The sequence below is a fragment of the Jannaschia sp. 2305UL9-9 genome (assembly GCF_041403465.1).
Classification (GTDB): Bacteria; Pseudomonadota; Alphaproteobacteria; order Rhodobacterales; family Rhodobacteraceae; genus Jannaschia.
This window is the reverse complement of record NZ_JBGEHM010000006.1, coordinates 1-57,671: the sequence shown is the minus strand read 5'-3', so window position 1 is coordinate 57,671 and position 57,671 is coordinate 1. Positions and strand designations below refer to the sequence as shown.

Annotated in this window: 36 protein-coding genes (1 of these 36 running past the window's edge); 10 read left to right on the top strand and 26 right to left on the bottom strand. The window is 66.9% G+C overall.

The features are described 5' to 3' along the window. The 10 genes in view from V6N07_RS17140 to V6N07_RS17095 are tightly spaced (at most 56 nt apart) and all read right to left on the bottom strand, a layout consistent with a single transcriptional unit that may run on beyond the window. Window positions 1-978: the 5' portion of a thiamine pyrophosphate-binding protein gene (locus V6N07_RS17140; RefSeq protein WP_371158040.1), read on the bottom strand. It extends 723 nt beyond the left edge of the window; the window shows 978 of its 1,701 coding nt (coding positions 1-978); it begins with the start codon at window positions 976-978; its stop codon lies beyond the left edge, outside the window. Further along, complete coding sequence (locus V6N07_RS17135; RefSeq protein ID WP_371158038.1) at window positions 971-1,762, bottom strand: SDR family oxidoreductase; 792 nt, start codon at window positions 1,760-1,762, stop codon at window positions 971-973. The genes V6N07_RS17140 and V6N07_RS17135 overlap by 8 nt, the downstream gene beginning before the upstream one ends. A 4-nt stretch (window positions 1,763-1,766) precedes the next feature. After that, window positions 1,767-2,699 (bottom strand): VOC family protein, encoded by a 933-nt coding sequence (locus tag V6N07_RS17130; protein ID WP_371158036.1) that lies wholly within the window; start codon window positions 2,697-2,699, stop codon window positions 1,767-1,769. After that, the gene (locus V6N07_RS17125) at window positions 2,696-3,523 is read right to left on the bottom strand and encodes an alpha/beta fold hydrolase (RefSeq protein ID WP_371158034.1); all 828 of its coding nucleotides are present in this window, start codon (window positions 3,521-3,523) and stop codon (window positions 2,696-2,698) included. Before V6N07_RS17125 ends, V6N07_RS17130 begins: the two co-directional genes overlap by 4 nt. A 5-nt stretch (window positions 3,524-3,528) precedes the next feature. After that, window positions 3,529-4,314 carry an ABC transporter permease gene (locus V6N07_RS17120; protein WP_371158032.1) on the bottom strand — a complete coding sequence of 262 codons (786 nt, stop codon included), beginning with the start codon at window positions 4,312-4,314 and terminating at the stop codon, window positions 3,529-3,531. A 56-nt stretch (window positions 4,315-4,370) separates the two neighbouring features. After that, the gene (locus V6N07_RS17115) at window positions 4,371-5,357 is read right to left on the bottom strand and encodes an ABC transporter substrate-binding protein (protein WP_371158030.1); all 987 of its coding nucleotides are present in this window, start codon (window positions 5,355-5,357) and stop codon (window positions 4,371-4,373) included. Between the two features lie 50 nt (window positions 5,358-5,407). Next, a complete protein-coding gene (locus V6N07_RS17110) occupies window positions 5,408-6,196 on the bottom strand; it encodes an ABC transporter ATP-binding protein (protein WP_371158028.1) in 789 nt (262 codons plus the stop codon). Window positions 6,197-6,208: 12 nt separating this feature from the next. Further along, window positions 6,209-6,835, bottom strand: a complete 627-nt coding sequence (locus V6N07_RS17105) for a hypothetical protein (protein WP_371158026.1) — start codon at window positions 6,833-6,835, stop codon at window positions 6,209-6,211. Window positions 6,836-6,843: 8 nt separating this feature from the next. Then, window positions 6,844-7,905, bottom strand: a complete 1,062-nt coding sequence (locus V6N07_RS17100) for a Rieske 2Fe-2S domain-containing protein (RefSeq protein ID WP_371158024.1) — start codon at window positions 7,903-7,905, stop codon at window positions 6,844-6,846. An 18-nt stretch (window positions 7,906-7,923) separates the two neighbouring features. Continuing rightward, complete coding sequence (locus V6N07_RS17095) at window positions 7,924-8,187, bottom strand: recombinase-like helix-turn-helix domain-containing protein (RefSeq protein WP_371158022.1); 264 nt, start codon at window positions 8,185-8,187, stop codon at window positions 7,924-7,926. Window positions 8,188-8,318: 131 nt separating this feature from the next. Here V6N07_RS17095 and V6N07_RS17090 point away from each other — a divergent pair, with 131 nt between their 5' ends. Both V6N07_RS17090 and V6N07_RS17085 read left to right on the top strand, forming a co-directional pair. Next, on the top strand, window positions 8,319-8,642 hold the full coding sequence (locus V6N07_RS17090) for a hypothetical protein (RefSeq protein WP_371158020.1): 324 nt from the start codon (window positions 8,319-8,321) through the stop codon (window positions 8,640-8,642). Then, window positions 8,639-9,025, top strand: coding sequence for a RidA family protein (locus V6N07_RS17085; RefSeq protein ID WP_371158019.1), 387 nt, complete (start codon window positions 8,639-8,641; stop codon window positions 9,023-9,025). The genes V6N07_RS17090 and V6N07_RS17085 overlap by 4 nt, the downstream gene beginning before the upstream one ends. Here V6N07_RS17085 and V6N07_RS17080 read toward each other — a convergent pair. Further along, window positions 9,022-9,807 (bottom strand): IclR family transcriptional regulator, encoded by a 786-nt coding sequence (locus V6N07_RS17080; protein WP_371158017.1) that lies wholly within the window; start codon window positions 9,805-9,807, stop codon window positions 9,022-9,024. The two genes, V6N07_RS17085 and V6N07_RS17080, sit on opposite strands and share 4 nt — an antisense overlap. A gap of 96 nt (window positions 9,808-9,903) precedes the next feature. Between V6N07_RS17080 and V6N07_RS17075 the strand changes: the two genes are divergently transcribed. From V6N07_RS17075 to V6N07_RS17060, 4 genes are all read left to right on the top strand, one after another. Then, window positions 9,904-10,848, top strand: coding sequence for a cupin domain-containing protein (locus V6N07_RS17075; RefSeq protein WP_371158015.1), 945 nt, complete (start codon window positions 9,904-9,906; stop codon window positions 10,846-10,848). Between the two features lie 67 nt (window positions 10,849-10,915). Further along, a complete protein-coding gene (locus V6N07_RS17070; RefSeq protein WP_371158013.1) occupies window positions 10,916-11,731 on the top strand; it encodes a xanthine dehydrogenase family protein subunit M in 816 nt (271 codons plus the stop codon). Continuing rightward, window positions 11,728-12,231: a (2Fe-2S)-binding protein gene (locus V6N07_RS17065; protein WP_371158011.1), complete on the top strand. Its 504-nt coding sequence runs from the start codon at window positions 11,728-11,730 to the stop codon at window positions 12,229-12,231. The genes V6N07_RS17070 and V6N07_RS17065 overlap by 4 nt, the downstream gene beginning before the upstream one ends. Further along, window positions 12,228-14,522: a xanthine dehydrogenase family protein molybdopterin-binding subunit gene (locus tag V6N07_RS17060; protein WP_371158010.1), complete on the top strand. Its 2,295-nt coding sequence runs from the start codon at window positions 12,228-12,230 to the stop codon at window positions 14,520-14,522. Before V6N07_RS17065 ends, V6N07_RS17060 begins: the two co-directional genes overlap by 4 nt. Window positions 14,523-14,578: 56 nt before the next feature. On the opposite strand, the gene V6N07_RS17055 is transcribed toward V6N07_RS17060, so the two are convergent. From V6N07_RS17055 to V6N07_RS17045, 3 genes are read right to left on the bottom strand one after another with little or no spacing between them, the layout of a single operon-like run. After that, window positions 14,579-16,510: a TRAP transporter permease gene (locus V6N07_RS17055; protein ID WP_371158008.1), complete on the bottom strand. Its 1,932-nt coding sequence runs from the start codon at window positions 16,508-16,510 to the stop codon at window positions 14,579-14,581. 45 nt (window positions 16,511-16,555) lie between these two features. Further along, window positions 16,556-17,551: a TAXI family TRAP transporter solute-binding subunit gene (locus V6N07_RS17050; protein WP_371158007.1), complete on the bottom strand. Its 996-nt coding sequence runs from the start codon at window positions 17,549-17,551 to the stop codon at window positions 16,556-16,558. A gap of 50 nt (window positions 17,552-17,601) precedes the next feature. Beyond that, window positions 17,602-18,441 (bottom strand): TauD/TfdA dioxygenase family protein, encoded by an 840-nt coding sequence (locus tag V6N07_RS17045; RefSeq protein ID WP_371158005.1) that lies wholly within the window; start codon window positions 18,439-18,441, stop codon window positions 17,602-17,604. A 603-nt stretch (window positions 18,442-19,044) separates the two neighbouring features. Here V6N07_RS17045 and V6N07_RS17040 point away from each other — a divergent pair. Next, entirely contained in the window at window positions 19,045-21,936 is a 2,892-nt protein-coding gene (locus tag V6N07_RS17040; protein ID WP_371158003.1) for a calcium-binding protein, read from the top strand. Window positions 21,937-22,047: 111 nt separating this feature from the next. Here the strand turns inward: V6N07_RS17040 and V6N07_RS17035 are convergent, their stop codons facing one another. The 11 genes from V6N07_RS17035 to V6N07_RS16985 form a co-directional block, all read right to left on the bottom strand. Continuing rightward, on the bottom strand, window positions 22,048-23,874 hold the full coding sequence (locus V6N07_RS17035) for a calcium-binding protein (RefSeq protein WP_371158001.1): 1,827 nt from the start codon (window positions 23,872-23,874) through the stop codon (window positions 22,048-22,050). 87 nt (window positions 23,875-23,961) lie between these two features. After that, window positions 23,962-26,355 carry a calcium-binding protein gene (locus V6N07_RS17030; protein ID WP_371157999.1) on the bottom strand — a complete coding sequence of 798 codons (2,394 nt, stop codon included), beginning with the start codon at window positions 26,353-26,355 and terminating at the stop codon, window positions 23,962-23,964. 74 nt (window positions 26,356-26,429) lie between these two features. Then, window positions 26,430-28,628 (bottom strand): calcium-binding protein, encoded by a 2,199-nt coding sequence (locus V6N07_RS17025; RefSeq protein ID WP_371157997.1) that lies wholly within the window; start codon window positions 28,626-28,628, stop codon window positions 26,430-26,432. Window positions 28,629-28,775: 147 nt separating this feature from the next. Then, window positions 28,776-30,407, bottom strand: a complete 1,632-nt coding sequence (gene dctP / locus V6N07_RS17020; protein ID WP_371157995.1) for a TRAP transporter substrate-binding protein DctP — start codon at window positions 30,405-30,407, stop codon at window positions 28,776-28,778. Between the two features lie 63 nt (window positions 30,408-30,470). Further along, complete coding sequence (locus V6N07_RS17015; protein WP_371157993.1) at window positions 30,471-32,378, bottom strand: calcium-binding protein; 1,908 nt, start codon at window positions 32,376-32,378, stop codon at window positions 30,471-30,473. 75 nt (window positions 32,379-32,453) lie between these two features. Further along, window positions 32,454-34,361 carry a calcium-binding protein gene (locus V6N07_RS17010; protein WP_371157991.1) on the bottom strand — a complete coding sequence of 636 codons (1,908 nt, stop codon included), beginning with the start codon at window positions 34,359-34,361 and terminating at the stop codon, window positions 32,454-32,456. Window positions 34,362-34,746: 385 nt separating this feature from the next. Beyond that, complete coding sequence (locus V6N07_RS17005) at window positions 34,747-37,275, bottom strand: calcium-binding protein (RefSeq protein ID WP_371157989.1); 2,529 nt, start codon at window positions 37,273-37,275, stop codon at window positions 34,747-34,749. A gap of 25 nt (window positions 37,276-37,300) precedes the next feature. After that, window positions 37,301-39,220 (bottom strand): calcium-binding protein, encoded by a 1,920-nt coding sequence (locus tag V6N07_RS17000; protein ID WP_371157987.1) that lies wholly within the window; start codon window positions 39,218-39,220, stop codon window positions 37,301-37,303. 120 nt (window positions 39,221-39,340) lie between these two features. Continuing rightward, the gene (locus tag V6N07_RS16995) at window positions 39,341-41,362 is read right to left on the bottom strand and encodes a calcium-binding protein (protein WP_371157985.1); all 2,022 of its coding nucleotides are present in this window, start codon (window positions 41,360-41,362) and stop codon (window positions 39,341-39,343) included. Between the two features lie 90 nt (window positions 41,363-41,452). After that, the gene (locus V6N07_RS16990) at window positions 41,453-47,500 is read right to left on the bottom strand and encodes a hypothetical protein (protein ID WP_371157983.1); all 6,048 of its coding nucleotides are present in this window, start codon (window positions 47,498-47,500) and stop codon (window positions 41,453-41,455) included. A 109-nt stretch (window positions 47,501-47,609) separates the two neighbouring features. Then, window positions 47,610-49,178 (bottom strand): methyltransferase domain-containing protein, encoded by a 1,569-nt coding sequence (locus tag V6N07_RS16985; RefSeq protein ID WP_371157981.1) that lies wholly within the window; start codon window positions 49,176-49,178, stop codon window positions 47,610-47,612. A 202-nt stretch (window positions 49,179-49,380) separates the two neighbouring features. Here V6N07_RS16985 and V6N07_RS16980 point away from each other — a divergent pair, with 202 nt between their 5' ends. The 3 genes from V6N07_RS16980 (at window position 49,381) to V6N07_RS16970 (ending at window position 56,103) form a co-directional block, all read left to right on the top strand. Beyond that, entirely contained in the window at window positions 49,381-51,177 is a 1,797-nt protein-coding gene (locus V6N07_RS16980; RefSeq protein WP_371157979.1) for a calcium-binding protein, read from the top strand. A gap of 45 nt (window positions 51,178-51,222) precedes the next feature. Then, window positions 51,223-53,079, top strand: coding sequence for a hypothetical protein (locus tag V6N07_RS16975; protein ID WP_371157977.1), 1,857 nt, complete (start codon window positions 51,223-51,225; stop codon window positions 53,077-53,079). 138 nt (window positions 53,080-53,217) lie between these two features. Then, window positions 53,218-56,103, top strand: coding sequence for a Calx-beta domain-containing protein (locus V6N07_RS16970; protein WP_371157975.1), 2,886 nt, complete (start codon window positions 53,218-53,220; stop codon window positions 56,101-56,103). An 88-nt stretch (window positions 56,104-56,191) separates the two neighbouring features. Here the strand turns inward: V6N07_RS16970 and V6N07_RS16965 are convergent, their stop codons facing one another. After that, window positions 56,192-57,568 (bottom strand): NAD-dependent succinate-semialdehyde dehydrogenase, encoded by a 1,377-nt coding sequence (locus V6N07_RS16965; protein WP_371157973.1) that lies wholly within the window; start codon window positions 57,566-57,568, stop codon window positions 56,192-56,194. Window positions 57,569-57,671 lie beyond the last annotated feature (103 nt).

Sequence of the window (57,671 nt, the reverse complement as noted above, 5' to 3'; positions counted from 1 at the left end):
GAATTGCTCCACCGCGAAGTTGCGCCCGCCCTGACTGGCCTCGGCGTCGATCTGGTAGAGGGGCGGGAAGGCCATCGTGTTGTTGCGCGTCTCGTTGCCCCGCAGCCGCGAGCCGACGACCAGCATCAGATCGCATCCGGCATACAGCGCGGCGGCCTGGGGCGTCATGTTGAACGCGCCGAGGTTGGCGGGATGATCCTCGGGCACGATGGCGCGCCCGTTGGTCGAGGTGACGACGCCGAAGCCGCGCGCCACCAGGTCGCGCGCCTGATCGCAGGCACCGCGGGCCCCGCCGCCCAGCCAGATCAGCGGGCGCCGGGCCGCCTGGATCGCATCGGCAAGGGCCGCGATGTCGGCGTCATCGGCGCGCGGTGCAAGCGTGGAGATATGGCCGATCCGGGATGTGCCCTGCATCGGCGCGCGTTGCAGGTCGATCGGGATTTCGAGGCTGACCGGACCGGACGGCGCCGACAGCGCGGCGGTGGCGGCGGCGCGCAGGGTGGAAATGGCGGCATGCGCATCCCACAGGCGGAACACGGCCTTGGACATGCCTTCCAGCATCTGGCGCTGTTTTGGCACGTCGTGGATCGGCGCGCGGTCGCGGTCGGCGAATTTCAGGTCAACCTGGCTGGTGATATGCAGAAGCGGCGTGCCCGCGGTCAGCGCCTCGACCTGCGCGCCCGCCGCGTTGCCCGCGGCGGTGCCGGTCGAGGTCATCACCACGCCCAGCGATCCTTTGACGCGCGCATAGGCGTCGGCCATGCTCATGGCGCCGGCCTCGCCCCGCGCGGGGACGAAGCGGATCACGCCCTGGCGTGCGATGGCATCGATCAGCGGCATATTGTGGATCGAGATCACGCCGAACACCGTCGTGACGCCGATGTCGGCCAGGGCGCGCATCATCGCCTCGGCGACGGTGTCGGGGGTGGTGATGTGCACCTGTTCGGCGGGGCGCTGCGAAGTGGCCAGATCAGACATGACGGGAGAGTCCTCCAGAGATTTCAAGGTGCGCTCCTGTGATGTAGGAAGCCGCGGGAGAGGCGAGGAACAGCAGCGCGCGCGCCGCTTCCTCGGCCCGGCCAAGACGGCCAAGCGGGATGGATTTGCGGCGGGCCAGCGCGCCATACCAATCGTCGCGCGTCTGCGACGGATCTTCGCGGGCGTCGAACCGGCGCTGCCACTGGTTGGAATCGACAAGACCGAGAACGATGGAATTGACCCGGATGTCCGGGGCCAGTTCGACCGACAGGGATTTCAGCAAACTCTGGATGCCCGCCCGCGCCGACGAGGTGCAGACCATGTGCGGCTCGGGCTGGTAGGCCAGCAGGGAATTGGTCGCGACGATGGCGCCCTGTCCGCTGCTGATCAGCGCGGGCTTGAAGGCGCGGATCGGGTTGATCTGGCTGAAGTACTTCAGGTCCAGTTCCGCCCGCCAGTCGTCGTCGCTGGTATCGGCAAAGGTCGACACGCGCCCCTGCCCCGCGTTGGTCAACAGGGCCTGAACCGGGCCGAAGGTGTCGGCCACGGTGGCGGCGAAACCGTCGACCGCCGATGCGTCCAGCACATCGACCGCCTGCGACAGCACGCGGTCCGCGCCGAATTCCCGCGTCAGGTCGTCGGACACCGCCCGCAACCGTTCGGCCCCGCGCGCACAGAATGCAACCCGCGCGCCTTCGGCCAGCAACAGGCGGACGGCGGCCAGCCCGATACCGGACGACCCGCCCGTCACCACGACGGTGCGGTCCTGAAAGCCCAGATCCATGCTGTTATTCCGCCGCCTTGCGGGGGGGGAAGCCCGCATCGGGGCGGCCCATCATCACCGCGCGCTGCGCGGGGGTGGGCGGACCTGCGGTCATCCACTGATCCATCTTTTCGGGCACGTCGCGGGGCCAGACCTGCGCTTCGTGCGTCTCCTCGTCGATTTGCAGGACTTCGGAGGTGAACTCGATCACGAAACCCGAGGGCGAGACGAAATAGGCGAACGGGTTGTCGCCCGGCCCATGACGGCCCGGCCCCCATGTCACGGTCAGACCCTTCTGCCGCATCCGGCCGATGCCGCGCATGTAATCGTCGATGCCCGCCATCTCGAAGGCGACGTGGTTGATGCTGGCATATGGCGCGCGGACCAGCGCGATGCAGTGGTGGTCCGAGGTTTCCATGTCCGAGGCGGAGCGCAGGAACACCATCTCGTTGGCGGAATAATCCGAGATGCGAAAGCCGAGGACATCGGCGTACCACGCCTCGGTCGCCTCCATGTCGGGGGTGTTGAGAACGCAATGCGTGACCTTGCGGGGATAGGCGAAGCGCGGCTCGGACGGGCGCATCCGCAGGTCGCAGCTGAACCGCAGGCGGCGGAAATCGGGGTCCAGCACCTCGAAACCGTAGCCGCCGAAGGGGCCGTCCAGATCGCAGGGCGCCATCGGCACATGCGCGCCCTTGGCCACCACCTGGGCATGCAGCGCGTCGATCCCGGCGCGGTCGGGCATGCCCATGTGGATATACTCGATGCCGAAATCCTTGCCGTCGGTCAGGCCGTAGACGAAAGGTTCCGCCCCCGTGGCCGCAAGGTAGACGGCGCCGTCTTCCTCGGCGGCGATGGTCAGGCCCCAGCTGTCGACGTAGAACTCCTTGGTGGCCGTCATTTTCGGCGCGCGCATCACGATGCCGCGCAGATGTCCGGCCCGAACCTGTTCGGTCATGTCGAGATCCTTTCTGGAATTGGAGAGGTCACGCAGGCGGCGGCGATCGCCTCCGCGACGGCGCGCGGGGCTTCGGCGTGCAGGGCATGGCCCGCGTTTTCGATGGTGATGACGGGCGCACCGCCAAGGGCTGCGGCGGCGCGGTCGGTCTGATCGCGCGGGGTGACGATGTCGCCATCGCCCCAGATCAGGGTGGTCGGCTGGCGGACCTGCGCAAGGTCGGCGGTCAGTCGGCCCGAGGCCAGCATGCGCACGGCCTGACCGTATCCCGGCATGCGGATTGCGGCCATGTCCGCGATGACGCCGGCCCGCGCGGGGCCATCCGGATCGGCCAGAAGGCGCGGCGCGCGGGCGGCGGAAAACGCGGCCGCCCCGTCGCGGTCCAACGCCGACAACCGCGAGGCGGCGGCGGGTGACAGCGGGCCGCCCGCGCGGGCCCCGTGTCCCGCGGCACAGGACGTCAGGAACAGGCGCGACACGCGCCCCGGTGCCTGCACGGCCAGTGCCGCCCCCATCAATGTACCCAGCGAATGGCCCAGCACCACAACCCGGTCCAGCCCGAGCGCATCCATCAGCCTCAGCGCAGCGCCGGCGTAATCGGCCGCGACGGGCCAGTCCCGCGCCAGCGGGTCCGACGTGCCGTAACCGGGCGCATCCCATGCGATCACGTTCCAATCGGCCGGCAGATGCGGCAGGAGCGCGTCGAAACTGCTGCCGCGCGAGCCGATGCCGTGCAGGCACAGCAACGCCGGTCCGGGCCCTGCGCGGCGCAGGTAGGACACCGCCGCCGCACGCCCCCGCACAAAGCCGGCCCTGTCGCGCATGGCCGTCATCCGTCCGTCCGTTCGAGGTAATGCAGCACCCGCTTCTCGACGGCGGCGACGGCGAAATACATCAGGATGCCGATCACCGTCAGCAACAGGATCGCGTTGAACACCATGGCCGTATTGGCCTGCCCCTCGCCGAAGGTGATCAGGAACCCGAGGCCGGTGTTGCCGCCCACCAGTTCGCCCACGGTGATGCCGATCACCGCCAGCGTCGCCCCGATGCGCAGACCCGCGAACAGGTTCGGCAGGGAGGACGGAAGCTCGATCTTGCGGAACACGGTCAGGCGCGACATCGAATAGACCCGCGCGAGGTTGACCAGATCGCGGTCCACCGTCTTCATCGATTGCAGGACGTTGACGAGGATCGGGAAGAACACCACCAGCACGGTAACCAGCAGCTTCGGCAGGGAATTGTACCCGAACCACATGATGAACAGCGGCGCGAAGGCGACCTTTGGCGCGATCTGCAGCGCAAGGATATAGGGCGACAGGACGCGTTCCCACATCCGGCTGAGCCCCAGAAGATACCCGGCCCCCGCGCCCATCAGGCTGCCGATGAAGAAGCCGATTACCGACCAGACCAGCGTCGACAGGAAATGGCCCAGCAGGTCGTTGCGCCGCCACATCCGTCCCATTTCCGCGATGCAGTCGCTGAAGGTCGGGATGATGTATTTCGGCACGTCGAGGGCGCGGGGCAAGACCTCCCAGAGGGCGAGGAAGGTAATCCCGACGGCGGCGATCACCGCCAGTTCGCCCCAGGCCAGGGATGCGAACACGCGTGTCAGCATGGGACGCGTCCCGGCCGGCGCGGCCGGCGCCGCGAGTGTGTCTTGCCCCGCCTGTGTCATTCTGCGGCCGGAATGAACTGGTTGGTGAAATAGTCGTCGATGTCCATCGTCTCGGCCACGATGTCATTGGCCAGATAGAAATCCGCGACGGCCTGCACGCGGGCAGGATCGAAGGCGCCGACCTGTGTGGGGGCCTCGGTCGCATAGACCAGCGTGCCATACCGCTCCATCACGTCCTGCAGGAAGGCGGCCTTGCCCTCGAACTGCGGCAAGGCGGCGGCCAGCACCTCGGCGGACCCGGCGGGGTCGGTCATCACGTCGTCCAGCCCGCGCAGGGTCGCGGCAACGAAGGCGCCGACGATCTCGGGGCGTTCGGCGACGGTCCTGTCCGAGGCAAGCACGGCCTGTGCCATGGCCGGGAACATGTCGTTGATCGCGAGAACGGTCACCGGGACGCCCGCCGCTTCGATCGAGGCGGTCCAGTCGGGGGTGCCCGAGATCGCGTCGAGATCGCCCGAGATCATCAGCTGCACCATGCCGGCGGGGCCGACGGCCTGCACGTCGACGCTGTCCGCGTCCATCTCCGAAGCGGCCATCGCGCCGAGGAAGTTGTAGTAGGTGGTGTCCTGATAGGCCATCACGCCGACCCGCTTGCCCGCAAGGCCCGCCATGTCGGTCGCGCCGCTGTCGTCGCGGATGACCAGCTGCGTCAGCGCGCTGCCCCCCAGCAGCAGAACGCCCTTCACCGGCAGGCCGTTGGCGCGCACGATGATCGGGGTGTCGCCGATGGCGCCGCCGAGGTCGGCGTTGCCGACGGCGACCTGCTTGGCCACGTCCGCGCCGCCCTGCCCGACCTGCCAGTCCACATCGAGGCCTTCTTCCTCGTAGTAGCCCTTGGCCCGTGCGATCTGAAACGGCGTGAAGGCCGGCAGGAAATCGGGGGCGGGATACAGATAGGTGACCTTTTCAAGGTCCTGTGCCGTGGCTGGCGCGGCCAAGGCGGACGCAGCCAGCAGCGTGGATGCGATAAGGCGTTTCAGCATGGTATGACTTCCCCGGTTGAGTGTTGGTTTTCGTGTCTTGGTCTTGTCGGTCAGGCGACCATCTCGTCGTCGTCGCCGAGATGCAGCAGGTCGAACAGGCGGCGGGCATAGACGGCGGAGGCCGGGTCGAACTTGCGTGTCAGGGGGTCGACCGGTTCGTCCAGTTCGATGCGGAAATCGTCGATCACGCGACCGGGGCGGCCCGACAGGACGATGACGCGATCGGCCATGATCACCGCCTCGTTCAGGTCGTGGGTGATCAGCACGCAGGTGACGCCGCTGCGCGCAAGGGTGCGCGCGAAATGGCGTTGCAGGATCAGCTTGGTCTGCGCGTCGAGGGCGGAGAAGGGTTCATCCAGCAGGACGACCTCGGGGTCGATGGCCAGCGTGCGCGCAAGCGCCGCGCGTTGCCGCATGCCGCCCGACAGCTGGTGCGGATAGCTGTCCGCGAATTCGCCCAGCTGCATGCGCGTCAGTTCCTCCAACGCGCGTTTGCGGCGATCGGCCTTGGACAGGGGCCGTTCCTCCAGCCCGAATTCGACGTTCTCGACGATGCTGCGCCAGGGCAGCAGCAGATCCTTCTGCAGCATGAAGCCGACCTCGGGGCGCGGTGCGGTGACCGGCCTGCCGTCGATCAGAACCTCGCCCCGCGTGGGCTGATACAGGCCGGACGCCATGTTCAGGATCGTGGACTTGCCGCAGCCCGAGGGCCCGACGACGGCCACCCGTTCACCCGCGGCGATGGAAAAGGTCATCCCGTCCACCGCGGTGACGGTGGTGCCGGTCTTGGCATCGGTGAACGACTTGGTCACCTGTGCGAAATCGAGGTTCGAGGTCATCGCGTCACTCCTTCAGGACCAGACGTAGCCATAGCTGAGCGCCTGGAGCGGCAGCGGCAGGCCGGTGGCAAAGCGCGCACCCCGGGTCCAGTTGCGGCCATGGATTTCCATGCCCGTGGCGGTCAGGCGGTTGCGGAAGGCGGTGCGGTCCGCCCAGAGACCGCCAAGGGCTTCGGTCCCCTCGAGGGACACGGGGCCGTCGAATGCGGTGCGGCCCAAAGACAGGCTGCCCAGCACCTCGAGGTCATCGAGGAAGGCCGCGCCCTCGACGTGGGCCCCATCCAGAACCATCTGGCCGAGGAACGAGGCCCCCGACATGTCGAAGGTGCCGGTGAACATGCTGTCGTCGAACCGCGCGTCCTGCGCGAATTGTGCCGCGCGGCCCGAGAAACCGCCAAGGAACCGGCACCCGCGCAGCCACGTCAGGCCGGCAAAGACCACGTCGTCGCAACGCACCGGGCCCTCGAACACGGACCCGGTCATGTCGAAACCGCCCAGCATGGCCCCCGACAGGTCCAGCGCCCCCGTCACCCGCCGCCCGCGCAGGTCATGCGCGGACTTGTGGGCATGCGGCGTGGTCAGAACCGTCGCGATGTCGTCCGGCGACACCGGGACGAGGTCCGGCAGGGGGTGGACCACGGCGGGTGTCACGCAGAGATCTTTCCGCTGGCGTCCGCCTCGGCGGCATCCAGTGCCTTGAAATGCTCCTTCGCGCGGCGGACCATCATCTGTCGCAGGCGCGAGACGCCGATGTCATGCTGATACAGCATCTCCCGGCGCCGCGAATCCGACGGGATGGATTCCAGCATCACGCGGTCCTGTTCCAGCACGTGCCAATGGCGGTCTTCGAGGAACGCCCGGTAGAGGAAGCGCCAGCTTTCGCGCGCCAGCCCCTGAACCTTGCGGCAGCGCCAGAAGAAGCTGTAGTGCGTGTCCTCGTCGATGGCGGTGGCGAAGCCGATGATGCGGAACGGGCCGCCGGGTCCCGCGCCATCGGGATAGGGAATGTCGAGGCGGAAATACATCGTCGATTCGTCCACGACCACCTCGGTCCAGTCGAAGTTGACGCCCTTCTGGTTGACTCGTTCGATCACGAACCCGTCGTCGGTGCGGTCCAGCTTCATGGTGTCCTGCTTGGCACCGTAGGCCAGCGTGAAGCTGTCGGCGTGAAGATAGCTGGCGTGCATCGGGTCGGCGGCGTTGTCGAGCGACAGGCGGTAGTTGCAATCCCAGTGGGTCATGCAGGGAAAGACTTCCCATTCGTCGCTGACGAATTCCTCGGGCGGCGAGAATTCGGGTGCCTCGGGGCGGTCGGCCGAGGGGATGTAGATGAAGATCGCGCCGCCCGCTTCGGCGACCTCATAGGCGGTCAGGGCCTTGCGACCTTCGAGGGCGCAATCGGGCATCGCGGGCACCTTGACCACGGTGCCGGTGCCATCGACGGTCACGCCATGGTAGCGGCAGGCGATATTGCCCTCCTGCACCTCGCCCAGCGACAGCTTGGCCCCGCGGTGGGGGCAGAAATCCTCGACGCAGCGCAGCTTGCCACCGGCATCGCGCCACAGCACGAGGTTCTCGTTCATCACCCGGCGGGCCAGCGACGCGCCCGGCTTGACCTGGACCGAAACCGCGACCGGAACCCACAGGCCGCCAAGGCCATCGTTCAGGTAGTCGTCCACGCGGTCTCGGGTGCTTGTCTTGTCCAACATGTCAAAACCCCTTCCGGTTCAGGCGCCGATGCCGTGGGCGGCGTGGGCGGCGTCGTGCGATGCGTTGATGGCTTTCAGTTCCTCCTCGAACACCGCGAGGGTCCAGGGCCCGTCCTTGCCGGACGGCCGCGCGGCGCCCGCCGAGTTCAGCTTTTCCGCGACCTCGGCGAAGTCATGGCAACCGGTCTCGTAGATGCGTTCAAGGGCGTTGGCGAAGGCCCGTTCCGCGTCCGAAAGGGCGCGGCCCTTCGATTGCTGACCAAGCGCGGGATCCTGGGGCATGTTCCCTCCAAGTGTTCAAATACGAACGTGATGTTCTCATTTGACAGCCTGTCACCATCAGGTACCTTAATCAAGAAATTTTTGTAACAGCCGCCCGGACCATCTCCGCGGTGCATCGAGGAGACTAGAAAATGACCGAAACGGTGATGCTTACCGTGTTTTTGAAGCACGATCAGACCAAGAACCTCGAACAGATCCAGGCGCACCTTGAGGCAGAGGACTGGTGGCACGGCTTTCCCCCCGAGGGCGCCGAGATCGTCAGCTGGAACGTCGTCATGGGCATCGGCCAGATCGTGACCTTGCGGATGCCGCCCGAGATCCTGCCGCGCGTCAACGTCGAAATCGAGAGGCGCGCCTGGGGCGTGTTCACCACCGAGTTCTTTGCGACCTACGACTTCGTGCCGGTGCGCGAACGCCTGACCCGCGAGGCCGATGCCCGCAAGGCCGCATCATGACCGGTCGGGCCGTGACTGCGCCGGACGTGCCGGACCCGGTGCCGGGCCTGTTCTCGAACGCGGTGCTGCGCGACGGTATCCTGTATGTCTCGGGCATGCATGCGGGCGGCGCGGGGCCGGTGCCGGCCGATATGCTGGAACAGGCGCGCACCGCGCTGCGCCGTGTCGTCGCGCTGGTCGAGGCGGCGGGCGGCACCGCGGGCGATGTCGTCAGGATCACCGTCTATGTCACGGACATGAGCCAGAAGGCCGCCGTGGCGCAGGCCCGGCGCGAGGTCTTTGCCCAGGCCCCGCTGCCCGCTGCCACGATGGTGGCCGTCACGGCCTTCGTCGCCCCCGACCTGTTGGTGGAGGTGGACGCCGTCGCGCATGTCGCGCCCTAGTCGAGGTCGGCCCCCGACGCCCCCAGCATGCGCGACAATCGCCGGGCCGAGGCATCGAGGGCGGCGCGCACCTCGGCCGGCACCGCCTCCTGCCCGCGGGTCTGCGCGGGGGCCGTCAGGCTGATCGCGGCCACGACGCCCCCGGTCAGATCGCGCAGGGGGGCGGCGACGGCGGCGATCCCGGCTTCGAAGTCCCCCACATGCACCACGATCCCCCGCGCCGCATCGTCCCGCGCGCGTTCCAGCAGCGCGGCCATCTGCGCCGCGGGCATCCCTTCGTCGACCCGTCGGAACAGGGCCGCCAGCGCCCGTTCGCCCAGACCCGCCAGCAGGACGCGTCCGAGGCTGGTGGTCCGCGCGGGCAGGCGCGATCCGACATGCACGATGGAATTGCGCGTCCCCTGCCCCGACACCCGCAGCAGGTAGAGCACGGACGTTTCCTCCAGCACGCCCAGATGCCCGGACCATCCGGTCGCCTCGCTCAGCCGTTCGAGTTCCGGCAAGGCCAGTTCGACCGCCTCGCGGGTGGGCAGATAGCCGCGCGTCAGGCGCAGGACCGCAGGCCCCAGCATGTAGGTGTGCCGCCGTTCGTTGTGCAGAAGACAGCCCGCCGCCTGCAACGTGTAGACGGTCCGGAACGCCGCCGACCGCGTGGTGCCGAGTGCCGCGGCGATCTGCGCCAGGCTCATTTCCGGCCGGTCGGGGGAAAAGGCCTCCAACACGCGCAGACCACGCAGAAGGCCCGGCACGGTATAGCGGTCCTGCCCCGGTTCGCTGTTCATCGCGGTCCTCGCTCTGCTTTGCCCGTAAAACGCGTTCTTCCCGGCAAAACATCCGCTTCCTAGGCTCGGGTCAATGACATTCCACAGGAGCCTCCGATGAACGTGCAATCCCCCGCCACCACGCTGGCCGAAGAGCTCGCCTCGCAGACCGGGCGTTTTACCGACAAGAAGTTCGACTGGGACGCCTTTCCGTCCAACAGCGGCTTTCCCGACCTCGCCCGTGCGCAGATGCGCTATATCGGTGCCGGCGGATCGCCCAAGGTGGGCGATACCAGCACCCTCAAGCCCGACAACTTCACCCTGTCGCTGATCTACAAGGAAACCGGCAAATATGCCGCCTGCCACAGCCACGAGATCGAGGAGAGCTTCCTGATCATCGACGGCGCGCTGATCGTCGGTTGGGAAAAGGATGGTGAGGTGGTCGAGGTGAACCTCGGCCCCAAGGACATGATCCTGAACGCCCGCGAGATCGGCCACGGCTTCCGCGTCGACGGGCCCGAGCCGGTCGTGATGTCGATCTCGGTTGACGTGGGCAAGCCATTGCCGCCGAAATACCACTACCACCCCAAGGAACACGCGCCGGAACTCGCCCGCTCCTTCGGGGCGCTGCCGGGCAAGACGATGCCCTTCGACCGCAAGGGCAGCCATCCGCTGCAGCAGTTGATGTCGCAATACGTCGTGCGCCACGCCGAGCTGGACACGATCTGGGAAGACGCCGGTTTCACCCGCAAGGTCTATGTCGGCCCCGGCGGCGTGGACCATGACACCTGCCGCAAGGAGATGCTGGGCGTGCCGTCGCGCGTCGGCGTCGCCCCGTTCACCCGCGACGTCGAGGATGCGTTGATGGTTCTCGAAGGGTCGCTGATCGTGGGCTGGGAAGAGGACGGCGAAACCGTCGAGACCGAACTCGGCCCCCGCGACCTGGTCAAGACGCCTGCCGGGCGCCCGCACTGGTTCCGCAATCCCGGCGCATCCGCGGCGACCGTCTGGTACGTCATCGGATCCTCCGAGCCGGAGACCGTGACCTACGTGGCCGCCTGATCGCCGACGACGAACGCCGGGCGGGTGACCGCCCGCCCGGCATCCTGCGCTATGGGAGTATGCCGTGATGTTCGACCCGCCCGCCGCCCGAACCCGGGCCCTGACACAGGCTGACCTGCCGCCGCTGCCGCTGTGGTCGCCCGACACCCTCGCCGATGCGATCGCCGCGCTGCGACATGCGCCCTCTCCCGCCGCCATCTATGCCGGCGGGACCGATTTTTTTGCACAGGTGCGCGAAGGCGCCAGCCCCGCGTCCCTTATCTGGATCGACGGCATCGCCGCACTCCGGCAGGTCAGGGCAACGCCTGCCACGCTGACGCTCGGCGCGCTGCTGACGCATCATCAGGTCATGGCCCTGCCGGAACTGGATGCCATCCCCGGTCTGGCTGCCGCATGGGGCAGGATCGCCACCGTGCGCATCCGGCGTCAGGCGACGCTGGGCGGCAACCTGATGGCGCGGCGCGCGCGCTATGAGCTTTCGATCCTGCTGGATGCCCTCGGGGCCACCGCGCATCTGATCGGGCCGGACGGGGCGCGCGACCTGCCGGTCGGCGACATCTGGACGGCCGATCTGTCCGGCACGCCGCTGCTTGCCTGCGTCTCCATCCCGCTGGAGGGGGCCCCGCGCCTCGATTATGAGCGGTCCATGCGTCCAACATTCACCCAGGCCCTGTGCCTGCGGGACGACGGCCTGCGCCTGTCGCTGGCGACCGAATGGCAACGCCCATGGACCACCGATGCGGCGCGCGGCGATGACCCGGCCGCCGTCCTGTCCGCCCTGCCCGCCGATTTCCACGACCCCGGCGTCGGACATGCCCATCTCGAACAGGTCGGCGCCGTCTTTCTGGCGCGACAGATCACCCGGCTGGAGGCCTTGCAATGAGCGCACGATCCGATGATGGCACCCTCGCCCTGTCCTTTACCCTGAACGGCGAGGCCCGCACCCTCGACACCGCGACCACGCGCACGCTGGCCGACCTTTTGCGCGACGACATGGACATGAAGGGCACGCGCGTCGCCTGCGGGCGCACCGTCTGTGGGGCCTGCACCGTGCTGGTCGACGGCACGCCGCGCGCCGCCTGTTCGACCTTCGCCTTTCAGGTCGACGGCCGCGAGGTCCGCACCATAGAGGGGTTGGAGGGGGCGGACGGCACCCTCGACCCGGTTCAGGCCGCCTTTGCCGCGAAATCCGCGTTCCAGTGCGGATTCTGCACCAGCGGCATGATCCTGACCGCGCGCGCCCTGCTGGATGAACACCCCGACCCGGACCGCGAGACGATCGTGGACTGGATCTCCTCGGGCATCTGCCGTTGCACCGGATATGCCCTGATCATCGAGGCCGTCGAGGACGCCGCCCGCCGCATGAAGGAGGCCGCGAGATGACCCTGCAGACACCTCTCAACGTCGTCGGCGCCGATGTCGAACGCACCGATGCCCATGCCAAGGTGACGGGCCGCGCGCGCTATACCACCGACATGACGAAACCCGGAATGCTGCACGCCAAGGTGCTGCGCAGCGACCGGGCCCATGCGCGCATCGCGTCGATCGATGCCGGGGCCGCGCGCGGGATGCCGGGCGTGCATGCGGTGCTGACCGGCGCCGATCTGGACGATCCGGGGATGATGCCGGTCTATGGCTATTTCATCAAGGATCAGGACATCGTGGCGCGGGACAAGGTGCGCTACGAAGGCGATATCGTCGCCGCCGTTGCCGCCGAGACGGAAGGTCAGGCCAATGCCGCATTGGCCGCGATCCGCGTCACCTATGACGACCTGCCGTCCGTGCCCGATATCGAAACCGCCCTGTCGGACGGCGCGGCCGACCTGTTCCCGGACGCACCGATGGGCATCGTGCCGCCCTATGGCGCCGGTGCCTCGGCCCGGCTGCGCCCGCGCAGGAACGTCTGCTTTTCGTTTGCCTACAAGACCGGCGAGGCGGATGTCTTCGACAAATGCGACCACGTCTTCGAGGATGAGTTCCGGTTTTCCCGGATGCACCATTTTCACCTCGAACCCTTCGTCTGCCTTGCCGAATGGCGCGAGGGGCCGGAGATTGAGGTCACGAGCAGCTGTCAGAACCCGTTCCCGCTGCGCAAGGAATTGTCGCGCATCTTCAAGGTGCCGGAAAGCCGCATATCGGTGAAGGTGCCGTTCGTGGGCGGCGGCTTCGGGTCCAAGAACAACTGCAAGACCGAACCGCTGGCCCTCCTGCTGTCGCGCATGGCGGGACGTCCCGTCCGCTTCTGCATGACGCTGGAGGAAGGGTTCCTGACCAACACCCAGCATGCCGCGATCCTGCGCCTGAAGACCGGGGTGATGGCGGACGGGACGCTGGTGGCGCGCAGGTCGCATGTCCTGCTGGATGCGGGCGCCTATTCCGACGCCAGCCCGCTGGTGGCCGAAAAGGCGGGCTACCGGGTGTCCGGCCCCTACCGGTGGCAGCATGTCGAGTCGGTCTGCGACTGCGTGATGACGAATACCGCCCCCGCCGGCCCCTTTCGCGGTTTCGGCGGCACGCAGGCGACATGGGCATCAGACAGTCAGATCGACATGATCGCCCGTCGCCTCGGCATCGACCCCTTCGAGATGCGGGCCATGAACCTCGTGCCGCTGCACGAGGCATGGATGCCCGGCGAAAGCGGCGTCGACAGCGACATGGTCGAGGGTCTGAACCTCGTGGCCGAGGAGGTGGGCTACAATGCGCCGCGCGGGCCGGATCGCGGCATCGGACTGGCCGTCGGGTTCAAGGATGGCGGCGGGGTCAACAAGCCCGCGCAGGCCCGCGTCAAGGTATCGACCTTCGGCGACATCCACCTGATGTGCGGCACGGTCGAGATCGGGCAGGGCGCGCGCACCGCCATGGGGCAGGTCGTGGCCGAAATCCTCGGTGCACCGCTGGACCGGGTCGAATACCTGCCCCTCGATACCCGCTACACGCCCTTCGATCAGGGCACCAACGCCAGTTCCGGCATGTCGGTCATGGGACAGGCGGTGGTGCGCGCCGCGCAATCGGTGCGCGATCAGGTGCTGGCCATGGCCGCGGAGCACCTGGGTTGCGAGGCCGACGCGCTTCGGCTGGAAAACTGGCAGGTCCTGCGCGGCAACACCGCCTATCCCCTGACCCCCATCGTGATGCAGGTGTTCGGCGGCACCGGGTTCGAATTCACCGGTGACGGCTTTCACAAGCAGGCCAACGACCACGCCGCCCCCCTCGAGACCAAGAGCGTCTTCTGGGAGATCGGCTGGGCCGGAGTCGACCTGTCGGTCGACCGCGAAACCGGCCAGATCCGCATTCACAAGCTGGTGGTCAGCGGTGACGCCGGGCGGGCCATTCACAAGCTGATCTGCCGTGGGCAGGACGACGGCGCCGCCCTGATGGGGCTGGGCCAGGCCCTGTTCGAGAGGATGATATATGACGGCACCCGCCTCGTGAACGGCGAGGCGTTGATGTACCGCGTCCCCCTGGCCGAGGACCTGCCCGAGGTGTTCCGGTCCATCACGCAGGAACAGGGGCACGGCCCCGGCCCGTTCGGCGCCAAGGGCATGGGCGAGGGCGCGATGCTGCCGGTCGCACCCGCCATCGCCAATGCCATCGCGGATGCGGTGGGGGTCCGGTTGACCGAACTGCCGCTGACGCCGGAGCGGGTGCTGGCGGCCCTGAACGCGCAAAGATAAGAACCGCGCCCGGTGCGAACCGGGCGCGGTCTTTCAGGCATGGGGGCCGGGGTGGATCAGACCGCCTTGGCCGCCTTTTCCTTGCGCATCAGCAGCACGCCCAGCATCGCGGCAACCGCCAGCATCGCCGCGATGCTGATCATCGGATCGGGCATGAAGCTGCCGACGCCCAGCACGATCATCGCGCCGCGCAGCACGGGCGGGACCGGCCCGCGCGCATGGCCGACCAGCCCGACCGAGATCGCGCCGAGACCCATCAGGGCCGAGACGATGTTCAGCACGATGATCGCAGGGGCCCCGATCAGCAGCAGGCCGGGATCGACCACGAAGACGAAGGGCACGATATAGGCCACGACGGCCAGTTTCATCGACTGCCACGCGGTTTCCATCGGCGGCGCCTTGGCGATCGTGGCGGCCACGAACACCGCGACACAGACCGGCGGCGTCAGAAAGGACAGCACCGCGAAATACAGAACGAACAGATGCGCGGCCAGGGGCTCCACCCCTGCTTCGGTCAGGGCGGGCGCGGCCAGCACCGACAGGATGACATAGGACGCCGTGACCGGCATGCTCATCCCCAGCACGATGCTGGTCAGCGCGGTCAGGACCAGCAGGATGAACAGGTTCCCCCCCGCCAGCGACAGCACCTGCTGCGAGATCAGAAGGCCGACGCCCGTCAGGTTGATGATCCCGAGGATGACCCCCGCGATGGCCGCGACCAGACCCAGCTGCACCATCCCCTGCCCCGTCGCGCGCAGGATATCGACGAACATCGCAAGGGAGGTCCTGACCGGTCCTATGAAGCTGACCAGCAGCACCACCAATGTCGCCAGCAGCGCGGATTTCGTCGGCGACAGGAAGATCACGAACAGACAGTAGATCAGCGCCGCAAGCGGGATCAGGAACGTCCAGCCCCGGATCAGCGTGTCCTTCATGCGGGGCAGTTCGGATTGCGGCAATCCCCGCAGGCCGAGGCGCCCGGATTCGAGGTCGACCTGAATGAACACGGCCGCGTAGTACAACAGCGCCGGGACCAGCGCCGCCAACGCGATCTCGTAGTAGGGGACCTGCAGGAACTCGGCCATGACGAAGGCCGTGGCCCCCATGATCGGCGGCAGCAGCGACCCGCCGGAGGAGGCGACCGCCTCGACCGCGCCTGCGGTGGACCGGCGGAACCCGCTGCGGATCATCATCGGGATGGTGATGGTGCCGGTGACGACGACATTGCCCGAGGCGCTGCCTGACAGGCTGCCGAACAGGCCGCTGGCCACGATGGCCACCTTGGCCGGGCCGCCCCGGTGATGACCCATCAGCGCCATGGACACTTCGGTAAAGAAGGTGCCGCCCCCGGTCATGAACAGGGCGCGCCCGAACAGAAGGAAGGCAAAGACCATCCCGAACACGACGGAGGATATCATGCCCAGAAGGGCGCTGGTGTCGGTGACCACGTAACTGGACAGCCGCGCCCAGGACGTGCCGCGTCCGCCGAAGGGCCCGGGGATCATGTAGTTGAACAGGGCGTAGGCCATGAACAGACCCGTCAGGATCACCAGCGCCATGCCGAAGGCACGGCGCGTCAGTTCGAGGACAAGCAGGATCGCGATGGTCGAGATCACCGTCCGTTCCGTTGTCAGCAGGCCGGCGGTGCGCACGATCTGATCCCAGCTGATCGCGAAGTACAGGCCGACCGCGATGCCGACCACGGCCAGCCCCATGTCGATCCAGCTGGCCCCCGCCTCGCGCCGGCCCTTGGTGACCGGCAGCGACAGGAACCCGGCGGCAAAGACCAGACCATAGAGCAGGGCAAAGAACTGCTCCGAATACAGGAAGACATTCAGATAGACGAAGACATCGAGGGTATAGACCAGACCGACGAGCGCGATCAGGATGCCCAGCCACGGCAGCACCGCCTTGCCGATCCGTCCCGGCAGGGATGTCGGGTGGATCTCCGGCCCGTCTTCGTCAGTCGAGAATTCGAGCCGTTTCATGATCCACCCCGTCGCCGTGATTGCCGTGTCTGTCCGATTGACGCCTCAGCCGGCTTCGGCCAGCAGCATGTCCTGATGCGCCTGCATCTCGTCGGTCCAGATGCCCGCTTCCTTGAAGTATCTGATGGCCCCGTCGTGGTAGGGGATCACCACGTCGGCGGTGGCAAACCGGTCGGACGTCCAGCCACGCAGGCTGGCGTTGATGGCGGTGAAGTCGGCGTTGTTCTCGTACATCGCCTTGGTCACCTGATAGACGGTATCCTCGGAGACGTTGACATGGCCGACCACGTAGGTCGCCAGATAGGCCAGCGACATCGGTTCATCGATCCCCGGAGGGCCCGCCTCTACCTCGGTCACCAGCGCGGGATAGACGTCGCGCATTCGGGCCAGTGCCTCATCCGACGTATCGAGGCCGAGGAAGCGGATGCCCAGCGTGGTGTCGAGTTCGCCCGTCACGCCCGATCCGACCGAGGCATAGAACACGTCCAGCCGTCCTTCGGTCACGTCCTCGCGCTGCCCGGCATAGAGCGACGCACGCGGGATCGCGTCCATGTCGTCCCAGCCGAGACCGGCATTCGCGATCTCGGCCAGGGCATAGGTGCCGATGGCGGGCGAGGCGGAATATTCGCTGGCGATGCGCAGACCGGCGATTTCGGCGCGCGACTGGATGGGCGCGTCGTCCATGACATAGAGGCCGACATTGATGCCGCCGCCCACGACCACGGCGCGGATGTCATGGGCCGAGTTGAAGCCCCCCTGCCCCTTCCAGCCGAGCCAGGCCTCGTAGTGGGTGACGACGCCCATGTCGACTTCGCGGTAGTCCATCATCGGCATCCAGACGTTGGCGCCGGCCGCGCTCATCACCTTGCCGGTCAGGTCCGTGCCGTCGCTGACGATGCTGGCGATGGCCGCGCCCGCCACATAGGTCGTGGAGCCGGATTCGCGCGCGCCGATGATGACTTCGCTCTGGGCCATCGCGGCGGTGCCGCCCGCGATGATCGCGGTGCTCAGGCCGAGGCCGGTAAGAATGCGTCTGATCATGGTCGTGTCATCCCCGTTGTCTATGGTGTTCGCTTGCGACATGTGACGCCCTATTCGGCCGCGACGGCGGGCGTTGCCCCCGCCGCGACGGGCGGGGCCGTGCCCTCGATCTGCACCCGGTAGCCGGAGCGGACGTTGGGCCAGTAATCGAAGATCGCGCAGTGGTGGACACAGCGGTTGTCCCAGAACGCGATGGAATTGGCGCGCCAGCGAAAGCGGATCTGCCATTCGGGGCGTTCGCAATGCTCGAACAGCATGTTCAGAATGGCGCGGCTTTCGTGATCGGACAGGCCGATGATCTTCGTGGTGAACACGCGGTTCACGAACAACAGCTTGCGACCCGTTTCGGGATGTTCGACGACGACGGGATGTTCCGCCGACGGCGTGCCCGCCCCGAAGATCGGCGCCCCGTCGTGCAGCGCGGTCAACCCGTCGAGATAGGTTTTCATCCGCGGCGACAGCGCCTCGTAGGCGGCATACATGCTGGCGAACAGGGTGTCTCCGCCGCTGTTGGGCGGGACCGTGTGGACGTGCAGCATGCTGCCCAGGGGCGGGATCGGTGCACAGCTCTGGTCGGTGTGCCACGCATCCCCGGAGACCTTCCGGGAATTCTCGTCGGCGTGGAACTTGCGCACGTAGGGATTGTCGGTCGCCTTGCTCAGGGTCTTCTTGCCGACGTGCTCACCCAGCGGGCCGAACAGCCGCGCGACGCGTTCGTGATCGTCGAACGAGATGTCCTGATCGCGGAAGAACAGGACCTGGAATTCGAGGAACGCCGCTCGCAACTCGTCGATGGTGGCCGGGGACAGTTCGCGGGTCAGATCGATATCGGTGATCTCGGCCCCAAGGGCCGGCCCGTAAGGTGTGGCGGTGAACGTCGCATAGGCCATGACCGTTTTCTCCCGTATGCCGACAGGTTCAAATATGAACACTGTTACCATTATTGATTATAGTTCGGATTTAAATGAAACCTGTCAAGCTTGGATATCGACGCGTCGGATATTAGAATAAACGATTGTTTTAATGCGTTTTTCATAGGCACACCGATCCGGATTCGGCGGATTGGCCCCCATGGCGCCGCTGTCACCGACCCCGAAAACAGAGGCCGGATGACCCCCGACCTTGCAATGAGGGAACCGATTCCGGGGGCTGTCATCGCGGGAAAATACGGGGACGAACATTGCCCCCGATCCGGCCGAAACGCCCAGGATGCGGCCCTGCGGCACCCGAAAAGGCAGCAGGTTCCGGAGACGGGGAAATTCTGCACAATTCGAATGAATAACCCTCTTTTCTCGCGGTCGTAATCTGCCTACCGTGGGGGCCGAGGGTTCTTTGCTGCCACCAAGATACTCTTTGTTTTTCCACGCCTTTCCGGGCGGGTGCTTACCTATTTTCCATGTCTGGCGGCATGAAGCTGTGTCCGCGGCCTGCGGACGCACGGTCTTTGGCTGCTCGATCGATACGGAATACGCACTCACTCAGGAAAGTTATTCATGCCAGACATCTTCGTGGACGTACCGCTCGGGACCTCTGCTTCTCAATTGCAAGGCATGATCGACGGGGCCAGCAGCGGGACGACCTTCCGACTGGCCGCGGGCGACTATACCTTCGACCGGACCGTGGTGATCGACCGCAGCGGCATTTCCCTGATCGGCGCAGGCAGCGATGCGACCACGATCCATGTCACGTCGGCGATCGGCGATGACCCGGCCATTCGCATCGGCCACGAATTGCACCGCCCCGAGATCGAGGCGACCTACGACATCACCGCCCCCGCATCGGCCGGCGACACCTCGATCGAGCTGGAGGCCGGGCACGATCTGGCCGCCGGGGACTACATCTACATCCTTCAGGAAAACACCGACGCCTTCTTTGCCGAGATCGGGGATACCGACTGGCGCAAGGACAAGGAGTTGCGGACGATCCTCGTCGAAGTGACGGATGTGTCCGGCGACACCGTGACGTTCAATTCCCCGCTGACGTTCGATTACGACCCGGCGATCACCACCATCCAGAAGCGCACGCTGATCGAGGACAACGAAGTGTCCGGCTTCACGATGCAGGGCCCCTTCGGGGAGGCGGATGCCTCCAACTTCCGCAACACCAAGGGCGCCCATGAGGGCGGCACGATGGTCATGGTCGGCGGCGTCGCGGGCGGCGCGTTCCACGACATCACCATCAACGACGCCCTGTCGCAGGGCCTGACCTTTGCCGGCAGCCGGGACCTGACCGTCACCGGGTTCAACATGGACGGCACCCACAACAAGGGCGCTGGCGGCAACGGCTATGCCCTGTGGATCCGCGACACCTACGACAGCAGCTTTGCCGCGGACGAGATCCTCAACGTCCGCCACTCCGTCATCTTCGGCAGCTGGAACACCGCCAGCGGCAACGACGTGACGATGGCCTATTCCAACCGCGACGTGAACTTTCACGGCGGCCGCGATCAGTTCAACACCGTCACGGTCGACACCCTCGTGCGCAACGCGGACGAACAGACATGGATGTCCCCCGCCATCTGGTTCAACGGCGGCACCAGCTATGGCGCGCCCACCGATCCCACGACCAACACTGTCTGGTTCAGCACCCTTGTCGGCAGCAACAAGAGCGAGACCGTCCACAGCAACAACGCCGGGTCGGTGATCTATACCGTGGCCTCGGACGACGTCGTCCACACAGGCGACGGGAACGATGTGGTCGATCTTGGCACCGGGCGCGACACCGTCCATGCCTCGGGCGGGCAGGACCGCATCTTCGGCGGGTCCGGCAATGACGAGATCCGCTTTGCCGGGGCCCTGTCTTCCTATGATGTGACGAAATCCGGCAGCACCCTGATCGTGACCAGCGCGTCCGGCGTCACCTACGTCGAGGATGTCGAGGACGCGGTCTTCGGCGGAACCGAATACGATATCGACGACCTGATGGAGGATGCGGCCGAAGTGGCGATGCCCGACCTCGGCCCGGTGCCAGACCCCCTGGCGGACACGCCGACGGAACCGGACCCGACCCCCGACCCCGAGCCGGACCCCGATCCCGACCCTGCGCCCGATCCGGACCCGGAGCCGGACCCCGATCCCGTCGTGATCCCCGGCTCGGACATCGACTGGTCACCGATGGACACGACCGGCTTTGCCACCGTCGATGGCGGGGCCGGCTGGCAGCGGCACATCACCACGGTCGACCTCGTGATGGGCGCGGGGTTGGAGGCCGTGACACTCGACGCCGACGACATCCACGTGATGGGCAACGCGCTGGACAACAACATGCTCGGCGGGGACGGGGCCAACCGGATGGAGGGCGGCGACGGCGACGACCGCATCTTCGGCCGCGCAGGCGACGATACGCTGATCGGCGGTGCGGGCGATGACCATCTGGAGGGCAGCTCGGGCGATGATGCGATCGCGGGTGGCACCGGCAACGACACGATGGATGGCGGGTCGGGCGACGACCTGTTCCTTGCGGGGCCCGGCAACGACCGGATCGACGGGGACAACGACATCGACACCGTGATCTTCGTCAATGCGCGGGACAGCTACGACGTCACCGAGACATCGGATGGTTTCCTTGTCTCGGACGGCAACGGGACGACGACGATCACGGCGGTCGAACGGTTCGTCTTCGATGGCACCCTCTATGCCGCCGCCGACCTGATGGCTGGCGCCCCTGATCCGACACCCGATCCCGACCCAACCCCCGAGCCCGACCCGGTGCCTGATCCGGTGCCTGATCCCGATCCGACACCCGAACCTGATCCAACGCCGGAACCGGACCCTGTGCCCGACCCCGATCCGACACCCGGCACCGATGCCTGGGACGAAATCGACCCCTCCGGCCTTGTCGTGATCGCGGGCGATGCGTCGGGGTTCGACCGCCACAGGTCCGAGGTGTCCTTCGTCATGGGCGACCACCTCGACGACAGCCGCTTCGACAACGATCAGAACCTGACCACCATCGGTAATGCCCTGAACAACGGCATGGATGGCAACGACGGCAACAACCGTCTGGAAGGCCGCGCCGGGAACGATGATCTGGATGGCGACCGGGGCCATGACACCCTGATCGGTGGCGCCGGTGACGACACGCTGGATGGCGGGCGCGGGCGCGACATCCTGGCGGGTGGGGCCGGAAACGACGTGCTGGACGGCGGCAGGGACGCGGATGTCTTCGTTTTCGAAACCGGCGGCGGTGCGGACATCATCGAGGATTTCGAGGACAACGAGGACGCGCTCTACCTCGGGGTTGCGGGTGTTGCATCCGCCTCGCAGGCCCTCGCCCTCGCGACACAGGACGGGCGCGACGTGATCTTCGATTTTGGGGGTGGTGATACGCTGCTGATCGAGGATGTAACGCTGTCCGAGATGATGAACGACATCACGATCATCTAGCCCGCCGCCTGCCCGATCAGGCGGCTCTGCGATGTGCCACGGCCCCGGACAGCGGGGGAGTGGCACATCCGGTCTTTCGCCCGGCGACCGCAATCCCGGCGCACCGGTCGGCTACATCAGATCGAAGGTGACGGTCTCGCCCTCGTCCTCGAAAGGCAGGCGCAGGACGATCCGGTCGCTGTCGAAATCCGCCGTGAAGGTGAACACCGTCACCGCGTCGCCATTCGGCAGCAGGCGGACCAGCTCCTCGGGGCGGAATTCGGGACCGTTCCCGCCCGGGCGCAGGACGGTGAGGCCGCGCACCTCGAAATCGTCGGCCGAAAAGAACTGCCCGTCGACCACCAGCACGTCGCCCTCGTCCGCGTCGTAGTCCATCACCCGGGTCTCGCCGCCGCGCACCCCGGTCGAGAAGAAGCGATCCGCCCCGTCGCCGCCCCAGGCCCGGTCCGAACCATCGATGCCGCCGAAGAGGAAATCGTCGCCGGTGCCGCCGAACAACAGGTCGTCGCCCCTGCCGCCCGCCAGCGTGTCGTTGCCGTCCTGACCGGCCAGGGTGTCGTTTCCACGTCCGCCCGACAGCAGGTCGTCGCCATCCATCCCGTTCAGGAAATCCCGGCCGAATTCGTAGTCGAAGGGGCCCAGGGCGTCGCCGGTGACGGTGTCGTTGCCCGCCCCGGCAAAGACGCGGTCGTCGTTCCAGCCGCCGCCAATGCTGTCGGCCCCGTCGCCGCCGAGGATCGTGTCGTCGCCGTCACCCCCGCTGAGCCGGTCGTCCCCTTCGCCGCCCGACAGGCTGTCGTCGCCCGTGGCTCCGCCAAGGGTGTCGTTGCCCGTGCCGCCGGCGATCGTGTCGTGGCCGTTCTGGCCCTCGACGGCGTCGTCGCCGTCGCCGCCCGACAAATCGTCGTTGCCGGTCCCGCCCAGGATCGTGTCGTCGCCCGCGTCGCCGGTGACGGTATCGTGGGCCGCGCCGGCGTCCAGGCTGTCGTCGCCGTCGCCCCCGGTGATGCTGTCGCTGCCGCTGCCGCCCGCCACGGTGTCGCCCCCCGCACCGCCGTCGATCGTGTCATCGCCGCGCCCGCCTTCGATGCTGTCGGCGCCTGCGCCGCCCTCCAGCAGGTCGGCCCCGCTGTTGCCGATGATCGTGTCGTCGCCGCCCTGCCCGCGCAGCGTATCCTCGAACAGCCCGCCTTCCAGCGGGTCGTTCCCCGCGCCCCCGTCGAGGGTCACCGGCGTGCGATCGATGTCGAGGTCGAAATTGACGATCTGGTCCAGTTCCTCCTGCGACAGCCCGCCGAGCCCTTCGACCAGGGAAGAGAGCCTCTCCGCCGTCTCCACCGCCGTGTCGGGGTCGAAATCCTGGACGCCGAACTGCAGGATGGATCGGGTTTCGCCGGGGGCGAGGGTCAGGGCGAAGGTATAGGCGAGGTTGTCTCTGCTCAGAGTGGCCGTCGTGGGGGCCAGGCCGCCGCCATTGCCGAAGACATGGGCCACCGCCGGGTCCCAGCGATTGGGCTCGTCATCGGTGACGATCCAGAAATCCTCGGGCGAGAACAGCTGGTCCCCGTCGGAGGTGTCGACGGTGTTGGTGCGGCTGTCGGAGCCGAGGTTGGTGCGGGTCTGGTAGGTGTAGGTCACGGTGGTGTCGCCGGTGTTGGTGACACTGTCGAGGAAGCGTGCGAAGCCCGCGTCGTCGGAGACATGGATCTTGCGCGTGATCTGGATGTCCGGGGCACCGGTGCCGGTGAAGGGGCCGATGGCCAACTCGCGATCGCCGTCCTCGCCCTCGGCGGTGGAGAAGAAACCGCGCGCGAATCCCAGCCGGAACCCGCCGTCGAAAGCGTCGTTGGTGCCGTTGCTGATAACTCCGTCGCTCTGGATGTCCCAGATGAAGTTGTTGCCGTCGCGCAGGGTGGTGTTGAGCGGAATGGTGGTCATCGGAATCACCTCAAGTTTTTCAAAAGCAGGTTTTCGAGTGTCGGTGTCGCCCGGGGCCGTCGGCCCACGGGCATGGCGGCATGACCCTCAGGTCATCAGATCCCCGGCGGCGACGTCGAACGTCTGTCCCCCGAGGGTATAGCGGAAGCTGTCGCTGGTCGTCCCGTCCACCAGTACGGCAAGGATCTGCGAGGTCGCTATGGACCGGTTGAGCCACGAGGTGACGATCACGTCGTCGACACCGGCCTCGCCCACGTTTTCCAGGTCGGCCCGGACGAAGCGCACCGAAGATGTCGCAAGGGGCGCGACCGCGCCGTCCAGGGCCAGGATGTCGCCTTCGGCGGCGTCGTAATCGGCGATCCAGTCATGTCCCGGACCGTCCTCGCGCGACAGGTAGAAGGTATCGGCCCCGGCCCCGCCGGTCAGCTGATCGGCATTCGCCCCGCCCACCAGCGTGTCGTCGCCCGCGCCCCCGATCAGGATGTCGGAGCCCCCGTTGCCCGACAGGTGATCGTCGCCGCCGTGCCCGATCAGCAGGTCATGCCCGATCCCCCCTTCGGCCCGGTCGTCGCCCGCGCCCATGTGCAGCGTGTCATTGCCCGCCTGCCCACGCACGCGGTCGCCGCCCTGCACCGCGAAGATCAGGTCGTCGCCCGTGCCGCCCCAGATCAGGTCGTCGCCCGCGGTGCCGACCACGGTATCGTCGCCACCCTGCGCCAGCAGGCCCAGCCCGTCGGTCACCGTCAGGCGGTTGCCATCGTCGCCGTCTGCCGTGACCTGATCGACGCGCAGGGTATAGAACGGCGTGCCTGTCTGGCCGAACCGGCCCGTCTCCTCCGAGACGTTGATGACCACCTGGCCGCCGGGGATGTCCTCGGCGATGTGCACGACCTCGTAGGAACTGGTTCCGACGATCTCGCGGATGTCCGGGTCGCCGTAGTTCGGGAAGCCGCTGTCGATGCCCAGAATGGGCCGCGTGCCGAACCCCTCGCCGGTGACGGACACGAGGTAGGTCACCTCGCCCGCCGCCACCGGATCGGCGGGCAGGTCGAGGATGAAGCGATCGACATCGCCCTGAAACAGATGCCCGCGCCGGTCCGCGCCCGGGGCCAGCGTCGCGGCGCCCGCATCCGTCTGGCCGACATCGGCCACCGCATCGTAGCGCAGGGTATATTCGTCGCTGCCGCGCCCGTTCCTGTTGATCGACAGGAAGGCAGGATCCGCATCACCCGTGGAAAAGACGAACGGGCGCGGTGTCTCGCCGAAGGGCATGAAGGGGCGGATCATGTCGGGTTGCAGGGCCACGGTCGCGCCCGCCGCATCGTGCACCCCGATGAAGGTCGTGCGCCCGCTGACGCCGGTATAGGTCACGCGGTAGGTCGTGTCGTCGGCCAGCGTGGCGGCGAACCAGTCGCTGTCGGCGGGCGACAGGGTTTCCGTCACCGCCACGCCTTCGGTCAGGGTGGACGTCGTGGTGGGGCCGTTGGGTATTTCCGCCGACAAGGCCGCGGTCAGGGTATAGTCGGCCCTGTATACCTCGGTCAGGGCCTCGATGTAGTAGCGGCCTGTCGTGGCCACGCCGACATCGAGGGTCACATCGCCCAGCGGAGTCGATGTGACCCAGTTTCCGGCGGCGTCATAGAGGGCGAGAAGGGTCCCCGCCCCCGCAAGGCTGAAGGCATAGGATATCCCCGCCTCCAGATCGACGGCGAACCAGTCGGCGTCGAGGCTGAACTCGAACGTCTGCTCGACACTGCTGCCGATGGCGATGGTCGCCGGGGTGGTGACATTCGCCGGCAGGTCGGTGCTGACGCGGGCGGTGACGGTGCCCTCGCCCCGAAATGCGCTGCTCACGAACAGGTCGTGGACACCGCCCTGCGTGGTCGTGATCTGGAACAGGCGGTTCGTATCGGTGTAGCCTATATCGTATTCGTTCATCCAATTGCCGTCGGGGTCGTATACTAGGACGACCCCCCCGTTGCTGGCACTGCCCGCCTCCCAGACGAAATCATAGGTGCGCCCCGCCTCCAGCTCGATGGAATAGCGGTCTTCGTCGTCCTGAAAATCGATCGTCGTGGCGACGGGCGTGTCCAGCTCGATCCGGGGGGCGTAGTCCGACCAGGGCGACAGGTCCCCCACGACCTCCGTCAGGGTCACGGTGTAGGGGCCGGTGAACCTGTCGCCGAAGCGGTCTATCCCCTCCACCCGCGCAAACAGCGTCCCGTCCTCGCGCGGAGACGTGTAGATCGTGCTGCTCGTCCCGTGTGGGATAAGGGAAATCGTCTCACCGCCAAGTACGCCCCTCACGTCTCCGCTGTCGCCCTGGAACGTTCCGTTGCCGACCGTCAGGCGATAGGTCGCACCGCCGATCACGTCGAACCCGATGGCATCGGTGTCACCGGGCGTCTCGTAGACGCCGGAATAGGTGCCGCCCACCGCGACGCGCGCGGTGGATGTGGTATCACGGGGCAGATCGGTCATCGGGTCCTCCTTCGTCTCCTGCGCGCAATCAGACCACGCAGGAACCCGTCTGACCAGTCATGGAACCATTACCGTCAAACGGTTAGCGCATATTCCACCTCGTCGATGCGCAACGTGATCTCGGGCAGCGCGGCGCCATCCACCAGTGCCCAGAGGATCTGACCGGTGGGTTGATAGATCACGAAGGCCTCGTCGATCCCGGCGTCGCCCGCGCCCGCCGTGTTGGCGATGTTGACCTGGAAGTCGCTGGCCAGCGCGCCGTCGAAGGCGACCAGCGCATCCTCGGCCGCGAAGTCCTGCACCCAGTCTGACCCGTGGCCTTCGACGCCCGCATGGAACACCCGGTCCGCGCCCGCGCCGAGGTTGATGCGGTCCGACCCGAAGCCGCCGTTGACGAAATCCATGCCGTCACCGCCGAACAGCAGGTCACCCAAAGACCCGCCGGACAGGGTATCGTCCCCTGCCCCGCCGATGATCGTGTCGGCGCCGGTGCCGCCCGACACCACGTCGTCGCCCCCGTCGCCGCGCAGCTCATCATTGCCCGCGCCGCCGTCGACCATATCGTTGCCGTCACCGGAGATGATCAGGTCGGACAGGTCCGCGGCGGTGGTGCCGCCCGTGATCGTGTCGTTGCCGGTGCCGCCGACGATCGTGTCGCGCAGGTCGGACCCGGTGATCAGGTCGTTGCCCGCGCGCCCTTCGATCAGGTCGCCGCGCGTGTCGAAGGGATCGCCACCGCTGTCGGTCGGGCCGGGGGTGATCGTGTCGTCGCCGTTGCCGCCCGACAGCGTCTCGGGCAGGGGCAGGCCCTCGATCAGCAGGCCGGTGGCCGCGCCCTCGGGCAGGATCTGCTCGAGGGTGAAGCGCCCATCCTGCAGAGCGAAAACCTCCACCCCGGACACGGTGTCGATGCCGCGTCCGTCGTCGATGGTGACCGTGTCCCCGCCCAGATGCACGACCGTCAGCGTCGCAAACGCCGCATCCCGGTAGAGCACGGTATCGGGCTGTCCCTCGCCTCCGACGATCGAATCGTTGCCGGCCCCGCCGTCGAGACGGTCGCGTCCGTCGCCGCCCGTCAGCGTATCGTCCCCTGCGCCCCCATCGAGGAAAACGCCGTCCATCGACGCCTCCAACAGGTCGTTACCGATGCCGCCGAACAGCTGATCGAAACTGCCGCCACTGCGAAGCACGTCATCCCCTGCGCCGCCGGCCAGGATGTCGGGCCCGGTGCCACCGATCAGCGTGTCGTTGCCGCCGCCGCCCTGCACCGTCGTCTGACCGGGCCCCGCGCCGGAGGTGATCAGATCGTCGCCCTCGCCCCCGTAGAGGGAATCGCCGTAGCCGTATCGGTATTCCGTGGCGAGGGTCAGGCCGCCGTCGATGGTGTCGTTGCCCGCGCCGCCGAAGATGCGGTCGATGCCGTCGTCCGCCTCGTCCCCGCCGCGCAGCAGGTCGTTGCCATCGCCCCCGTCGAGGATATCCAGCGGCCCGCCGCCCCCGATGATCGTATCGTTGCCCGCCTCGCCGCGCAGGGTGTCGATCCCTTGGGCACCCAATATGCTGTCGTCGCCCGACCCTCCAAGAATGCTGTCGTTGCCGAACCCGCCGTCCAGAACGTCATCGCCCGCACCCCCGTCGATGTTGTCGCGCAGGTCGAGGGGTCCCGGCCCTCCGAGGATCGTATCGTTCCCCGGTCCGCCATTCAGACTGTCGGTGCCATCTCGCCCCTCGATCCGGTCGTTCCCGGCCTCGCCCGAGATATCGTCGTCAAGGTCCGTGCCGATCAGGGTGTCATCCCCATCCCCTGTCCCGTCCCCTGCCCCGTCTGGTGGCATCGCCGCCTCGAAGGCGGTGGTCAGGCTGATCACGTCCTCGGCGGCAAAGGGCGTCACGGCCGCCGTGCCCTGCCCGCGGGTCGACAGGTCGACACTGCTATCAAGCGGGGGCAGGTCCGCCCCCGCGATGCGCAGGGTGATCTCGGTCGTGATGCCGGGGGTTTCCTCATATCCGAGGCCCAGAACGGTCGTCGTCCCGTCCGGGTGAATGACATCGCCGAACACGAACAGGTCCGGCGCGCCGAAGGTCAGCGCGCCGATCTGCACCTCCTGCACGTCGAGGTCCGTGGTCACGATCGGCAGGCCGTTGGGCGGCGTGAAAGCACTCTCGTAGGTGAAGCTGTCCGTTCCATCCGGCAGGGTCACCGTCGCGGGCAGGGTCGTCGCCTCTTCCAGGGCAAAGGTGGCACTGTCGTAACGCAGAAGGTTGGCGGTCATGCTGTACTGGATCATCTGGCCCTGTCGCTTTCCAAGAAATGACGGATGCTGAAACTGCCGACAGGGTGTCGCGCCCGAACCCATGCGTCAATCATACGGGATTGGCGTGGCGAACCCACGCCGACCCCGATGACCGGTACCCTCGGCTCAGGCCAGAAGGTCCGTCTCGACCCCACCGACCCGCAGGGTGATGCTGCTTTCGGCCATGCCGTCGACCAGCGCCCAGATGATCTGCCCTGTCGGTCGGTAGATCACGAAGGCCTCGTCAGTGCCCGCGTCTCCGGCGCTGGCGGTGTTGGCTTGGTTTATCTGGAACTGATCCGCCGTGGCCGCACCGCCGAAGACCAGCACATCGCCATCGGCCGCCGAGTAGTCCTGAATCCAGTCGCTGCCGTGGTCGGCAATGCCGAGGTGGAAGAAGCTGTCGGCCCCCGCGCCCCCGTTCACCCGGTCGGACCCGAAACCGCCGTTGACGAAGTCCATGCCGTCGCCGCCGAAGATCTCATCCCCGAAGGCACTGCCGGTCAGGGTATCATTGCCAGCGCCCCCGATCACGGTGTCGGCGCCAAAGCCGCCAGCGATGGAGTCGTTGCCGGCATCGCCGCGCAGCTCGTCATTGCCATACCCGCCGTCGATCGTGTCATTGCCCGCGCCACCATAGATCAGATCGCGCAGATCAGCCGTCGTCGCACCACCCGTGATCACGTCGTCGCCCTCCCCACCGATCAGGGTGTCGTTGCCGTCGCCGCCGTTGATCGTGTCGGCGCCCAGGCCCCCTACGAGGCGGTCGGGACCGGAGGCGCCGGTCAACACGAGACCGATCTCCCCGTTCGACGCGCCGGCCAGCGCATTCAGCCAACCCTGGGCCAAGGATGTGCCGTCGGCCTCGGTCGCGCTGTCCGCGACGAGGGTGGCAAGCGCCAGATTGCTCGCCTCCTGCCATGCCGCGAGGTCTGCGCCCGTGACCACGGTCAACTTTCCGGCGGCTTGCGAGGCGGCAAGCCCCGCGCGGTACGACGCCTCGGCCGCCAAGGCCAGATCGGTCGACAGCTGCGTGTCCGTCGTGTCGTCCAGCAGGGCGCGCAGATCCGCAGGCAGCCCGTCCAGAACGGAATCCGCGATGACCAGGGCACTGTAGGGCGTCAGCAAACCGGTGTTGCCAGGCAGGGCCAGATGATGGTCCGTGATGTCCGTGATGTCGGCAGGCCCGGCAGCGAAGGGCGGCAGCAGGGCACCATCCACGAGGCCGGTCTGCAGCGCCTGGAACAATTCGGAAAACGGCACGGTGGCGGTCGAGAAGCCGGTCTGCGCCGCAAGGCCGCCTGCCACCTGTCCCGGCCATGACAGCGCGCGTCCCGCCAGATCATCCGGCGCGGTCGCCGGGTCCGTCGTGTAGAGCAGGCGCGGGGAATCGTAGGCCGCCGCCAGAACCGACAGACCGCTGACGTCGAAGGCGCGATCCGGTGCCCCGCCCTGCAGGGCGGCATTCAACATCAGGGACCTGTCCACCCCGACCTCGCCCACGAACGGAGCGGTCAACGCCTCCGCCCCCGGCAGCGCGCGGAGCGCGTAGTAGAGCGGCGTGAGCAGGGCCATGTCGACCACGCCCGAAGAGACGCCGTCGAAGGTCTCGAAGGCGCCGATCAACTCTCCGGGATAGTAGACGTCGACGCTATGGGCCCCCATCGACAGGGTTTCGATGGAGGCGGCCCAGGCGTCCAGAACAGGCACGAAGGGACTGGTAGGTGATATATCGGTCGCGAGGCGCAGGGTCGTCATGGGCAATGCTCTCCTATCGAATAACTTCAGTTCGGACAGTCACCCATCTTGTGCACGGGTGCGTCATCCCATCAAGTCGAACTCCACCCCGCCTGCGCGCAGGGTGATGGCGGCCTCGCCCATGCCATCGACCAGCGCCCAGATGATCTGACCGGTCGGACGATAGATCACGAAGGCTTCGCTCGTGCGCGCGTCGCCCGCGCTGGCGGTGACGGCCACGTTTATCTGGAACTGATCCGCGGTTGCCGTGCCGCCGAACACCAGAACATCGCCATCGGCGGCGGAATAATCCTGAATCCAGTCATTGCCGTGATCCGCGATGCCGAGGTGGAAGAACAGGTCGGCATCGGCGCCACCATTGACCCGGTCGGACCCGAAACCGCCGTTGACGAAATCCATGCCATCGCCGCCGAAGATCACATCCCCGAAGGCACTGCCCGTCAGGGTGTCGTTGCCGGCGCCCCCGATCACGGTGTCGGCGCCAAAGCCGCCGGCGATGGAGTCGTTGCCCGCATCGCCGCGCAGCTCGTCATTGCCGTGGCCGCCGTCGATGGTGTCATTGCCCGCACCGCCGAAAATCAGGTCGCGCAGGTCGGCGATGGTCGCGCCGCCGAAGATCAGGTCGTCGCCCAGGCCCCCGATCAGCCGGTCGAAACCGTCGCCCCCTTCGATGGTGTCGCTGCCGCCGCGGCCGTCGATGGTGTCGTCGGCCATGCCCCCGCGCAACAGGTCTTCGCCGTCCGTGCCCGTCAGGTCGAGGGGCGGGGGGGTGAACGCCTCCAGCACGAGGCCGTCGATCCCCGACTGCTGTTGCAACAAGACGTTCTGATCGTCGAAATACGTCAGCAGCAGGGTATCGCCATCGACCCGGTCCAGCAGGGGATACCGCTGGTCGTCGTCGCGATCCACCGGGGCAAGGGTGAAGGGCTGCAACAGCGCACCGGTGGCGTCATAGACCGCGTAGCCCACGTCCTCCTCATCCGCGCCGAGATCGGGGTCCTGGGTGCTGGTGGCGACGAAGATCTGTCCATTGTCGAGGACGGCCACGTCGAAGCTGTCGCTGGCGTAGGTGTTGAACTGCACTGTGGGCTCCACCTCCGCATCGGCGCTGGCAGGCAGGGGGGCGGCCTCTCCCTCGGGGCGGCCCGCGGCGTTGTAGCGTTGCACGAACACCCGGAACTGCCCGCCGGGGACGCCGGGTTCCGCGGCAAGGGCCATCCAGAACACGCCGAAGCCGCCGCCCGGCATGGCCTCGACCCGGATCGTCTGCAGCTGGCCACCGTTGAAGACGTCGGCCACCTGCCGCGCGGTGTCGATGGGGGTGCCGTCGGCCCGGTACCGCTGCACCATGACATCGCGGACGAAGGTGGAATTGCTGACGCCGTAGGCCACCGCAAGGGTGCCATCGGCCAGCACCGCGACATCGGTATTGGCGGCCGTGGTGTTCTGGCCAAGGATCCCGTCGGGCGACAGGACCACCGGTGCCCCCCGGGCCGCGAAGTCCCCGTCGAGGAACAGGAGCTGGTCGTGCCGGTCCTCCCGGTTGGTGGGATTGGCCCGGTAGTCCAGCACGAAGCCGCCGTCCGGCAACTCGGTCAGGCCGTAGGTCAGGTTCGACACCGGCCCCTCGACCACCTGGACCGCCGCGCCGCGCGGGGTGCCATCGGCATCGTAGGCCCGCAGCGAGATGCCCTCGCTGCGATCGCCGCCGATCCCGCGGCTGGTGGTGCCCAGAACGAAACCGCCATCGGCCAGCGCGGTGACGATCAGGTTGTCCGACCCCCGCAGGCCGGGCAGGTCGACGAAGCTGTCCGCCTCGGGGGTGTCGCCCGGCGTGGTGATCCGCACGCGCCCTTCAAGGTTGGTCTGGTCATAGGCCACGACCCATTGCCCACCGGTCAGCACGGCGGTGTGGTGATCCTGTGCAAGGGTGCCCAGGCGCGTATCGCTGAGCAGGCGTTCGTCGGTCATGGTGTGGTCTCCGGCAGGGCAGCACGGGGGTGTTACCACCGCCGCAGGCCGCGGAACGCCCCCCGAATGGGGGGGTCAGGCCAGAAGGTCCGTCTCCACCCCGCCTGCGCGCAGGGTGATGCTGTCCTCGCCCATGCCATCCACCAGCGCCCAGATGATCTGACCGTTCGGGCGATAGATCACGAAGGCCTCGTCGGTTCCGGCATCCCCGGCGCTGGCGGTATTCGCGGCGTTTATCTGGAACTGATCCGCCGTGGCCGCCCCGCCGAAGACCAGCACATCGCCATCGGCCGCCGAATAGTCCTGAATCCAGTCGCTGCCGTGGTCCGCGATGCCAAGGTGGAAGAAGCTGTCGGCCCCCGCGCCCCCGTTCACCCGGTCGCTGCCAAAGCCGCCGTTGACGAAGTCCATGCCATCGCCGCCGAAGATCTCATCCCCGAAGGCACTGCCGGTCAGGGTATCATTGCCAGCGCCCCCGATCACGGTATCGGCGCCGAAACCGCCGGCGATGTTGTCGTTGCCGGCGTCGCCCCGCAGCTCGTCGTTGCCATACCCGCCGTCGATGGTGTCGTTGCCCGCGCCGCCGAAGATCAGATCGCGCAGGTCGCCTGCGGACGCACCACCCGTGATCACGTCGTCGCCCTCCCCGCCGATCAGGGTGTCGTTGCCGTCGCCGCCGTTGATCGTGTCGTTCCCGGCAAGGCCGTTCAGCAGGTCGTCACCATTGCCCCCTTCCAGAAGGTCATTGCCCGACGTGCCGGTCAGGGTCACCGGCGGTTCGGGCAAGGTGGTCGTGACGGCGAAGGTGCCCGAAAAATCCCGCAGGTATCCGGTTCCGTCAGGCAGGACGATCGCATTGCCCAAGACGCCGGTCGCGGGGGCTTCGCTTGCGCTGACGGGGGTGCCGTCGTTGTCGTAGAGGCGGAAGATCACCGTGTCCCGCGGGCCCTCGAAGGGGGGTTCCACGTAGTCGGGAAAGGGAAAGCGGGGCGGATCGGGGGCGTCGTTCTGATAGGTGACGACGAAGCCGCCCGCCTCGAGGGCGGTGACGCGCACGCTGCTCTGCTCGCCCAGAACGTATTCGTTGATCCGCTGCTCGGTGCCGATCTCGGTGCCGTCGGGGTTGAACAGGCGCATGAAGACGTCGACATCGTCGTCGCCCGACACCGGGTTGCCCTCGGCGTCGCGCAGGATCGCCAGCGTATAGACCAGCACCACGTTGCCGTTCGACAGGGTCGCGCTGTCGAGAAGCTCCGACTGGTTGGCGCGGGGCACCACCGCCGGCAGGGTCGGCAGCGGCAGGTCGACGGGTATCCTGGTGCCGAAATTGATCGGATCGCCGTTCAGCTCCAGCCGTGCGAGCACGAGGGACTGACCGCTGAAAAGCGGATTGTGCGCGTTGTCGTTGATGATGAAGACGAAGATGCTGTCGCCCGCGAGGGTCAGCGAAAAGTTGAGGTTCGACCCGCGGGACGACCCCGCGCCCGTCTCGTTGGTGTTCCACAGCCCCTCGTTCGAGATGGTGCCATCCGCCTCGAAAAGACGTGTTTCGACCCGGTGACCGACATTGACCACGGCCACCACGCGCCCGTCGCCCACGTCGACCGCCCCGTCGCCCTGCGGCTTGTCGAACTCCAGCGCCTCATAGGTGCCGCTGGTCGTCTGGGCGCCGGAGGCATCGAAGCTGACGAGGAAGTTGTTGAAGTCGCGCGACCGGCCGGAATCGCCCGAGACGAAGACGGTAAAGCCGCCGTCCGCATCCTCGCGCACGTGCCACGGGGTGTAGGTATAGGATCTGGAGGCCGTGCCCGGCACGACGACCGCATCCTCGGCCACGACGGTCCGGTCCGCCCCGATCAGCGTCAGGGTCATCCGGTCGGTCGATCCGCGTTCCAGCGTCACGAGGCGATTGCCGCTCAGCGGAAAGGTGTAGAGTTGGGTGTCGAACCCCAAGGGTGCCGTCGTGTCGATGGAAAAGGTCATGGGGTCATCCTTGTGGTGTGGTCGTCGTCGAAGGTCCGGCCTCGCGCATCGGCCGCTGGGGGCCGCGCCCGGGCCGACGACGCGCGGCGTGATATCGGTGAGCGCCTGCGAAAGCCGGGAAAGGTCTGGGTCCTGTCGCACCGGCGGGCATGTGTCGGCAGCGTGGGGTGGAGGGATCGATCATGGAGATGGACCCACCGCCGGACCGAAGGGTGTCCGGGGCGGACCCGGCAGGAATACCGGGGTGGGTTCCAAGGAGTGAGAGTACCAAGTGCCTGATTGCCCGTAGCGCCAGAGAACAGAACAAGGGCGATCGTCCAAGGCCCCCTCCGGACGCGACCCTAGATCGGTCCAAGGGGCCTGTCGGCCCCTCGTTCAGGGGGGGTCAGGCCAGAAGGTCCGTCTCCACCCCGCCGACGCGCAGGGTGATGCTGTCCTCGCCCATGCCATCGACCAAAGCCCAGATGATCTGCCCTGTCGGGCGATAGATGACGAAGGCCTCGTCGGTTCCGGCATCCCCCGCACTGGCGGTGTTGGCGGCGTTTATCTGGAACTGATCCGCCGTGGCCGCCCCGCCGAAGACGAGGACATCGCCATCGGCTGCCGAGTAGTCCTGAATCCAGTCGCTGCCGTGGTCGGCAATGCCGAGGTGGAAGAAGCTGTCCTCCCCCGCGCCGCCGTTCACCCGGTCGGACCCGAAACCGCCGTTGACGAAATCCATGCCGTCGCCGCCGAAGATCTCATCCCCGAAGGCGCTGCCCGTCAGGGTGTCATTGCCGGTGCCGCCGATCACGGTGTCGGCGCCGAAACCGCCGGCAATGTTGTCGTTCCCGGCGTCACCCCGCAGCTCATCGTTGCCATACCCGCCGTCGATCGTGTCATCTCCATCCCCGCCGAAGATCACATCGCGCAGGTCGGCCATGGAGGTGCCGCCCGACAGGCTGTCGTCGCCCGCGCCGCCGATCAGTGTGTCGGACCCGTCGCCGCCCAGAATCGTGTCTTCGCCCACCGTCCCGGTCAGCCGGTCGGCCCCCGGCGTGCCCTGGATCGGACCGGCCCCGCCGCTGCCGTCGTCCAGCACCCCGGTTGCCGCCGCGGTGCCCAGGGTCGCGCCCGGGGCCTGGGTCAGCTCGAATCGGTAGCCCTCGAATGGCTCGGCCAGCCCGTCGGCCAAAGGCGTCAGGGTCACCGTGCGCACGTTGGGGTCCGGGCCCTCGGCCTCGGCGGTGGCGGCCCCCAGGGTGACCTGACCGCTGGGCAGGCGGCCGCCCGCAAAATCCGCACCGGTCACCGGGGTGTCGCCGTCCCCCACAAGCCGCCAGCTGACGGTCACCGCCTCGGAGGTGTCGCCGATGCGGATGATGTTGAAGGCCAGCGCCTCGCCCCGGTCGAGCCCATGGACATAGACCAGCGACGGGGCGAGGCCGGTTTCGCGCCCGGTGGCCATGTCGAGGATGCCCGGGGCCGCGCGCCCGGCCTGTCCCGTCGCCCCGTCCGGGCCGTCGGTGCCGTCGATGCCGCTGTCGCCCTCGCTGCCGGTGGTGCCCGAGGGGATCGGCGCGCTTTGTCCGAAGGCGCGGGCGTTGATGTAGAGATCGACATAGGCCTGGGGCGGGGTGCCCCCGCCCGCGCCGCCGCTGTACTGGTGCCAGGGCTCGTATTCGATGCCGCCCAGCCCGCCCCGGGCATCGCCGCCCTCGCCCCCGCTGGCGGCGGTGGTGGCCGGGGTGACGCGGATGTTCTCTCCGCTGCCCGCCGCCTGCCCCGAGAGGGTGCCGTAGTTGATCACCGAGGCGGCGGCCCCGGCACTGCCGGTGGCGCCCGCCGCACCGCCGTCGCCGCCGGTGCCGCCCCTGCCGCCGGTGCCCGCCGGGCTGGTCAGGTAGTAGGTGAAGAATTGACCGTAATCCTGGCCCTCGTCGCCGGTCCAGCGGATCGCCTCCACCCGGTCCCATTCGTAGCCGCCGCGTCCGCTGTTGCCGCCCCGGGCCTCGCCGCCATCGCCACCGAAGCCGCCGAAGCCGCCCAGGCCACCGGCGGCGGTGTTGCCCGTGCCGTAGTCACCCCCGGTCAGCCGCCCCGAGAACACCACATCGGTCAGCGTCACCGTCCCCCGGTTCAGGATCGCGCCCGCGCCCGCGCCCCCGTCGCCGCCATCCCCGCCGTCGCCCCCGTCGCCCGCGCGGCCACCGTCGCCGCCGTCGCCGCCGGGTTCGGGCTGGGTCTCGGTGTTGGTCAGGGTGCTCCAGTCGAAGACGATCTCGTCGATACCATCGTTGTCGATGTCCTCCCGGGTGAAGGCGGGGTCGGGGGCGGGGGTGTTTTCCGGGTTGTTGTCATAGCCGCCCTCGCCGCCGCGACTGTCGCCGCCCTTGGCCCCCCGGCCGCCGCTGCCGCCGCCTTGGCCGATCCCGAAGTTGTCCGAGATGCCCACCCGCTCCAGCGTCAGGGTGCCCGCGTTGACGATGGCACCCGCGCGATCGGTGCCATCGGACCCGTCCTCGCCATGGCCGCCGGCGGTTGCGTCATTGCCACCCGCACCGCCGTCGAGGCCGGCCCCGGCCTCGCGGGTGGCATCCGCGCCGGGGTCGCCCGAGCGCCCGGCGGCGGCATTGCCGCCGATGTAGCGCGTGCCCACCAGGTCGAGGTTGCGCAGCGTGACCTCGGTGTCCGGGGCGACGCTCACGTGCCAGGCCCAGGCCGACGCGCTGTCGAGGGTCACATCGCTGACCCCGTCGCCGTCGATGTCGCCGTCGATGGTCAACCCGCCGCCCCCCGAGATGGAGAGCGTCGCGGTCAACTGCACCACCGAGGTGCCGGGCGCGAAGCGGATGACATCAGCCTCGGCGCTGGCATTGGCCTGGGTGACGGCCTGGGCCAAAGTGGCGGCGTCGGAGACAGTGAACAGAGCCATTGGGACCCCTCCCGGTTTGTGGACATCACGCCATCAGATCGAACACCTGACCGTTCAGACGCAGATTAATTTCGGATTGCCCATCGCCGTCGACCAAGGCCCAGATGATCTGACCCGTCGGGCGGTAGATGACAAAGGCCTCGTCGGTTCCGGCATCCCCCGCACTGGCGGTGTTGGCGACATTGATCTGGAACTGATCCGCCGTGGCCGCACCACCGAAGACGAGAACATCGCCGTCGGAGGCCGAGTAGTCCTGAATCCAGTCGCTGCCGTGGTCGGCAATGCCGAGGTGGAAGAACGTATCCGCCCCGTCCCCCCCGTTCACCCGGTCGGACCCAAACCCGCCGTTGACGAAATCCATGCCATCGCCGCCGAAGATCTCGTCCCCGAAGGCACTGCCAGTCAGGGTATCATTGCCAGCGCCCCCGATCACGGTGTCGGCGCCAAAACCGCCGGCGACGTCGTCGTTGCCGGCGTCGCCCCGCAGCTCGTCGTTGCCATACCCGCCGTCGATCGTGTCGTTGCCCGCGCCGCCGAAGATCAGATCGCGCAGGTCGCCTGCGGACGCGCCGCCCGTGATCACGTCGTCGCCCTCCCCGCCGATCAGGGTGTCGTTGCCGTCGCCGCCGTTGATCGTGTCGTCACCGGCAAGGCCGTCCAACCGGTCCGCTCCGGATCCCCCCGTCAGCACATCTGCCCCGGACGTGCCGGTATCGATGACAGGTGGATCTGCCGGGGGCGGGCTGAGCGGTTGCGGCTGTCCGTCGATCAGGATCGTGAACTCCGTCTCCAGCCCGTCGAGCATGTAGCCGAAGCCGTTGGGGAAGATCACCGCGTCGAAAGCATTGAGGGAACGTCCGGGCGTCTGATCCTCGAAGGTGGTCGAGGGCGTGACCGGCGCGCCGCTGGCGTCGAACTGCCGGACCACGGCCTCCTGCCGGTAGGGGCTGCCGCCGATGGTGTGATAGACCACCGCATAGCCCCCGTCGGACAGCGGAAAGACCCGGCCCGCGTATTCGGTGGCGTCCCCGGTGATATCCTCGCTGATGACCTCGGGGCCGCGCGCGATGCTGCCGTCGGTGGCGAAGATCGCCTGGAACAGCTCGGGCGAGGTATCGACCCCCTCGCGCTGACTGGCATAGGTCACCACCGTGCGCCCGTCGGGCAGGGTGGTGGCGTTCAGCCGGTCGTTGAGGATCGTGTTCCAGCGGACGTTGTCGGTGCCGCCCAGCGACGTCTCCTCGCCCAGCTGGTTCGCGTCGGCATCGAAACGGCGCATCCAGACGTTGTGGGACACCGCATCCTGATAGAGCACCAGCGCCCCGTCCCCGGCCGCGATCATGACCGCCGACAAGGGCCTGGCCCCCAGCAGGGCGATGGGCGCATCGCCCGTCGGCGTGAAGCTGAAGCCCGTCGGTTCACCGTCCGGCCGGGCGATGGTGCCTTCGATCTGGGATCGCGCCGCGGCGTCGACGATGACGCCGGCCGTACCCAGCAGGCCATTGGCCAGTTCGGGCAGGGGGACGGCCGGAAGCGGGGTGCCCGGCGCATCGGGCTGCGGCGTGCCATCGGCCGAAAAGCGCAGGCTGTCGGCAAAGCTGGGGTTTGCCACCGGGTTCTCGCGCTGAACGATCGGGTCGGAGCCGGAATAGAAGATCGTGAAGCCGCCATCGTCCTCGGGCACGACGGCGGTCGCATTGGCGACATATGGCAGGGTGATGAAGCCGAGGTTCCAGCCCGCCAGCTGATCGTCGGTGGCATCGGTCATGCGCCGTTCGTCGATCAGCAGGTTGCCGGAATCGTCATAGACGCTGAACGTGGCGTCGGTGCCCACGGGCACGGTGGTGCCGTCGTTGAAGAAGAACAACCGGTCCTCGACCCGGATGGTGTTCGAGTCGAAGCCCGTGAGGATGTTGGGAAAGGTTCCGCCAAATGCGATAGCCATGCGTCTGATAACCTGAATGATCCGAATTCAAAGCGCGGCCCACCGTCAGGAGGGCCGCCGCCGCGCCGTGAGGATCCTAGGTCGGTCCAAGGGGCCTGTCGGCCCCTCGTTCAGGGGGGGTCAGGCCAGCAAATCCGTCTCCACCCCGCCGACGCGCAGGGTGATTTCCGCCTCGGCCATGCCATCCACCAGCGCCCAGATGATCTGACCGGTCGGACGATAGATGATGAAGGCCTCGTCGGTTCCGGCATCCCCGGCACTGGCGGTATTGGCGGCGTTGATCTGGAACTGATCCGCCGTGGCCGCCCCGCCGAAGACGAGGACATCGCCATCGGCGGCGGAATAATCCTGAATCCAGTCGCTGCCGTGGTCGGCAATGCCGAGGTGGAAGAAGCTGTCCGCCCCTGCGCCCCCGTTCACCCGGTCGCTGCCAAAGCCGCCGTTGACGAAATCCATGCCGTCGCCGCCATAGATCTCGTCCCCGAAGGCGCTGCCCGTCAGGGTGTCATTGCCAGCGCCCCCGATCACGGTATCGGCGCCGAAACCGCCGGCGATGTTGTCGTTGCCGGCATCGCCGCGCAGCTCGTCATTGCCATGGCCGCCGTCGATACTGTCGTTGCCCGCTCCGCCAAAAATCACGTCGCGCAAATCGCGTTCGTCTGTACCACCAAGAATTGTATCGTTTCCGTCATTTCCCAAAACGGTATCATTCCCGTTCCCTGCTTCGATCCTGTCAGCGATTGAGGACCCTTCGATCCGTTCGCTTTCGCTTGTGCCGCGATTGGTGCCTGCCTCAATTGTTATTCGGTATCCTTCGCCGTCACGGCCAATGCCGTCTGCGGAAACGAAAACGGAGTATCTCTGATCGGCTGTAGCCAGAAACTCCAGCGTTGTCGTCGAGTCCCTCGAATTCTCGCCCGCCAGTGAATTGTCTAGCGCGTCAGCAATTCCAAGGTAGTGGTCCTGAAGGCCGGTCGCTGTACCATCTCCCTCAATTGAGACGCGGTAGACCGCGCCAGCGACACCGTCAAAAGCTATTCGATCACCGTCGCCGCTGTAGTCAATTCGACTGATAAACGTTTCACCAAAATTCATAGAGGCTTGGGTGTCAAGTTCGCGCGAAATTTCCTGTTGGATAGAGTATTTATACCCTCCAGTGCTACTCCAATATTGCAGGTCGGCGTAGACAGTCCCATCCTCCGTGGGATCGAACGTAGTAAGAGTTCCGCCGCTACGGTTGAAATTGGCACTCAATTGCTCGCCGTTGTCGCCGCGGAGCACAATTCTCGTGCTCTGGATGCTGGTGCCGGTACCATCTCCTTCCATTCGGAATACGTAGCCGTAGCCGGCAGCCAGATCAGTCCGCACCCAGTCACTGTCGTCATTGTAGTCGATACGGCTTTGCATTTGTCCACCGACCGCCAGATTTTCGACCGTTCCCAGATTGCTGGAAATCTCGCGTTCGATAGAATATTCATAGCCGCCGAGTGTATTCCAGTACTGTAAATCAGCATAGACTGTCTGATCCGACGTCGGGTTCAATACTGTCAAGGTTCCGCCAGAGCGATTGAAGTTGTTGGTCAGCTGCTCGCCATTATCGTCGCGCATGATAATTTCTGCGCTTCGGATGGTGTCTGCCGTGCCATCGCCTTCCATCCGGAAAATATATCCATATCCAGCGGTTATGTCCGTGCGCACCCAATCGCTGTCATTCGTGTAATCAATACGGCCTTGCATTTGCCTGCCAACATCGAGATTGGCAACAGTGCTCAGATTATTCGACGTCTCACGCTGAATGAAATATTCGTAGCCACCTACACTATCCCAATATTGAAGATCGGCGTAAACAATAGTATCCGAAACAGGATTGAACGAAACATACGTACCACCAGAACGATTATATCCGAACGTCAATTGCTCGCCATTCTCATTTCTGAGTGCGAGCTCGGAGCTTGTAATAGTGGTCGCGGTTCCATCACCTTCCATTCGAAAGGCATAACCATAACCGCCCTCCAGATTTGATCTTATCCAGTCGCGGTCGCCCACAAAATTGATGCTTCCGGCGACTCTGTCCTCAAGGCCCACAGTAAATGTAGTGCTTTGATCACTGGGCATATCTTCGGTTTCACGGAAATCAGTCATAGATTACTCCATAAAATAGAATGTATCAAAAATGCGTGCTGGTCAGATTTTCCCCTGAACCCCAAAATTGAATTTTATACGCGGCAGCCCTCAAGTCAACAAATCCGCCTCCACCCCGCCGACGCGCAGGGTGATGCTGTCTTCGTCCATGCCATCGACGAGCGCCCAGATGATCTGGCCGGTCGGGCGATAGATGACGAAGGCTTCGTCCACGTCGTCGGCGCCTGCGTTGGTCGTGTTGGCGGCGTTGATCTGGAAGTCCGCTGCCGTGGCCGCACCGCCGAAGATCAGGATGTCGCCGTCGGCGGCGCTGTAATCCTGGATGAAATCGCTGCCGTGGTCGAAGATGCCGAGGTGGAAGAAGCGGTCCGCGCCTTCGCCGCCGTTGAGGCGGTCACTGCCGAAGCCGCCGTTGATGAAATCGATCCCGTCGCCGCCGAAGATGACATCCCCGAAGGCGCCGCTGGTCAGGGTGTCGTCGCCGGTGCCGCCGATGACCGTGTCCGCGCCGAAGCCCCCCCCGACGGAATCGTCGCCCGCATCGCCGCGCAGTTCATCGTTGCCCGCGCCGCCGTCGATGGTGTCGTTGCCATCGCCACCGAAGACCAGGTCGCGCAGGTCGGCATCGCTGTCGCCGCCGATGATCCGGTCGTCGCCCCCGCCCCCGATCAGGGTGTCGTTGCCATCGCCGCCACGGATCACGTCACCGCCGAGGCCGCCGTCGATCCGGTCGTTGCCCGCCTCGCCGGACAGGACGTCATCGCCGAAGGCGCCCGTCAGCACGTCGTCGCCCCCCCGTCCCTCGATGGTGTCGGCGCCTGCCTCGCCGGCGAGGGTGTCGCCTGCCTCCGTCCCGATCAGGGTGCGCCCGATCAAAGCATCGGCGGTGATCGTGGCGTCGGTAAAGCGGAAGACCTCCACCCCTTCGACGAGGTCGTTGCCGTCGGGACCGATAAGGGAGAAGCTGCCGCCGAAATCGACGATCGTCATCTCGGCAAGCAGGGCGTCGATGAACAGGGTATCGTCACCCGCCCCACCGAAGATGGTATCGTCGTTGCGCCCGGCAATCAGGGTGTCGTCGCCCGCCCCGCCGCGCATCTCATCCGCGCCGCCGAGCCCTGTCAGGACGTCGTCGGCACGCGTCCCGAGCAGAAGCGTTCCGCGCGAGGACCCCGAGACGGTCAGGCCCGTCGCCTCGGTCATGAAGGTGCCGTCGGACAGTTCGATCCTTTCGACCCGGTCCCAAAGGTCGATCCCCGTCAGGCTGTGCTGGATGAAGGTCGCGCTGGTGAGGGTGGTGCCGTCGGCCCAGCCGATCGCCTGCGTCGTCTCGTCGTAGAACACGGACAGGTTCGCGGATGTCAGGCCGTCGAACCGCACGGTATCGGCACCGCCATCCGAATCCTCGGCCACGATGTCGATGGCCGCATCCGGCCCGAGCCGGCCATCGATCCCGTCGCGGATCCTGCTGCCGTCCGCGGCACCGATGATATAGAGGTCATCGCCCGCGTCCCCCGCCATCAGGTCGCCATCCGCGCCGCCGATCAGGGTGTCGTTGCCGACGTTGCCGCGCAGGGTGTCGATGCCTGCCCCGCCCAGAAGGGAATCGTCGTCGAACACGCCAAGCAGGCTGTCGTCCCCGTCGCTGCCGATCAGGGTGTCGTCCCCCTGATCGCCGATGATCGTGTCGTCGCCGCCCAACCCGTCGATCCGGTCGGGCCCGTCCGTTCCGATCAGCTCGTCCGGGCCATCGGTCGGTGTCAGCGGCGTGATTGCCGCCGTCTCCGCGAAGCTTCGGATCCCGTCGGTGAATTCCAGGGTTTCGATGCTTTCGTCGATGGTGTCCGCACCATCGGCCGAGGTGACGATGATGCCGCCGGCGGTGGTGGCGACCGTCACATCGCCGAAGGCGGCCGCGATGACGGCCACGTCCTCGCCCGCGCCGCCGATCAGGACGTCGTCCCCGGTGCCGCCGATCAACCTGTCAGACAGGGCCCCGCCGGTCAGCGTGTCGGCCCCGTCCAGCCCGATCAGGACGGCATCGACGTCGCCGCCGCGGATCAGGTCGTCGCCCGCCCGCCCGGTCACCGTCAGGCCGGCCGAGGTGGCCGCGGCAAAGCCGTTGTAGGCGATGCCCGACAGGTCGAGCGCGCCGGTGTCCATGCCGACGATCACGTCGACCACGGTGGTGCCGATGTCGCCCGCGATCGACAGGGCCGACAGCCCCTCGATCTGGGATTGGGCAAAGCCGATGGTGACGGTGCCTTCGGTGCCGTGCTGCACGAACGCGCCTTCGACCCCGGTGACGTCGTCGTCGCGGAAATCATAGATGGCATCGCCGCTGCCGAACATCTGCAGACGGTCGAAGCCCGTGCCCCCGACGATCACGTCGCCCACGACATTCGCGCCCTCGATCTGGAACAGGTCGTCGCCGTCGCCACCGATCACCGTATCCGCCGCGGCCCCGAAACCGCCGAAGATGGTGTCGTTGCCGCCCCCGCCATCAAGCCGGTTGGACGCGCCGTCCCCGCCGATGAAATCGTTGCCCGACCCGGCCTCGATGTTCTCGATCCCCGACAGGGCGTGCCCGAAGGTGTCGGTCTGGTTCAGCGAGACGTTGAAATCCTGCGTGCCGAGGGCCGAGCCCGCGATGCGGTAGGTGTCGACCCCTTCGCCGCCGTCCAGATCGCCGCCCGACCCGGCGATCAGCGTGTCGTTGCCGCCCAAGCCGATCAGGGTGTCGGGCCCGCCCGCGCCCCCGTCCAGGATGTTGGCGCCGTCGTCGCCGGTGATGGTGTCGGACCCGCTGCCGCCGACCACGTCCTCGACCCCGGTGATCGTGTCGGTCCCGATTTCGGGGCCCGTTGCCGTGCCGGCCAGCAGGTCGACCGCCACCCCGAGAGAGGAGGAGCGGAAGGTGATCACGTCGCGGTCGCCCGATCCGCCGTCATAGAGGTCATCGCCCGCCCCCGAAGCGGCGTTCAGGGAATCGTCGCCTTCGCCGCCGCGCAGCGTGTCGTCGCCCGCCTCGCCGGACAGAAGGTCATTGCCCCGACCGCCGTCGATGTCGTCATCGGCGTCCGTTCCGCGCGTCACGTCGTCGGTGCCGACGTCGATGACGAACTCTTCCTCGACCGGCTGGCCGGTTCTCGGATCGACGGCGACCATCTCCAGCGACAGCAGGCTGAACCCGAGTTCCAGCTGCGTGCCGCCGGAAAGGGAGGTCTCGTGACTGAGGATGCTGACGTTGCTCAGATCGAAGGTCTGGAACGTCTGCAGCGGGCCGCCGGCGGACGCGCGCGCCAGCGTCAGGTTGGCGGTCGGGAATTGTTCACCCTCGAAGGCGCTTTCGGTCAGAAGGTCGACGAAATGCTCTCCGGCGCCGATCTGCAACGTGATGGAGCGCAGGACCTGCGGCGACCCGTCGCTGGCCGGGCGGCTGCCAAGGTCGGCCATGTCGATGTCGTAGTCGTCGACCGTCACGAAACCTTCGAAACCCGACACCACGGAGGATCCCTCCAACCCCGGAAGCTTGAGGAAGGCGGAAATGTTCAGGTCTTCCGAAAGATCCGTCGGACGCGGTGACGATGGGCCCTCCAGATTGAAGGGAATTAGGTTTGAGGAAGCGGGGTTACTGAAGGTGGTGGCCGTCGTCTCGACAAGATCGCCGGAGCTGTTGGGCGTGAACTCCGTCATCTTCAATGTGCTGTATCCCAGGGACACACGCGTCACATCATTAAGGCCTTCGGTATATCCCAGAACGGCGACATCCTGCAGTTCGTATTCGACGGTCTGCGTGGGCGCGCCGGTCCCGTCCGTCTGCTGAATGTCCGTGAAGACCGCCTCGCCGAGGGTGTCACCGGTGGTCAGCGCCGACAGGAATGTCAGGTTCCTGACGTCACCGGGCGCGAGGTCGATGGTCAATGGCGACACGGACGGGAGCGTCGAACCACGCGGCGGGACAATCGAGACATCGAAATCCTTCGACATATCCAGATCGTATCCGAGGATGTCGATTTCCGCCTTGCCCAGAGCATCGAGCGTGCCCGTCATCTCCAGCGCCCGTCCGGTTGCGGCCTGCCCGGTCAGGGGGCCGCCGCCGCCCTCGGCCGGGTTCAGAAATGCCAGATCCGTGTCGTCGGGCGTGGCGGTCCGATCGATCGCGACGGTGGACCCGGTGTCGAGTTTACCGTCGGTCCCGATGACCGCCTGCTTGATCTCCACGTCCCGGAAGTTCAGCAGAACCCGCACGCCGCCATCCGACCGATCCGTAACATCGGTGACATTCACGGTCGACAGGTCGATGGTCTGGATCACGGTCTCGTTGGTGCCATCCTGGGTGATGACGATTTTTCCGGTGTCTTTGAATTCTCCCGTGCCGACCAGGCTGCGCAATTCGGTGATGCCGCGTTCGCCCGCCTCCAGATCGAGGGTTATCGCCGAAAGGTCCACGACATCCGGGCCGTCGTCCGACAGCTGGACGACATCGGCGTGATACTGCACCGCTTCGACGTCGATCTGGCCCTTGAAGACCTTGGAGGCGCTGTCACCCGTGACCCCGTCGAGATCCAGAAAGATCTGACCGGCTATCTCGGACGTCGCGTCGCGCAGGTCCGATTGCCACGCCGCATCGACCTGTTGGAAATCCGTATCCGTGGCGTTCGTGTCGAACGACGTCGTCTCGGCCGTCTTGCCATCGTCGGACGGCTTGCTGCTCGTGACGTTGATATCGTCGAAGCCGAAGACGAGCCGATTTTGGGTGGTCGTGCCGAAGGAATAGCCTTTGATCGTGGCCCCGGTCAGGGTCACGGTTTCCGCCGCGTCCGCCTCGGCCAGCCCCTGATCGAAGGCCTTGAGCGTTACGCTGGCGATATCGGCGCCCGAGGTCAGCAGGCCCAGAAGATCAGACCCGTGGCCATCGAGGTCCGGCAGGTCGACGATCAGCTCCGATATGGCGATGCCGCCGGCAAGATCATACATCGCGAAGTCGAAGCCGGTGGCGTCGAACCATCCGCTTTCGCCGACGAAATCGGACGGCGCATCCCCGTCGATGCCCTCGATCTTCAGAAAGACGGCGCGCTCCGTCTGGTCGGGACGATCGGTGACGTCGATATCCGGAAAGGCCTCGCTGATCAGGACGGCGGTCTGGTCGCCCCGCGGCTCCGTCTGCGTCGTGGCCCCGAAATCGATCTGCGTCTCATCCGAGCCGTCCTCCGGACTGATGATCGTCCGCGTATCGACACGGCCATAGTCGAACGCGGCCCTCAGGGACCCGCCTTCTGTCATGCTGACTGCGGTGGTGACCAATTCGCCGGTCAGATCGATCGTTCGACCGATCTGCGCCTCGGACGCCCCCGTCAGTTCCACGATCTTCATGCCGCCAAGGCTTTTCCCGTCTTCCACGTTCGCGAAGAAGGCCGCGGCGGTGCCGCTGCTGTCCGTTTCCAGATCCACCATCAGCGGCGACAGGAGCGGCAGGTTGCCGGGGCCTTCGGCATTGGCCAGCGACAGGGTGAGGTCCGACACCGCGAACCCGTCCACCGGAACGCTCGTTCCGGGGAGTTCGACCTGCAACGGCCCGTCGCGATCCTCGATCGACAGGATGAACCTGCCCCCGCCGGATCCCAGCCCGGTCGCGAATTGCTGATTGCCGTTGATGTCGGTAAAGCCCGCCTCCGCGGTGGCATCGATCGTCACGGCCTGTTTCGTGTCAAGGGTGCCATCGGGCCGGAGGGGCGTGGATTCGATCCCGATCCGCGCGGGGGCGACGGTAAACTGCAAATTGCCGGGCGGGTTGACGTAATCGACGATGCGGGAGTCCGTGAGCGCGATTTCGCGGATGATCACCTGACCGGCGGGCGCCGCCGTCGTCAGGAACAGCGTCGCATCCAGCGAGGTCTCGTCCGTCAGACGCGCCTGCAGACTGGCAAGCGGGCCCACGCTGTCGGTGTCGATCCTGAATTCGAACGGGGCATAGCCCGCCGAAAGGCCGAGGCCATCGTCCGTGGGAACAACGCTCGTCTGGATGCCGTATTCGAAATCGGACAGGGCGAAGACATCGATCAGGTTGCCGTCGCCGTCCGTGACCGTCCGATCGCCCGTAAGTCCGCCAATGTTCAGAAACGCAGATACCGTCATGACAAGCCCCTTCGGCATGGCGGTGGTGACCCGGCATCACGCCCCTGTTTCGTTAATCAATAACCGGACGCTACGTCACCCTGTCGGGTCTGTCGAATGTTTTGGCCCGTCAGGGCGGCGTTCCGGCGGGCGGGGCCAACAAGGCGGCGCCTTCGGCAAACCGAAGCAGCTTTTCCAGCACGGCCTCCGCCATCCTCGGCACGGCCGCGGCCGCCTGGTCCGCGCCCATGGCAAGGGTATCGATTCCGTTCACGCGCAGGGTGCCTTGGCGCAACTCCTCCATGATCGCATCGAGCAGGTCCGCGCGACCCCGCGTGCCGTCCATCAGGCGCAGGATCCGGCGTGATCCATCATCTGGCGACACCGTCCTGTGGCGAAGCGACGTCAGCCACCCCTGACCGTCGGTCAGCTCGGCCCGCGCCACGGGCCAGACCGTCGGCATCGCCTCCCGCCCCCGCCCGACCCGCAGGGGCACATCCGCCAGTTGCACATGCCCCCCGAGCACGAGGCCGAACAACCGCCGCGCCGCCGGCCCGGACATCGACCCGCCGACGGCCTCCTCGACCGAAAGGGACGCGGGCGCCGCTTCGGACAGGCGCGTCAGCATCCCGATCATGTCCGGCGCATCGACGCGCAGCGTCCCTGCGGGCGATGTCCACGCCTCGCCGTTCGGGGCCTCGTCGTCGCGCGCGGGATCGTGCCGCAGGTCGCAGACCGCATGCAGGCCCGCCATCCCCGCCGGTCCCAGCGACCTGTCCCCGCCCGTGGTGGTCAGAAGGGACCGCCGGAATTGCCGTCCGGTGAAGAAGTCCATGTATTGTTCCACTGCCAACCCGTCGCCCCCCGCGATGGCGCGCACCGCCTCGGCGGTCGTCGGTTCCAGCAGGTCGGGGATGGAGGAGGCGACGTCCGTCTCGGACAGGAAATGCAGCCCCTGCGACAGGGCCCGTCTGGCGAAGGTATGAAAGAAGCAGGGCTTGTTTTCCTCGGCGAGGAATTCACCGAGGATATAGCTGTCGGGCAGGGCCGCGTTCAGCTTTGCCTCCTTGCGCAGCAATTGCCCGTGAAGGCTGGTCTCGGGTGACAGGTCGGCCAGTTTCCGCAACGCCCAGCGTGCCCGCGCGACCCGGTGCTGCGGCGTGCCCGCCGTGCCGGCGTGATACATGCACAGGTCGCGGACGACGCCCTTCATGCTCCAGCCCGGATAGGTGTTGTAGCTGACATAGGCGATGCCGTTCGGCGTCAGGCATCGTGCCGCGATCTCAAGGATGGCGGTCTGCACCGCGTCGGGCACCCATGAATAGACGCCGTGGCAGATGACGTAGTCGAATGTCTCCCCCCGCAGGTCCAGCGCGCCGATATCCCCCTGTCGGATGTCCACGTTGGTCAGGCCAAGCGCGGCGATCCGCGCCCGCCCGTCGTCGACCTGTCGCGGCGTGAGGTCGATGCCGAGGTAGCGGCTCTGGGGATTGGCCTGCGCCAGCGGGATCAGGTTGCCCCCGGCCGCGCAGCCCAGTTCCAGAACCCGCGCCCGGTCGGATGGCGTGGGGTGCAGCCCGAACAGGCGGGCCACGGCCGCAAGATGCGCGGGGCGCGACATCGGGTGCGGCATCGAGCTGTAGGGCATGTCGTTGTAGTCGCCGCCCGGACGGGCCGTGGTGGGGGTCGCCTGATCCATCGAAATCCCGCTCGTGCTGACAATGCCGGGCAAAGCGTAGGGGCCGTTGCCCCCCTTGCCAAGCGGCGCGGGGTCCGGGCCGCCGGGGGGCACGGGCCGGGGCCTTGCCTGCGATTGCTCCGTCAGCCCCCTGAACAGGGGGGTTCGTCCGGACGCCGACCCGTGCAAGACATGGCGCGCCCAAGGGAGAGGAGCCCCACCGATGTCCGACCTGCTGACCCTGCCTGACGGACGCACCGTCACATGGCGCTTCGACGCAACGCTCGACACGCCCGCGATCCGCGTGACCTTCGCCGGGGCCGATGGCACCCTTCAGGGCACCGACCTGCGCGTGGTGCCGACCGAGGCGGGCGCGCGCCTTCAGGTCATGGGGATCCAGTCCATCGACGAGGACCGCGGCATCCGCGTCTATTTCCACGAGGATACCTTCACCACCGGCGATGACGGCAGCATCTATGCCCGCGACTTCGCCCCCGGCTTTGCCCCGCTGCCCGAGACCATCTCGCGCGAGTTCCACCTGTTCCCCCAGACCGGCGCCAGCCTGCTGACGCTGGAAAGCGGACAGATGCTCTATGGTGCGGAACGGCTGAGCGCGGTGTCCGAGACGACGTTCCTGCCCGACACGCTGTTCCCGACCAGTTTCCTCGATCGCATCTTCCCCTATTCGCAGGACATCGCGGAAACCGGTGACGGGGGTGTCGTCTGGGCCACCATGAGCCGCAGCGCCCCGTTCGATGCCACGCCCGTGCAGGTGCATCTGTTCGACAGCGATCTGGATGCGGTGTCGACCAAGGTGGGCGTGGGGTCGGACCTGCACCGCGCGAACACATCCGACCTGACATCCTCGGTCGATGCGGTGTCGGTGACCACGCTGGCCGATGGACGCATCGCCGTCGCCTGGACCAGCGAACGCTATGCCACCGCGGATCGCAGCGGCGATCCGCAGAACGGCGTGTTCCTGTCGATCCTGAACCCGGACCTGAGCGTCGCGCTGCCCGAGGTGCAGGTCACGCCCGACGGCGCGCAGGTGCAGGAAAAACCGCAGGTCTATGCGCTGGACGCGGGCGGTTTCGCGCTGGCCTTCCAGAACCGCCAGCAGGGCAATTCCGCGTTCTCGAACGACATGGTGATCCAAACCTACGACGCGACCGGCCGCCGCGTGGCCGAGGAGACGATCAGCCGCGCGTCCGGCGGTCCCGGCTATGGGTTCGATACCGAAGATCTGGTCGTCTCGCCCGATGGCACGACGTTCCTTCTCGGACAGACAGAGGTCGTGACCTTCGAGGACCGACCGGCAGCCGCAGGCCCCGCCATGCCGTCATCGGGCGATGACCTGCTGGAAGGCGGGCCGGGCGCCGACCGTATCGACGGCCTTGCCGGGGACGACACGATCAACGGCGGCGACGGCAATGACACCCTGATCGGCGGGGAGGGCGACGACGTGATCACGGGTGGTGTCACATCGGCCGACCTGCGCGATCTGATCTATGGCGGCGCGGGCAACGACACGATCGACGGCGGGTATGGCAACGACGAACTGCGCGGCGATGCCGGCAACGACAACATCGCCGGCGGCTTTGGCGCAGATACCGTGATCGGGGGCGCTGGCAATGATACCCTGACCGGCAGTGCCTTCGGGGATGAGATCTTCGGCGGCGATGGCATGGACTTCGTCAACGGCGGCTTTGGCAGCGACCGGGTCAACGGCGGCGCGGGGGCCGACAGCTTCTTCCACCTCGGCATTGCCGACCACGGCAGCGACTGGATTCAGGACTACTCGGCGGCCGATGGCGATGTCCTCGTCTTCGGCGGGGCGGCCACGGCGGATCAGTTCCAGATCAACCAGGCCAACACCGCCAGCGCCGGGGATGCCGGAACCGACGAGGCCTTCGTGATCTACCGACCGACAGGGCAGATCATCTGGGCGCTGGTCGACGGCATGGGCGAGGCCGCCATCACCCTGCGCGCAGGCGGGGTGGAGTTCGACTTGATGGGGTGACATGGGTTAACGTAACGGCAGCTCCCTTTTTCGAGGACATTGCAAATGCTTTCCCAATTGATCCCCTTTCCTTGGCAAACCCTTGCAGGCGTCGGCACCACGCCCGAGCAATACGCGATCTCGACGGACGGCGAGACTGTCGTGATGCAGCTGCCCGTGCGGGGCGGGTTGAGCGCCCAGATTGTCTCCTACGACGTGTCGGAGGGGACGTTCGCGACCGTCCTGCCCGTCCTGTCCCTTGCCAGTCAGAACACCACCACGGCCGTCAGCTTTGCCTCCGACGCGGGCGACCGGGTGGCATTGACCACGGGCGAGGCATTGGTGGCGGCGGACGTGGACGGCGCGGTCGATGTCTACGTGATCGGCGGGCCCGACGATTACACCCTGATCCAGCCCGAAGGCGTGGCCCGCAACATCGGCGTGACGCTCGGCGCGTTTTCGGGTGACGGCAACCACGCGGTCATCCGCGCAGGCGACGAGATCGCCCTGATCGACATCGCGGACGGCACGCAGGTGGATCTGGACGCGATGCTTGGCGCCGCAGGGTTCGATGTGACCTACGGAAACAACAACGACCGCCGGCCCGTCGCCATTTCGGATGATGGGGACCGCGTGGCGGTCTGGCTGTTTCAGGAGCAGGTCATCTACGACCACAGCGACGGGTCGCTGACCACCCTTGAGGAGATTGCCCCCGGTTTCACCCTCGGCGCCGCCAATTCGACGCCCGTGCTGTCGGGCAACGGACGATACCTGTTCTTCTACGCCAATCCCGTCTTCACCGACCGCGAGGACGGTCTGGTGCGGGTCGAGATCGACACCGGCGCGGTGGATTACGTCTATTTCGCGAATGACGGCCAATTGCCCTTCTCGGTGTCCGACGATGGGCGCTACGTCGCTTTCACCACGACCGTACCCGGTCTGACGCCCGACGATCCCCCGGACGACGCCTTTCCGACGGAGCCGGACGTCTTCGTGCGCGACATGGAGACCGGCGCCCTGACCCGGATCGCGCCGGACGCGGCGGACGGCGCATTGCCCGCACGTTTCAACGGCGCCGATCCCGTCATCTCGGGCGACGGCAGCACGCTGCTGGTGTCGGCGCAGCTGTCCGATGTGCTCGACTTCCGCGATCCGTCCTACGGAAGCGCCTACCTCGTGGATGGGTACGGCGCATGGCTGCCGGCGGTGGTGGGGACCGAGGGGGCCGATACCCTGCCCGGCACGGACGGGGCCGACGTGATCCGCGGCCTCGGCGGGGCCGACCTGCTGCGCGGGTTCGCGGGCGATGACACGCTGGAAGGGGGCGACGGCGCGGACACCCTCGACGGCGGGGCGGGCGATGACCTGCTGCGCGGCGGCACCTCGGAGGCCGACCTGAGCGACGTCATCTTCGGCGGGGCGGGCAACGACAGCATAGAAGGCGGATACGGCAACGATGCCCTCAACGGCGGCGAGGGCCACGACACGATCGCAGGCGGTTTCGGCGTGGATACGGTCATCGGCAACGGCGGCGACGACGTCCTGACCGGCAGCGCCTTCTCCGACCTGATGTTCGGCGGCGACGGGATGGATTTCGTCAACGGCGGGTTCGGATCGGACCGGGTGAACGGGGGGGCCGGGGCGGACCGGTTCTATCACCTCGGCGTGCTCGGCCACGGGTCGGACTGGATTCAGGACTATTCGGCCGCCGAAGGCGATATCCTCGTCTTTGGCGGCACAGCCACCGCCGCCCAGTTCCAGATAAACCGGGCGAATACCGCCGAGGCGGGTGCCGACGGCGTGGACGAAGCCTTCGTGATCTACAGGCCGACCGGCCAGATCATCTGGGCCCTCGTCGACGGGATGGGGCAGGATGAAATCATCTTGCGCGCAGGCGGGGTCGAGACGGATCTTTTGGCGTGATCGGACCGGGTGTGGGGTGACAGGGCGGGCGGAATTTGGTTTCCTCCGCGCACCGGGGCACGCCTTGCCCGCGATTGATGAATTCCTTTTGCTCGCCATTTTTCAGGCAAGCTGATCCCCTTGTCGGAGACCCTGCAAATGCCCGTTCTGTCCCTAAGCAATACCCGCATCCTCGAAGGCGACCGCAGCTTCGAATCCGCGTTGTTCCGCGTCACGCTGGACGAGGCGGCCTCGGCCCCCGTCAGCTTTCGGTATTACACCACCGACGGCACCGCATCGGCGGCGCGGGGCGATTACAACGAACGCACGGGCGACATCACCATTCAGCCCGGCACGACCAGCGTCGACATCCCCGTCACCGTCTATGGCGGCACCGGCGTCGAGGCGGACGAGACCTTTCACGTCGTCCTGCAGGCCACGGGCAACGCCACGCTGGCCGGGGGCGCGGCGGCGCTGGTCGGAACGGGGATCATCCTCGACGATGACGACGGCATCCCGACCGGAAGCACCGGCGTGTTCGGCACCGCGACCGGCATCTTCGGCCCGACGCCCGAGGCGGGGTTCCTGCCGACGGTGACGCTGCACGATGTCACCGTGATCGAAGGCGACCGCAGCTTCGAACCCGCGCGCTTCCTCGTGACGCTGGACCGGCCCGCGACCGCCGACGTCACCGTGTCCTATCACGTGCAGAGCGGCCTTGCGGGGGAACAGACCGGCGACATCTACGACCGGTCCGGCACCCTGACGATCGCCGCCGGGCAGCAGTCCAGCTATATCTCGGTCAACGTCGTCGGCGGGACCGGCCCCGAGGCGGACGAGACCTTCGATGTCGTCCTTACCGGTGTCCGCAACGGCGTGTTCTCCGGCGGGGCCGAGGCCATTGCCGCCACGGCGACCATCCTCGACGACGACAGCGGGCGCAGCGATCTGACCGGCGGTATCGGCGACCCCGGAGAGGAGATCCGCGGACCGGCATCGACCAGCCCCCTGCCCACCTTCCGGGTGCAGGACGTCAGCTTCATCGAAGGTGACAGCGGGTTCGAGGCCGCGCGCCTTCTGGTGACGCTGGATCAGCCCAGCAACAGCCCCATCACCGTCAGCTATTACACCCAGGACGGAAGCGCCGGCGCGCGCACCGGCGACTACTCCGAACGGACGAGCACCTTCACCATGCCCGCCGGCAGCACCAGCACCTATGTCACCATCAACGTCTACGGGGATCAGCTGCTGGAGGGGAACGAGGATTTCTCGGTCGTCTTCGCAGGCATTCAGGGGGGCCGCTTCGAGAACGACGCGCCCGCGTTGGAGGCGCGCGTAGCGATCATCGAGGACGACATCGGCCCGGTCAGCGGCCCCGGCGGCGTCGGCAACCCCGCCGTCGGGATCGAGGGCCCCGAATCCACGGCGCCCATCGTGCCGGTGCTGCAGGTCCACGATGCCTCTCTGATCGAGGGCGACAACAGTTTCGAATCGCTGCGCTTCCTCGTGACGATGGACCGCCCCGCGCCCGCGCCGGTCACCTTCAGCTATGTCACGATGGACGGAACCGCCGGGGATCGCAGCGGCGATTATGCCGACCGGACGGGAACGGTCACCATCCCGGCGGGCCAGCAGAGCACATGGATCACCGTCAATGTCTACGGCGATACGGTTCTGGAGGGGGACGAGGATTTCTCGCTGTTCCTCTATCGTATCTCCAACGCGAACTTCGTCGGCAACGCGCCCGCGCTGGTGGCGCGCGGCACGATCATCGATGACGACGGCGGCACGGTGACACGGCCCGCGGGCGTCGATGACCCGGCCGCCGGTGTGCGTGGTCCCGTCCCCGACGCCGCCGCCGTCAGCATCACGCCTGTCGCCATCAGCGTGATCGAAGGGTCCAGCAGTTCGCACATCCACTACGTTCCCGTCCTGTTGTCGGAACCGGCCCGCGGAAACGTCGTCATCGACTGGCGGACCGTGGCCACGGGCACCGCGACGGCGGATGTCGACTTCAACGAACGATCCGGCCAGTTGACGATTCCCGCGGGCGCGGCCTCCGGGGTGATCGGGATCACCGTCTATGGCGATACGGCCATCGAAGGGGATGAGACCTTCGGCCTCGAACTGACCAATGCGTCCAACGTGCTGTTCGCCAACGGCGAAAACTCCATCACGTCGGAAATCCGGATCGTCGGGGATGACGGTGCGGGCACCACCGGGGCCAGCCCCGATTTCGACCTTGGCACCGGGGCGACCGAAGGGGCGGATCAGCTGCTGGGATCGTTCGCGGCCGATGTGCTGGCCGGGAACGGTGGCAACGACACGATCAGCGGCCTGAACGGGGATGACACCCTGTCGGGCAACGAAGGCAACGACCTCGTGTCGGGCGGCGAGGGCAATGACGTCCTGTCCGGCGACGACGGGAACGATACGCTGAACGGGGGGAATGGCGCCGACCGGATCGCCGGGGGCACCGGCGATGACCTGATCATCGGCGGCACCAGCGATACCGACCTGCGCGACGTCGTGTTCGGCGGCGCGGGCAACGACACGATCGATGGTGGCTATGGCAACGACGAGCTGCGCGGCGACGCCGGCAACGACAACATCGCCGGGGGTTTCGGCGCCGATACCGTGATCGGCGGCACCGGCAATGACACCCTGACGGGCAGCGCCTTCGGGGATGAGATCTTTGGCGGCGACGGCATGGATTTCGTCAACGGCGGCTTCGGGTCGGACCGGGTGAACGGGGGGGACGGGGCGGATCTTTTCTTCCACCTCGGGATCCGCGACCACGGCAGCGACTGGATTCAGGATTACTCGGCCACCGAGGGTGATGTGCTGGTCTTCGGCGGTGCGGCCACGGCGGCGGATTTCCAGATCAACCGCGCCTTCACCGCCAGCGCGGGGGACGCCGGCACCGAGGAAGCCTTCGTCATCTACCGCCCGACCGGTCAGATCATCTGGGCGCTGGTCGACGGCATGGCCGAGGACAGCATCACCCTGCGCGTCGGTGGGGTGGACACCGATCTGCTGGCCTGATCGGCCGGGCCCCATGGGTGCCCGGCCATGTGTCACGGGGGAAACGGGGGCAAGGGCCTGTCCCTGCCCCCCCACAGGCCCCCCGTCATCACGGCAGGAAGATCGCCTTGATGTTCACGAACTCCTTCATGCCGAAACCGCCGTGTTCGCGGCCATGGCCGGAATCCTTGACGCCCCCGAAGGGCATGTTCGGATCCGCCGCCCCGAAGGAATTGATGCGCACCATGCCGGTGTCGAAATGGTTGCGCGCAAGGGCGACGGCGCGGTCCTCGTCCTTCGAGAAGATCCCCCCGCCAAGGCCGTAGCGGCTTTCGTTCGCGAGGCGCATCGCATCCTCGTCGTCACGCGCCCGGATGACCGACGCGACGGGGCCGAAGATCTCGTCATCGTAGGCGGGCATGCCGGGGGCCAGATCGGTCAGGACGGTTGCCGGGTAATAGGCGCCGGTGCCATCCGGCACCTCGCCCCCGCACAGAACGCGGGCCCCCTTGGCCACGCTGTCCCTGACCTGCTTGGCGACGGTATCGCGCTGATCCTTGCTGGACATCGGACCAAGCTGCGTCCCGGACGCGGTGGGGTCGCCCATCGTGATCTCGCGCATCTGCGCGACATAGGCATCGACGAAGGCATCGTGCACCGCGTCCGTCACGATGAACCGCTTGGCGGAAACGCAGGTCTGTCCGTTGTTGTAGAGCCGTCCCATGACGGAGTATTTCACCGCGACCTCGATGTCCGCATCCTCCAGCACGAGGTAGGCGTCGTTCGACCCAAGCTCCATCACCGTCTTCTTCAGGGCGCCCGCGGCCTTGGCCGACACGTGCCGCCCTGCCCCGTCGCTGCCGGTCAGGGTGACACCGCGCACCAGCGGATGTTCGATCAACGCGTCGCTGGTGTCATGGTCGATGATGATGACCTGGAACAGATCCGCAGGCAGGCCCGCCTGGATGCACAGCTTGCGCAGGTACAGACCCGTGCCGGTGCAGATGGTGGCGTGCTTCAGCACGCAGCCGTTGCCCGCCATCAGGTTCGCCGCCAGCACGCGCACGGGTTGATACAGCGGAAAGTTCCACGGCTGGATCGAATAGATCACGCCCAGCGGCTGATAGGTGACCAGTCCGCGCGCGCCCCTGGTGCCGTGGGTGCGTTCCTCATCGGCCAGCAGGTCGGGGCCGTGCTTGGCGGTATAGTCGAAGATCGCGGCGCAGATCTCGACCTCCTGCCTGCCATCTTGCAGGAGCTTGCCCGTCTCGCGCGTCATCAGGTCGGCGAGGTCATCCGCATGTGCGCGCAGCTTCGCGGCAATGGCCGTCAGGACCGGCGCGCGATCCGCATGGGACCGGTCGCGCCACTTGAGGAACGCCTTGTGACAGGCCTCCAGCTTGGCGGTGGCCTGATCCTTCGTCATCACGGTGTAGGTCTCGATCGTCTGGTTCGTCGCCGGGTTCACGGTGGTGATCGTCGTCATGAAAGTGCCTCCTTGGCTTGGAGCCACAACGGAGGCGCGGTGGCGGTGGTTCCATCACCCTTGCGTCACCGCGCACGCCGTCACCGGCGGGCGATCCGGTCGC

What these genes read in the sequence shown, in the direction of transcription:
- V6N07_RS17135 (WP_371158038.1), bottom strand. Translation starts at nt 1,762, where the DNA reads ATGGATCTGGGCTTTCAGGACCGCACCGTCGTGGTGACGGGCGGGTCG.
- V6N07_RS17130 (WP_371158036.1), bottom strand. Translation starts at nt 2,699, where the DNA reads ATGACCGAACAGGTTCGGGCCGGACATCTGCGCGGCATCGTGATGCGC.
- V6N07_RS17125 (WP_371158034.1), bottom strand. Translation starts at nt 3,523, where the DNA reads ATGCGCGACAGGGCCGGCTTTGTGCGGGGGCGTGCGGCGGCGGTGTCC.
- V6N07_RS17120 (WP_371158032.1), bottom strand. Translation starts at nt 4,314, where the DNA reads ATGCTGACACGCGTGTTCGCATCCCTGGCCTGGGGCGAACTGGCGGTG.
- V6N07_RS17115 (WP_371158030.1), bottom strand. Translation starts at nt 5,357, where the DNA reads ATGCTGAAACGCCTTATCGCATCCACGCTGCTGGCTGCGTCCGCCTTG.
- V6N07_RS17110 (WP_371158028.1), bottom strand. Translation starts at nt 6,196, where the DNA reads ATGACCTCGAACCTCGATTTCGCACAGGTGACCAAGTCGTTCACCGAT.
- V6N07_RS17100 (WP_371158024.1), bottom strand. Translation starts at nt 7,905, where the DNA reads ATGTTGGACAAGACAAGCACCCGAGACCGCGTGGACGACTACCTGAAC.
- V6N07_RS17095 (WP_371158022.1), bottom strand. Translation starts at nt 8,187, where the DNA reads ATGCCCCAGGATCCCGCGCTTGGTCAGCAATCGAAGGGCCGCGCCCTT.
- V6N07_RS17090 (WP_371158020.1), top strand. Translation starts at nt 8,319, where the DNA reads ATGACCGAAACGGTGATGCTTACCGTGTTTTTGAAGCACGATCAGACC.
- V6N07_RS17085 (WP_371158019.1), top strand. Translation starts at nt 8,639, where the DNA reads ATGACCGGTCGGGCCGTGACTGCGCCGGACGTGCCGGACCCGGTGCCG.
- V6N07_RS17080 (WP_371158017.1), bottom strand. Translation starts at nt 9,807, where the DNA reads ATGAACAGCGAACCGGGGCAGGACCGCTATACCGTGCCGGGCCTTCTG.
- V6N07_RS17075 (WP_371158015.1), top strand. Translation starts at nt 9,904, where the DNA reads ATGAACGTGCAATCCCCCGCCACCACGCTGGCCGAAGAGCTCGCCTCG.
- V6N07_RS17070 (WP_371158013.1), top strand. Translation starts at nt 10,916, where the DNA reads ATGTTCGACCCGCCCGCCGCCCGAACCCGGGCCCTGACACAGGCTGAC.
- V6N07_RS17065 (WP_371158011.1), top strand. Translation starts at nt 11,728, where the DNA reads ATGAGCGCACGATCCGATGATGGCACCCTCGCCCTGTCCTTTACCCTG.
- V6N07_RS17060 (WP_371158010.1), top strand. Translation starts at nt 12,228, where the DNA reads ATGACCCTGCAGACACCTCTCAACGTCGTCGGCGCCGATGTCGAACGC.
- V6N07_RS17055 (WP_371158008.1), bottom strand. Translation starts at nt 16,510, where the DNA reads ATGAAACGGCTCGAATTCTCGACTGACGAAGACGGGCCGGAGATCCAC.
- V6N07_RS17050 (WP_371158007.1), bottom strand. Translation starts at nt 17,551, where the DNA reads ATGATCAGACGCATTCTTACCGGCCTCGGCCTGAGCACCGCGATCATC.
- V6N07_RS17045 (WP_371158005.1), bottom strand. Translation starts at nt 18,441, where the DNA reads ATGGCCTATGCGACGTTCACCGCCACACCTTACGGGCCGGCCCTTGGG.
- V6N07_RS17040 (WP_371158003.1), top strand. Translation starts at nt 19,045, where the DNA reads ATGCCAGACATCTTCGTGGACGTACCGCTCGGGACCTCTGCTTCTCAA.
- V6N07_RS17035 (WP_371158001.1), bottom strand. Translation starts at nt 23,874, where the DNA reads ATGACCACCATTCCGCTCAACACCACCCTGCGCGACGGCAACAACTTC.
- V6N07_RS17030 (WP_371157999.1), bottom strand. Translation starts at nt 26,355, where the DNA reads ATGACCGATCTGCCCCGTGATACCACATCCACCGCGCGCGTCGCGGTG.
- V6N07_RS17025 (WP_371157997.1), bottom strand. Translation starts at nt 28,628, where the DNA reads ATGACCGCCAACCTTCTGCGTTACGACAGTGCCACCTTTGCCCTGGAA.
- dctP (WP_371157995.1), bottom strand. Translation starts at nt 30,407, where the DNA reads ATGACGACCCTGCGCCTCGCGACCGATATATCACCTACCAGTCCCTTC.
- V6N07_RS17015 (WP_371157993.1), bottom strand. Translation starts at nt 32,378, where the DNA reads ATGACCGACGAACGCCTGCTCAGCGATACGCGCCTGGGCACCCTTGCA.
- V6N07_RS17010 (WP_371157991.1), bottom strand. Translation starts at nt 34,361, where the DNA reads ATGACCTTTTCCATCGACACGACGGCACCCTTGGGGTTCGACACCCAA.
- V6N07_RS17005 (WP_371157989.1), bottom strand. Translation starts at nt 37,275, where the DNA reads ATGGCTCTGTTCACTGTCTCCGACGCCGCCACTTTGGCCCAGGCCGTC.
- V6N07_RS17000 (WP_371157987.1), bottom strand. Translation starts at nt 39,220, where the DNA reads ATGGCTATCGCATTTGGCGGAACCTTTCCCAACATCCTCACGGGCTTC.
- V6N07_RS16995 (WP_371157985.1), bottom strand. Translation starts at nt 41,362, where the DNA reads ATGACTGATTTCCGTGAAACCGAAGATATGCCCAGTGATCAAAGCACT.
- V6N07_RS16990 (WP_371157983.1), bottom strand. Translation starts at nt 47,500, where the DNA reads ATGACGGTATCTGCGTTTCTGAACATTGGCGGACTTACGGGCGATCGG.
- V6N07_RS16985 (WP_371157981.1), bottom strand. Translation starts at nt 49,178, where the DNA reads ATGGATCAGGCGACCCCCACCACGGCCCGTCCGGGCGGCGACTACAAC.
- V6N07_RS16980 (WP_371157979.1), top strand. Translation starts at nt 49,381, where the DNA reads ATGTCCGACCTGCTGACCCTGCCTGACGGACGCACCGTCACATGGCGC.
- V6N07_RS16975 (WP_371157977.1), top strand. Translation starts at nt 51,223, where the DNA reads ATGCTTTCCCAATTGATCCCCTTTCCTTGGCAAACCCTTGCAGGCGTC.
- V6N07_RS16970 (WP_371157975.1), top strand. Translation starts at nt 53,218, where the DNA reads ATGCCCGTTCTGTCCCTAAGCAATACCCGCATCCTCGAAGGCGACCGC.
- V6N07_RS16965 (WP_371157973.1), bottom strand. Translation starts at nt 57,568, where the DNA reads ATGACGACGATCACCACCGTGAACCCGGCGACGAACCAGACGATCGAG.